46 protein-coding genes, 2 pseudogenes and 1 riboswitch (2 of these 49 cut by a window edge) are annotated in these 57,671 nt (G+C 53.2%); of the genes and pseudogenes, 15 read left to right on the top strand and 33 right to left on the bottom strand.

Features of this window, described 5'->3' with window-relative positions:
- Together F3J37_RS20450 and F3J37_RS20445 are read right to left on the bottom strand one after the other, a co-directional pair.
- A protein-coding gene (locus tag F3J37_RS20450) for an acyl-CoA reductase (protein WP_166935380.1) crosses the window boundary here: on the bottom strand, nucleotides 1–996 show its 5' portion. 456 nt of this gene lie to the left of the window's left edge; only the first 996 of its 1,452 coding nucleotides appear in the window; it begins with the start codon at nucleotides 994–996; its stop codon lies beyond the left edge, outside the window.
- Nucleotides 993–2,075: a LuxE/PaaK family acyltransferase gene (locus F3J37_RS20445; RefSeq protein ID WP_166935378.1), complete on the bottom strand. Its 1,083-nt coding sequence runs from the start codon at nucleotides 2,073–2,075 to the stop codon at nucleotides 993–995. Before F3J37_RS20445 ends, F3J37_RS20450 begins: the two co-directional genes overlap by 4 nt.
- A gap of 98 nt (nucleotides 2,076–2,173) precedes the next feature.
- Nucleotides 2,174–2,302: riboswitch (TPP riboswitch) on the bottom strand.
- 947 nt (nucleotides 2,303–3,249) lie between these two features.
- Here F3J37_RS20445 and F3J37_RS20440 point away from each other — a divergent pair.
- Entirely contained in the window at nucleotides 3,250–3,564 is a 315-nt protein-coding gene (locus F3J37_RS20440) for a hypothetical protein (protein ID WP_166935376.1), read from the top strand.
- 117 nt (nucleotides 3,565–3,681) lie between these two features.
- Here F3J37_RS20440 and F3J37_RS20435 read toward each other — a convergent pair whose 3' ends face one another.
- Nucleotides 3,682–6,369 (bottom strand): cation-transporting P-type ATPase, encoded by a 2,688-nt coding sequence (locus F3J37_RS20435; protein WP_166935374.1) that lies wholly within the window; start codon nucleotides 6,367–6,369, stop codon nucleotides 3,682–3,684.
- Between the two features lie 758 nt (nucleotides 6,370–7,127).
- On the opposite strand from F3J37_RS20435, the gene F3J37_RS20430 reads away from it, so the two are divergent.
- From F3J37_RS20430 to F3J37_RS20420, 3 genes are read left to right on the top strand one after another with little or no spacing between them, the layout of a single operon-like run.
- The gene (locus F3J37_RS20430) at nucleotides 7,128–8,213 is read left to right on the top strand and encodes an efflux RND transporter periplasmic adaptor subunit (RefSeq protein WP_166935372.1); all 1,086 of its coding nucleotides are present in this window, start codon (nucleotides 7,128–7,130) and stop codon (nucleotides 8,211–8,213) included.
- Nucleotides 8,213–11,275 (top strand): efflux RND transporter permease subunit, encoded by a 3,063-nt coding sequence (locus F3J37_RS20425; protein WP_166935370.1) that lies wholly within the window; start codon nucleotides 8,213–8,215, stop codon nucleotides 11,273–11,275. Before F3J37_RS20430 ends, F3J37_RS20425 begins: the two co-directional genes overlap by 1 nt.
- Complete coding sequence (locus tag F3J37_RS20420) at nucleotides 11,272–12,237, top strand: acyltransferase (protein WP_166935368.1); 966 nt, start codon at nucleotides 11,272–11,274, stop codon at nucleotides 12,235–12,237. The genes F3J37_RS20425 and F3J37_RS20420 overlap by 4 nt, the downstream gene beginning before the upstream one ends.
- Here the strand turns inward: F3J37_RS20420 and F3J37_RS20415 are convergent.
- Together F3J37_RS20415 and pagP are read right to left on the bottom strand one after the other, a co-directional pair.
- On the bottom strand, nucleotides 12,227–13,732 hold the full coding sequence (locus tag F3J37_RS20415) for an alpha/beta hydrolase (protein WP_166935366.1): 1,506 nt from the start codon (nucleotides 13,730–13,732) through the stop codon (nucleotides 12,227–12,229). The two genes, F3J37_RS20420 and F3J37_RS20415, sit on opposite strands and share 11 nt — an antisense overlap.
- A complete protein-coding gene (gene pagP, locus F3J37_RS20410) occupies nucleotides 13,722–14,279 on the bottom strand; it encodes a lipid IV(A) palmitoyltransferase PagP (protein WP_166935364.1) in 558 nt (185 codons plus the stop codon). Before pagP ends, F3J37_RS20415 begins: the two co-directional genes overlap by 11 nt.
- Nucleotides 14,280–14,518: 239 nt before the next feature.
- On the opposite strand from pagP, the gene F3J37_RS20405 reads away from it, so the two are divergent.
- The 3 genes from F3J37_RS20405 to F3J37_RS20395 all read left to right on the top strand — a co-directional run bounded on the left by F3J37_RS20405 (nucleotide 14,519) and on the right by F3J37_RS20395 (nucleotide 15,533).
- Nucleotides 14,519–14,761 carry a type II toxin-antitoxin system ParD family antitoxin gene (locus tag F3J37_RS20405; protein WP_097117703.1) on the top strand — a complete coding sequence of 81 codons (243 nt, stop codon included), beginning with the start codon at nucleotides 14,519–14,521 and terminating at the stop codon, nucleotides 14,759–14,761.
- Entirely contained in the window at nucleotides 14,754–15,044 is a 291-nt protein-coding gene (locus F3J37_RS20400) for a type II toxin-antitoxin system RelE/ParE family toxin (RefSeq protein WP_097117702.1), read from the top strand. The genes F3J37_RS20405 and F3J37_RS20400 overlap by 8 nt, the downstream gene beginning before the upstream one ends.
- 279 nt (nucleotides 15,045–15,323) lie before the next feature.
- The gene (locus F3J37_RS20395) at nucleotides 15,324–15,533 is read left to right on the top strand and encodes an iron chelate uptake ABC transporter family permease subunit (RefSeq protein ID WP_255464799.1); all 210 of its coding nucleotides are present in this window, start codon (nucleotides 15,324–15,326) and stop codon (nucleotides 15,531–15,533) included.
- Nucleotides 15,534–15,540: 7 nt separating this feature from the next.
- On the opposite strand, the gene F3J37_RS20390 is transcribed toward F3J37_RS20395, so the two are convergent.
- Entirely contained in the window at nucleotides 15,541–16,545 is a 1,005-nt protein-coding gene (locus tag F3J37_RS20390; protein ID WP_370662134.1) for a helix-turn-helix domain-containing protein, read from the bottom strand.
- Between the two features lie 117 nt (nucleotides 16,546–16,662).
- Here F3J37_RS20390 and F3J37_RS20385 point away from each other — a divergent pair, with 117 nt between their 5' ends.
- Nucleotides 16,663–18,147 carry an MFS transporter gene (locus tag F3J37_RS20385; protein ID WP_166935360.1) on the top strand — a complete coding sequence of 495 codons (1,485 nt, stop codon included), beginning with the start codon at nucleotides 16,663–16,665 and terminating at the stop codon, nucleotides 18,145–18,147.
- 3 nt (nucleotides 18,148–18,150) lie between these two features.
- On the opposite strand, the gene ddpX is transcribed toward F3J37_RS20385, so the two are convergent.
- From ddpX to F3J37_RS20345, 8 genes are read right to left on the bottom strand one after another with little or no spacing between them, the layout of a single operon-like run.
- Nucleotides 18,151–18,711, bottom strand: a complete 561-nt coding sequence (gene ddpX / locus F3J37_RS20380; RefSeq protein WP_166935358.1) for a D-alanyl-D-alanine dipeptidase — start codon at nucleotides 18,709–18,711, stop codon at nucleotides 18,151–18,153.
- Nucleotides 18,712–18,726: 15 nt separating this feature from the next.
- Nucleotides 18,727–19,839 carry a M24 family metallopeptidase gene (locus tag F3J37_RS20375; protein ID WP_166935356.1) on the bottom strand — a complete coding sequence of 371 codons (1,113 nt, stop codon included), beginning with the start codon at nucleotides 19,837–19,839 and terminating at the stop codon, nucleotides 18,727–18,729.
- Nucleotides 19,839–21,065 carry a M20 family metallopeptidase gene (locus F3J37_RS20370; RefSeq protein ID WP_166935354.1) on the bottom strand — a complete coding sequence of 409 codons (1,227 nt, stop codon included), beginning with the start codon at nucleotides 21,063–21,065 and terminating at the stop codon, nucleotides 19,839–19,841. The genes F3J37_RS20375 and F3J37_RS20370 overlap by 1 nt, the downstream gene beginning before the upstream one ends.
- 10 nt (nucleotides 21,066–21,075) lie before the next feature.
- Nucleotides 21,076–22,713, bottom strand: a complete 1,638-nt coding sequence (gene nikE / locus F3J37_RS20365) for a nickel ABC transporter ATP-binding protein NikE (protein WP_166935352.1) — start codon at nucleotides 22,711–22,713, stop codon at nucleotides 21,076–21,078.
- Nucleotides 22,713–23,540: an ABC transporter permease gene (locus F3J37_RS20360; RefSeq protein ID WP_045815319.1), complete on the bottom strand. Its 828-nt coding sequence runs from the start codon at nucleotides 23,538–23,540 to the stop codon at nucleotides 22,713–22,715. The genes nikE and F3J37_RS20360 overlap by 1 nt, the downstream gene beginning before the upstream one ends.
- Entirely contained in the window at nucleotides 23,533–24,480 is a 948-nt protein-coding gene (locus tag F3J37_RS20355; protein ID WP_084932348.1) for an ABC transporter permease, read from the bottom strand. Before F3J37_RS20355 ends, F3J37_RS20360 begins: the two co-directional genes overlap by 8 nt.
- Nucleotides 24,481–24,489: 9 nt before the next feature.
- Nucleotides 24,490–26,088 (bottom strand): ABC transporter substrate-binding protein, encoded by a 1,599-nt coding sequence (locus F3J37_RS20350; RefSeq protein WP_166935350.1) that lies wholly within the window; start codon nucleotides 26,086–26,088, stop codon nucleotides 24,490–24,492.
- 21 nt (nucleotides 26,089–26,109) lie between these two features.
- Nucleotides 26,110–27,390: a M20 family metallopeptidase gene (locus tag F3J37_RS20345; RefSeq protein ID WP_166935348.1), complete on the bottom strand. Its 1,281-nt coding sequence runs from the start codon at nucleotides 27,388–27,390 to the stop codon at nucleotides 26,110–26,112.
- A gap of 79 nt (nucleotides 27,391–27,469) precedes the next feature.
- Here F3J37_RS20345 and F3J37_RS20340 point away from each other — a divergent pair, with 79 nt between their 5' ends.
- Nucleotides 27,470–28,240, top strand: coding sequence for a GntR family transcriptional regulator (locus F3J37_RS20340; RefSeq protein WP_166935346.1), 771 nt, complete (start codon nucleotides 27,470–27,472; stop codon nucleotides 28,238–28,240).
- A gap of 62 nt (nucleotides 28,241–28,302) precedes the next feature.
- Here the strand turns inward: F3J37_RS20340 and proX are convergent.
- The 3 genes and pseudogenes from proX to F3J37_RS20325 all read right to left on the bottom strand — a co-directional run bounded on the left by proX (nucleotide 28,303) and on the right by F3J37_RS20325 (nucleotide 32,190).
- A pseudogene (proX, locus tag F3J37_RS20335) lies at nucleotides 28,303–29,300 on the bottom strand (glycine betaine/L-proline ABC transporter substrate-binding protein ProX).
- A 363-nt stretch (nucleotides 29,301–29,663) separates the two neighbouring features.
- Nucleotides 29,664–31,064: a YfcC family protein gene (locus F3J37_RS20330; protein ID WP_166935344.1), complete on the bottom strand. Its 1,401-nt coding sequence runs from the start codon at nucleotides 31,062–31,064 to the stop codon at nucleotides 29,664–29,666.
- The gene (locus F3J37_RS20325) at nucleotides 31,051–32,190 is read right to left on the bottom strand and encodes a M20 family metallopeptidase (protein WP_166935342.1); all 1,140 of its coding nucleotides are present in this window, start codon (nucleotides 32,188–32,190) and stop codon (nucleotides 31,051–31,053) included. The genes F3J37_RS20330 and F3J37_RS20325 overlap by 14 nt, the downstream gene beginning before the upstream one ends.
- Nucleotides 32,191–32,300: 110 nt before the next feature.
- Here F3J37_RS20325 and F3J37_RS20320 point away from each other — a divergent pair, with 110 nt between their 5' ends.
- Nucleotides 32,301–33,221, top strand: coding sequence for a LysR family transcriptional regulator (locus tag F3J37_RS20320; RefSeq protein WP_166935340.1), 921 nt, complete (start codon nucleotides 32,301–32,303; stop codon nucleotides 33,219–33,221).
- A gap of 75 nt (nucleotides 33,222–33,296) precedes the next feature.
- On the opposite strand, the gene F3J37_RS20315 is transcribed toward F3J37_RS20320, so the two are convergent.
- The gene (locus F3J37_RS20315) at nucleotides 33,297–34,502 is read right to left on the bottom strand and encodes an MFS transporter (RefSeq protein WP_166935338.1); all 1,206 of its coding nucleotides are present in this window, start codon (nucleotides 34,500–34,502) and stop codon (nucleotides 33,297–33,299) included.
- A 190-nt stretch (nucleotides 34,503–34,692) separates the two neighbouring features.
- Here F3J37_RS20315 and F3J37_RS20310 point away from each other — a divergent pair, with 190 nt between their 5' ends.
- Nucleotides 34,693–35,301, top strand: a complete 609-nt coding sequence (locus tag F3J37_RS20310) for a TetR/AcrR family transcriptional regulator (protein ID WP_166935337.1) — start codon at nucleotides 34,693–34,695, stop codon at nucleotides 35,299–35,301.
- A 7-nt stretch (nucleotides 35,302–35,308) separates the two neighbouring features.
- On the opposite strand, the gene F3J37_RS20305 is transcribed toward F3J37_RS20310, so the two are convergent.
- From F3J37_RS20305 to F3J37_RS20260, 10 genes are all read right to left on the bottom strand, one after another.
- Nucleotides 35,309–35,758 (bottom strand): GNAT family N-acetyltransferase, encoded by a 450-nt coding sequence (locus F3J37_RS20305; RefSeq protein WP_166935335.1) that lies wholly within the window; start codon nucleotides 35,756–35,758, stop codon nucleotides 35,309–35,311.
- Nucleotides 35,759–35,853: 95 nt separating this feature from the next.
- Nucleotides 35,854–36,075: a hypothetical protein gene (locus F3J37_RS20300; protein ID WP_058960781.1), complete on the bottom strand. Its 222-nt coding sequence runs from the start codon at nucleotides 36,073–36,075 to the stop codon at nucleotides 35,854–35,856.
- Nucleotides 36,076–36,301: 226 nt separating this feature from the next.
- Nucleotides 36,302–36,925 (bottom strand): response regulator transcription factor, encoded by a 624-nt coding sequence (locus F3J37_RS20295; RefSeq protein ID WP_166935333.1) that lies wholly within the window; start codon nucleotides 36,923–36,925, stop codon nucleotides 36,302–36,304.
- A gap of 142 nt (nucleotides 36,926–37,067) precedes the next feature.
- The gene (locus F3J37_RS20290) at nucleotides 37,068–39,464 is read right to left on the bottom strand and encodes an autotransporter outer membrane beta-barrel domain-containing protein (RefSeq protein ID WP_166935331.1); all 2,397 of its coding nucleotides are present in this window, start codon (nucleotides 39,462–39,464) and stop codon (nucleotides 37,068–37,070) included.
- A 128-nt stretch (nucleotides 39,465–39,592) separates the two neighbouring features.
- The gene (locus F3J37_RS20285) at nucleotides 39,593–40,159 is read right to left on the bottom strand and encodes a DUF1120 domain-containing protein (RefSeq protein WP_166935329.1); all 567 of its coding nucleotides are present in this window, start codon (nucleotides 40,157–40,159) and stop codon (nucleotides 39,593–39,595) included.
- Between the two features lie 13 nt (nucleotides 40,160–40,172).
- Nucleotides 40,173–42,587, bottom strand: coding sequence for a fimbria/pilus outer membrane usher protein (locus tag F3J37_RS20280; RefSeq protein ID WP_166935327.1), 2,415 nt, complete (start codon nucleotides 42,585–42,587; stop codon nucleotides 40,173–40,175).
- Nucleotides 42,588–42,592: 5 nt separating this feature from the next.
- Complete coding sequence (locus F3J37_RS20275) at nucleotides 42,593–43,294, bottom strand: fimbria/pilus chaperone family protein (RefSeq protein WP_166935325.1); 702 nt, start codon at nucleotides 43,292–43,294, stop codon at nucleotides 42,593–42,595.
- A 418-nt stretch (nucleotides 43,295–43,712) separates the two neighbouring features.
- Nucleotides 43,713–44,417, bottom strand: coding sequence for a DUF1120 domain-containing protein (locus tag F3J37_RS20270; protein ID WP_166935323.1), 705 nt, complete (start codon nucleotides 44,415–44,417; stop codon nucleotides 43,713–43,715).
- Nucleotides 44,418–44,668: 251 nt separating this feature from the next.
- The gene (locus tag F3J37_RS20265; RefSeq protein WP_166935322.1) at nucleotides 44,669–45,127 is read right to left on the bottom strand and encodes a DUF1090 family protein; all 459 of its coding nucleotides are present in this window, start codon (nucleotides 45,125–45,127) and stop codon (nucleotides 44,669–44,671) included.
- 67 nt (nucleotides 45,128–45,194) lie between these two features.
- Nucleotides 45,195–45,893 (bottom strand): response regulator, encoded by a 699-nt coding sequence (locus F3J37_RS20260; protein WP_166935400.1) that lies wholly within the window; start codon nucleotides 45,891–45,893, stop codon nucleotides 45,195–45,197.
- Between the two features lie 307 nt (nucleotides 45,894–46,200).
- On the opposite strand from F3J37_RS20260, the gene F3J37_RS20255 reads away from it, so the two are divergent.
- From F3J37_RS20255 to F3J37_RS20245, 3 genes are all read left to right on the top strand, one after another.
- A complete protein-coding gene (locus F3J37_RS20255) occupies nucleotides 46,201–46,713 on the top strand; it encodes a type 2 periplasmic-binding domain-containing protein (RefSeq protein ID WP_166935320.1) in 513 nt (170 codons plus the stop codon).
- 42 nt (nucleotides 46,714–46,755) lie between these two features.
- Nucleotides 46,756–49,089, top strand: coding sequence for a response regulator (locus F3J37_RS20250; protein ID WP_166935318.1), 2,334 nt, complete (start codon nucleotides 46,756–46,758; stop codon nucleotides 49,087–49,089).
- 108 nt (nucleotides 49,090–49,197) lie between these two features.
- A complete protein-coding gene (locus F3J37_RS20245) occupies nucleotides 49,198–49,812 on the top strand; it encodes a response regulator transcription factor (RefSeq protein WP_166935316.1) in 615 nt (204 codons plus the stop codon).
- A 20-nt stretch (nucleotides 49,813–49,832) separates the two neighbouring features.
- Here the strand turns inward: F3J37_RS20245 and F3J37_RS20240 are convergent, their stop codons facing one another.
- Both F3J37_RS20240 and F3J37_RS20235 read right to left on the bottom strand, forming a co-directional pair.
- The gene (locus tag F3J37_RS20240; protein WP_240154142.1) at nucleotides 49,833–53,258 is read right to left on the bottom strand and encodes a transporter substrate-binding domain-containing protein; all 3,426 of its coding nucleotides are present in this window, start codon (nucleotides 53,256–53,258) and stop codon (nucleotides 49,833–49,835) included.
- Nucleotides 53,259–53,443: 185 nt separating this feature from the next.
- A complete protein-coding gene (locus tag F3J37_RS20235; RefSeq protein ID WP_166935314.1) occupies nucleotides 53,444–54,061 on the bottom strand; it encodes a response regulator transcription factor in 618 nt (205 codons plus the stop codon).
- Between the two features lie 284 nt (nucleotides 54,062–54,345).
- Between F3J37_RS20235 and F3J37_RS20230 the strand changes: the two are divergent.
- Nucleotides 54,346–54,468: pseudogene (locus tag F3J37_RS20230) on the top strand (Fic family protein); the annotation flags it as partial.
- A 116-nt stretch (nucleotides 54,469–54,584) separates the two neighbouring features.
- On the opposite strand, the gene F3J37_RS20225 reads toward F3J37_RS20230, so the two are convergent.
- The 3 genes from F3J37_RS20225 to F3J37_RS20215 form a co-directional block, all read right to left on the bottom strand.
- Nucleotides 54,585–55,454 carry an ATP-grasp fold amidoligase family protein gene (locus F3J37_RS20225; protein WP_166935312.1) on the bottom strand — a complete coding sequence of 290 codons (870 nt, stop codon included), beginning with the start codon at nucleotides 55,452–55,454 and terminating at the stop codon, nucleotides 54,585–54,587.
- Nucleotides 55,455–55,459: 5 nt separating this feature from the next.
- Nucleotides 55,460–56,695 (bottom strand): oligosaccharide flippase family protein, encoded by a 1,236-nt coding sequence (locus tag F3J37_RS20220; protein ID WP_166935310.1) that lies wholly within the window; start codon nucleotides 56,693–56,695, stop codon nucleotides 55,460–55,462.
- A 446-nt stretch (nucleotides 56,696–57,141) separates the two neighbouring features.
- Nucleotides 57,142–57,671, bottom strand: partial view of a DMT family transporter gene (locus F3J37_RS20215; protein ID WP_166935396.1) — the 3' portion only. It continues 337 nt past the right edge of the window; 530 of the gene's 867 nt are visible here — the last part of the coding sequence; its start codon lies beyond the right edge, outside the window — the gene reads right to left on this strand; its stop codon occupies nucleotides 57,142–57,144.

The following is a 57,671-nucleotide window of genomic DNA, read 5'->3' as shown; positions in this document are numbered from 1 at the left end:
TCGACGCGGATATTTGCGCGCCAGCGCTCGCAGTTCATGGGCGATATACTCCGCGAATTCCTGCGGTGTGATGCGTCCACCGCGTTCAACAAATAGCATTTGCGGTGAGTAACAGCCCGCCTGGTCATAGCGTATGACGTCATAGGCCACGCGCTGCGCCAGATCGACGCCCTGCCTTGTATCCAGCGCCGAACGCGCCACCAGCCCCACGCTGATTTTATGGCCGTGCGGCAGAAAACGCGTGGTGACCGGCAGTTGGTGTTTGATTGCAGCCAGCGCGGCATTACCACCGTAAGCCATCACCACGTCAGGCTGGGTTAACCAGTGTTTTTCTGCTTCGGCTTCGCCGCCTTTCCACCACACTACCGCCAGGCATTCGCCAAGTTGGGGATCGATCTCAGCCAGCAGTTGCGCGAACCAGCCCGCCATCAGCGGTTCGGCACCGGGCAATTTGCCCACGCTGCCCGCTTTTACCAGCAATCCACAAATCAGACTCCACAGCGGTAGACCCGGCACATTTCCTGCCCAGATATGCATGAGCAGATCTGGGCCAAATGCCCGTGCGAAGCCGCCATTAGGTCGCGGCTGAAAATCATCCAGCAGCTGCGGATCGTTAAAGTCCTCGGCTAAAAAGCGCTTGAGCTGCGGCTGTCGAAAAGTTTTGAGGTATCCGGTAAGCCCAAGGCGAATCATCTCGGCGTCATAACCGGTGACAATCGGCAGCAGCATTTCGGCCTTGCGGCGCAGTGGATGGTTTCGATCCAGCAAACGCGCAATGGCCTCATCAATAATTGCTACGATCTTCGCCACGCTCATCGTTTTGAGATAAGCGCGAGCGTGATCGCGCAGATGTGCGCTGAGAAGTGTAATTTCTGCCGGATTCAGGTCAGGCACGTCGACATCCAGGTGCTGGCCGTGATGGCTAAAACTCAGCGTGCGCCACTGCACCCCTTCAGGTGATAAACATCCCGGTAGATAACCCGCGACCTCTTTCACACTGCACCCTGCGCAGCAGCCAGGAACTCTTCCATCGCCAGCGAACAGCCCTTCGCATCCGCCCCGGTGACCCGGCCCAGCAGATGGAAGCCGCCCGCCACTGCCCGGCCAGCATCTTCCGTCAGCAATGCTGACACTGAATTGAAGTGGGCCAGATCATGGTGCACCAGCACACCCACCTCACCTTCCGGCACCTCTTCGCCCGTCAGTGGATTGACCACGCGGGTGCGGATCCAGTGCGGGCCGGATTTCATCGAGGGACAGGCCACGTTGCCGTCATCATAAAACTGGCTGCTCAGTTCGGTCATGCCGTACATGTTGATGCAGTGAGTGCGCGGCACGCCCAACGCCGCACTGAGTTCGGCGTAAAACTGCTCGGCCTCAATCTCGCGGGATTGCCCCTTAAATCCACCGGTATCTAAAATTCGGCTGCCAGCGGGTAATGCAAAATGTCGCCCCTGGTGCTGCAGTTCGTCGAGCAGATGGACAAAGCTGTAGCTCGCGCCCAGCAGCGCATAAGGTTCGCCCTGTGCTTCAGCCTGCTCCAACGCAGCAAACAGGCGATCCATCGCGATACCGCTGTCATCCAGCAGCACTTCGCTCTCGGCGGTGCCAAATTTTTCCACCGCTAATGTCAGGTAATGGGCCAGCGAAGAGTTGGGCAGCGCCCGATTATCAGGGAACAAAATGCCCATGCGAATCCGCTCTTCGCCCGCCATAAAGCGCTGGCGGAAATTCTGCATCATCGAGCATTTCCAGACATCAAGCGTCGGATGATAGCTGCGACCCTTCACTGTGCCGGTGGTTCCGCTGGTCATAAACACCGCTTCGACGTCATCTGTGGCATGGCAGCTCAGCGTCAGATCCTTAAACGCGGTAATGGGAATTGCCGGGATGGCACGCCAGTTTTTCACCGTAAACGGTGTGCGGCCGCGCTGCATGGCGAAGCGGCGATAGGGGAGGTTGTGTTCAAATTGGTACGCGAAGACGGCAAGCGCCATGCGGTTAAAGTCTTCGTCGGTTGTATCCTGACGCTGAAGAAAGGTGAGCAAAGCGTCGATCAAAGCAGCTTCAGTCATGGGCGAGTCCACCAGTTGCGATTTCGCGAAATTTCTCAGGCCGGGCCTGATGAGTAGAGTCTGTCCGCTACAAGCACAAAGATGGGATCAGGACGCAGTGTCGCCCTGTGTTCCGCTCCCTACGCCGGTATTAGCCGGATCAGGTTCGTAGGGTCACTACGTTGCCAACGCGAAAACGCTGGCGGGTAGAATCTCAGCCCGCTAACCGGGCACCCCCTGGAACAGGTCGCAGTCAATCAAAAGGCCGCTCAATAAAACCTCAATCAACTCACTGATTTTATTAAGCTTACTTTAAATCTACTGCAGACGGTCGTTAAAGGTTAAACCATTTGCTGTTTTAACACACTGATCTTTTTATCTGACCAGATGCACGACGAGCGTTTCAGCTTCGCGGTGATTCATTGATTAATGTGAATAGTCCTGCTGAATGAGTGAGCTGTGAGTTTTTATCATCAGATACTTCTGACCTCAGCATTAATGTAGGAAAAAATGTCATGAGAATGCCATAACTCTACCATTAACAAGTTATTAACCAGGATATTTGATGTACTTTGGCTTTAATGCCCGTTTTATTTGTTCGAGTCCCTCTTCAATAAATCTCACAGGATTTTTTTGTGATACGTAATATTCAGAATTTATCCCAACCATTATCAGATAATGACCAGGCGACATCGGCAATACACATCAATTCATTTCATCAAATAAACCAAAAATACTATTGATTTTCCGCTAGTTAGACCGGAGACTGTTTGTGAAGCACTTAAGGGAATTTAAAATGAAGACTTCCGCTAAGGTTGGAGCACTCAGTGCCCTGGGGATTATTTTGTCTGCGTCGGGTTATGAGGTATATTTGCGGAGCGTAGAAAACCAAAAAAGATGAAATAGCCTGTGTGACCGTTCACAGTCGTGATGCGGTTATTGCCGTAGAAAAAGATCTCCTCAATAAATCCGATACCGAGATGTTTGGGAAAAATAGAATCACCCTGGGCTCTCTTCTGGTCCACAATGAAGGCGTAGCAAAAAAATGGTACACGTATTATCGTTCCGTTTACTTTGGCGAGCCATCGTGGGCAAACTGAGTTTCAGGCCGTAGTGAGATGTTCAAATTTACAAGATATTGAATACGATAAACTTTAATGAGTCCATTAACTCACGCAGCAAACGGATAAAAACCATGTATAAGGCAACGAAATATTACGTCTGCGATCACGCCCGCAGGGGCTTGCTGTTGCATACCGCAGGATGTGAACAATTACCCGGTATCGATTCACGGGCGTTTATTGGCAGTATGTATAACCACAGCCAGGCATTAACCGTCGCCGCAGCGCAATATACGAATGTTCATTACTGCCCGTGCTGTATCACTGTGAATGAGACTACCGAGCCAGAAAAATCCAAGGCAGCTATGCCAGCACTGTGCAGGGCGACAAAACCAAAGAGAAAGAAACCGGTGAAGATTGTCGAACCCGTGCGACACTTTCCTCTCTGACTTGATGACAGCAAATGTCCTGCAACGTTTAAATCCCATCTTTTGGCTCGAAATCTACATGTATCGTCTTAAACACCGCCCGCCTCGCTGACACCAGCGTGACGGGCGGCAGCAGACTCAAGCCGTTCTGAATCGCCGGGTAAGTGGTTTCTCGACTTCAACAATTAGGAACATCACGAAACCGATGATGAAGGTGATCACCCAATAACGGAATGGCAGTCCAGTGGTACCGAATAGCAGCTGCATAAATGGCGCATAGATGATCAGCAGTTGCAGCACCAGCAGCACCGCGCTAACGATCCAAATACCTTTGTTCATCAGCAGCCCTTTACTCAGAGAGAAGCCGTCCGACACACGGCAATTGAGCATATAGAACCACTGCGCGGTAACCAGCGTCTGTAACAGCACGGTGCGGATAAACTCAGGGGAATAGCCACGCGGCTGCAGCCAGGCTTCCAGCACAAACGCACTTATCGCAATCATTGAACCAACAAACACCACGCGCCAGATGGCGAATCCATCCATCACATGCAATTTGGGATCGCGCGGCGGTCGGCGCATGATGTTTTTTTCACCCTCTTCAAATGCCAGACCAAACGACAGCGTGGCCGACGTCGCCATGTTCATCCACAGAATCAGTACCGGCGTGAGCGGAATGAGATTCCCTGCCAGCAGCGCGATGATGATCAACAATCCCTGCGCGAGGTTGGTGGGCATAATAAACAAGATGGTTTTTTTCAGATTGTCATAAACCCGGCGCCCTTCCCTTACTGCGCTGGCAATGGTGGCGAAGTTGTCATCCGTGAGCACCATATCGGCGGCTTCCTTGGTCACTTCGGTGCCTTTAATACCCATTGCGATACCGACATCGGCGCGCTTCAGGGCGGGCGCATCGTTCACGCCGTCCCCGGTCATACCGACCACCTCTTGCTTACTCTGCAACGCCTGAACCAGACGGAATTTATCCTCCGGACTGGTGCGGGCAAAGATGTCGTAGGCCTGCGCGGCATCACTCAACTGGTGATCGTCCATCACTTCCAGTTCACGTCCGGTGATAGCAGAGCCCGCATTGCCAATCCCCAGCATCTGCCCAATGCTCATCGCGGTTTGCGGGTGGTCTCCGGTGATCATTTTGACGCGTATGCCGGCTTGCAGGCAGTCACGAATCGCGGCGATGGCTTCAGGGCGCGGCGGGTCCATCATTCCGGCAATGCCGAGCAGAATCACGCCCTGTTGCAGATCCTGATGGGTGAGTTCAGTTTGTCCCGGTAACGCCGGTTTCCAGGCTGCCGCCACCATGCGCAGCCCTTCGCGCGCATACTCTTCAATCTTGCCTTCCCACCAGCTGATATCGAGCGGTTGCAGACCGTGCTCGGTTTGCTGCTGCTGACAAAGCCGGAACAGCACATCCGGCGCGCCGGTGATAAGCACGCGCTCTTCGTCACCAATGCGGTACAACGTCGACATATATTTGTATTGCGAATCAAACGGAATTTTACTGCGTAACTCGGTGGTGACCACCGGCAACTGCCCTTTGGCGGCCAGTACCTTGAGTGCGCCTTCTGTCGGCCCTCCGGTGATCTTCCAGAAGCCGCTCTCATCCTTAATCAGCTGGCTGTCATTACACAGATCGATGGTGCGCAGATATTGTTCAAGCAAGGACCCGCCCGTGACGGTAATCGGCACGGCGTCATCTGCTTTATGAATGGCGCCAACCGGTTCATAGCTGTCACCCTCTACCCGATAAATATGATCGGCGGTGATCACCGCTTTGACCGTCATCTCATTCATGGTCAGCGTGCCGGTTTTATCCGAGCAGATCACCGTCATCGCACCCAGCGTTTCCACCGTCGGCAACTTGCGAATGATCGCCTGCTGTTTCGCCATGGTCTGCACGCCAAGTGAGAGGATGATGGAGATGATGGCAGGTAAACCTTCGGGCACCGACGCCACCGCCAGACTGATCAATGACAGCATCAGTTCAGAGACCGGCATATCGCGGAACAGCAGGCTGAAGACAAACAGTGCCGCCATCATCGCGAGAATAATCAGGAAGATGGCTTTACCCAGCTTGTCCATTTGCACCAGCAACGGCGTGCGATGCTTTTCGATATCGGACATCATCTGATTGATGTGCCCCAGTTCGGTCTCTCCGCCCGTAGCGACGACCAGCCCTTTACCGCCACCAGAACTGACCGTTGTTCCCGAAAACAGTAAATTGGTGCGGTCGCCTAACGGAAGTTCGCCCGCAAGCGCATCGGTGGTTTTCTCTACCACCGTGGATTCCCCGGTGAGTATCGCCTCTTCGACGCGCAGATTGTGGGCTTCGATCACGCGCAGGTCAGCGGGAATACGATCCCCGGCGCGGATCACCACCACATCACCTGGCACCAGCGCGGTGGTCGGCAGGGTTTCATGGTTACCCGCGCGGATCACCACCGTTTCACTGGAGAGCATATTGCGTATGCTTTGCAGGGATTTTTCCGCGTTACTCTCCTGGATATGACCAATCAACGCGTTGACCACTGCCACACCGAGAATGACCAGTGTATCGACCCAATGGCCCATCACTGCCGTCAGCAGCGCGGCAGCGAGTAACACGTAAATCAGCACATCGTTAAAATGGGCGAGGAAGCGCAGCCATGCTGGCTTGCCCGGTTTTTGTGGCAGGGCATTTTCACCGTACTGTTGTAAGCGTGCTGTTGCTTCACTACCCGAGATACCTTCGAGTGAACTCTCTGTCTGGCTCAAGGTTTCATCGACAGAAAGCTGATAGTACGACCTTTCCGATTTAGCAGTATTCATCGCTTTCTCCTCAAATCCTGTTTCGGAAATCAAGGCGGTGACATCGCGTTATTAACAGATCCACTTCAAATACAAAGACAAACATCCACGTACTGCCTGAGGTGAGTCCCGTTTATAACTGAAAGACATGTCATTAATGGCTGCTCAACGAAATTGAGCAGGGAAATAATCTATACGCCAAACTTTTGACAAGAGAAATGAACGTTATAAACGTAGCACAGGCTATTCAACTCACTCTGCTTTTATGAGGAAAGTCATCCGTAATCAAAAAACAATTTTTAGCGTAATTTTAAACCAAAGATAAATAAGCCGTTTTTAACGAAAATAAATTAACCTATCCCTATGTTAATGAAATGGCGGGAAAAGCCACACTTTGTGTTTATGTTGTTAACGTGGTTTAAAGTTCTATTTAAATCAAATAAATCAGACTTAAATTCCATGAGTTGCGATAAAGTTATTGCGTTTATCAAACTTTACATTTTTGGATATCCACAGCTATGCTCATCCTTAACAAATAAACCTTAACCGTCACTCCTATCCGTCCGCAGTGAGATGACTCTATTTCGCCCACTGTTAATGGAGGTAACGATGCCGGACTATAGTCTGCTGCGCCTGAGTCTTTATGTGGTTATCGCTATTGTAACCTGTTCTGCCGTGGGGTTATTTACCTACGCCGTCGTTTCAATGCTCGGTGAATAAGAACCTCGCTAATAATAACGCCAATAATTAATTCAATATTGCTGATTGAGGACAAACTCGTGACGCGTTATTTTCCGCTGATCGCCATTGTTATATTGATAACAACAGGTTGCGATCAAAAAAAAACGGAAGTTACTCCTTTGCCGCGCATGGTGAAAGTGGTTGAGGTAGTGGCTTCCGGTGAGGCTCAGCAACGCATCTTCCCCGCACGCATTGAATCGGGTGATTCCACCGACCTCTCCTTTAAACGAGGTGGACAGATCGACGCCCTGGAGATTCGCCAGGGCAACAATGTGACGCAGGGACAAGTGATCGCCAGACTGGTGGCACGTGAGGCTCAGCAGCGCGTTAACGAACGCCAGACCGCCGCCACCCTCGCTCAGCGACAGTTTGCACGATTCCAGACGCTATCTGGTCGCCAGGCGATCTCGCAGGCCGAAATGGACGTGCAGCGCGCAAACCGCGATGCCGCCAACGCGGCCTTGCAAATTGCCCGTGAAGAGTTAAGCCAGATGACCTTAACCGCGCCTTTTAGCGGCACCGCGGCGACGGTCAATGTGCGTAATCATCAGGTGATTGCGGCGGGCCAGACCATCGCCACGTTAACGCGCACCGACCTGCTTGATGTGGTGTTTAACGTGCCGGAAAACCTGTTCACCGCGCTGGATATCCGCAACATGACGTATCGCCCGGTAGTGAGGATTAACACGCTGCCGGATCGCGAATTTCAGGCTGAATACAAAGAGCACACCGGTAGCAGTAGCAGCAACACACTGACCTGGCAGGTGATCTTAACCATGCCGCGCCCTGCCGATTTTCCGGCCGTGGGCGGTGTCAGTGGTACTGTCACCATCAATCTGGCCAATCTTCCCGCCAATGTGAATCACGCTGCGCTGGTCGTTCCGGTCGAGGCGGTGTTTAACCCCGACAGCCACCAGCGCAATGAACCTCATGTCTGGGTGGTGCAAGGCAGCGGCGATCAGCTCAAGCTGGAAGACCGAAAAGTCACTGTTGGTGAGGTCACAAACCAGGGCGTAGTGATCACCGATGGACTGAAAGCCGGTGAACGCGTGGTCGCAGCAGGCGTCAATGAGTTACATGCGCAACAGCCGGTACGCATCTGGACGCGTGAGCGAGGGCTGTAATGGACATCTCCAAACAGTTTATTGATAACCCGATTCGCGTCTGGCTGGCGATATTGCTGTTGGGGCTAGGCGGTATTTTTGCCATGCTGAATATTGGTCGCCTGGAAGACCCGGCTTTTACCATTAAAACCGCCGTAGTGGTCACGCAATATCCTGGCGCGTCCGCACAGCAGGTGGAAGAAGAGGTGACGCTGCCGCTGGAAAATGCCCTGCAGCAGTTGCCCTATCTGGACAGCGTCAGTTCCATCTCCTCCAACGGCCTGTCACAAATTACGGTGAATATTGCGTCGCGCTACCACTCCAATGAACTGCCGCAAATATGGGATGAGCTGCGGCGGCGCGTCGGTGATGCGTCACGCTTCTTCCCGCCCGGCGTGGCGTCGCCTTTCGTTAACGACGATTTTGGCGACGTGTTCGGCTTCTTCTTCGCCATTTCCGGTGACAACTTCAGCAATCCTGAATTAGTGCAATACGCTGAACAGCTGCGGCGAGAGCTGGTGCTGGTGCCCGGCGTGGGCAAGGTGGCGATCGGCGGCGCTATCCCGCAGCAAATTGATGTCGATGTCTCGCTGACGAAAATGGCCGCGCGCGGTATCACTCCGGCACAACTCTCCGCCGCACTCAGCCGCCTGAACGTGGTGTCCAGCGCAGGAGAGATCAAATCCGGCTCCGAATCGATTCGTCTGCATCCTACCGGGGAATTTGAAAATATCGATGAGCTGAGCGATCTGCTTATCAGCCCCGTTGGCGACACTGCCACCACCCGCTTGCGCGACATCGCCACGCTGTCTCGCGGGTTGAGCGAATCCCCTTCCAGCATCTATCACGCCAACGGCCGCCCGGCGGTCACCATGGGCGTCTCCTTTATCCCTGGCGTCAACGTGATTGATGTGGGGCGTGCACTGGAAGCCAAACTGCAGCAGATGTCGGCCGAAAAACCGGCCGGTATTCAGATCAACACCTTTTACGATCAGGCTGCGGAAGTGGCGCACTCCGTCAACGGCTTTATCACCAACTTCCTGATGGCGCTGGCGATTGTGGTTGGCGTGCTGCTGATCTTTATGGGCGTGCGCAGCGGCATCATTATTGCGCTCTCGCTGGCGCTGAACGTGTTGGGCACCCTGTTGATCATGTATTTGTGGGGCATTGAGCTGCAGCGTATTTCGCTGGGTGCGCTGATTATTGCCCTCAGCATGCTGGTGGATAACGCCATCGTGATCGTCGAAGGAGTGCTGATTGCGCGTCAGCAAGGCTCATCGCGCACCTCGGCGATCAACTTTGTTATCCGGCGCTCGGCCTTCCCGCTGTTAGGGGCCACGATTATCGCGATACTGGCGTTTGCACCGATTGGGTTGTCACAGGATTCCACCGGTGAATACTGCAAATCCCTCTTCCAGGTGCTGCTGATTTCGCTGATGCTGAGCTGGTTCTCAGCGCTCACCATCACACCGGTGTTGGTCAAATGGTGGCTGTTTAAAACGAGTAACACGGCAACGCCCGCCGCTGAAGCCTCGCCCTATGATGGCGGTTTTTATCGACTCTACCAGCGCACGCTCAACGCTCTGCTACAGCAGAAAACGGTCACGCTTGCGGTGATGGCTGCCCTGCTGGCGCTGGCGATCTGGGGCTTTGGTGGCGTGCGGCAAAACTTTTTCCCCTCGTCCAATACGCCGATCTTTTTTGTCGATTTGTGGCTGCCTTACGGCACGGACATCAAGGCCACCGAGCAAATGGCCAGCGATATTGAAAAGTCGATCACCGGGCAGCAAGGCGTAGTGTCTACGGTCACCACCGTCGGCCAGGGCAGCATGCGCTTTATCCTCACTTACAATGGACAGCGTCAATACAGCAATTACGCGCAAATCATGGTGCGCATGGACGATCAGCGCAATATCGCTGCGCTGTCGCGCCGCGTGGATGACTATATCGCCCGCCAGTATCCGCAGGTCAATGCCAGTACCAAACGGGTGATGTTTGGTCCTTCCGGCGGCAGCGCCATTGAGGTACGCATCAAAGGTCCCGATCCTGACCGTATGCGCCTGATTGCCAGCGAAGTGGGTGATATCCTCGCGCAAGATCCCGCCACCGACAGCGTACGCAATGACTGGCAAAACCGCAGCAAGGTCATCCGTCCACAGTTTAATCCGGCGCTGGGCCGCGAGCTGGGGGTGGATAAACAGGAGATCGATAACGCGTTGCAAATGAATTTCACCGGCAGCCGCGTGGGTTTATACCGTGAAGGCGCAGATTTACTGCCAGTGGTGGTGCGTCCGCCCGCCAGCGAACGCCAGGATGCCAATCATCTGAACAATGTGCTGGTGTGGAGCCAAAGCCAGCAGCATTACATTCCGCTGAGTAATGTAGTGAGTGGCTTTAATCTTGAATGGGAAGATCCATTAATTCTGCGGCGCGATCGCAGCCGCGTGCTGACGGTGATGACCGATCCCAGTCCGCTCACCAGCGACACTTCCGGCGATATTCTGTCACGCGTGCGACCGAAAATTGATCAGCTCCCACTGCCACACGGTTACAGCATTGAATGGGGCGGCGATGCCGAAAACTCCAGCGAAGCGCAGCAGGGCGTGTTCACCACGCTACCGTTGGGCTATCTGGTGATGTTTGTGATTACCGTGCTGATGTTTAGCTCCGTAAAAAATGCCGTGGCGATCTGGCTAACGGTGCCATTGGCGCTAATCGGCGTGACGCCGGGCTTTTTGCTCACCGGTATTCCGTTTGGCTTTATGGCACTGATCGGCTTGCTGAGCCTGAGCGGCATGCTGATCCGCAATGGCATTGTGCTGGTGGAAGAGATTGAACAGCAAAAACAGGACAAAACGCAGCATGACGCGATTCTGTATGCCGCCACGTCGCGCTTGCGCCCCATCCTGCTCACCGCGTTCACCACGGTGTTAGGCCTGGCACCGCTGCTGCGCGATGTGTTTTTCCAGAGCATGGCGGTGGTGATTATGTTTGGACTGGGCTTCGCAACGATACTGACGCTGCTGGTTCTGCCGGTGATTTATGCCTGCTTCCACCGCGCTGAGAAAGCGACGTCAACATGAACGCCACCGGGCTGAATGTCATTAAGACACTCGGCTGCATGGCGGCAGTGACCTTTTTTACGCTGTATAACACCTGGGATCGCTACGATTATGATTACCACTGGATTCTGGCGTTCCTGACGTTTATCTCCACCATCGCTACCCCACTGTTTTTTGTGGTGGCGGGCATTATGGATAGCCACGCCGAGCAGGATTTACGCTGGCAGCTCAACAAGATACGCAATGTGGTGATCGTGTTTCTGTTCTGGATGACGGTTTACTATCTCTGGGAACCTTACCAGCGCGGCTATCTGATTCAGCCGTGGTTTGTGTTCTCGTTTATCGTGATCTACAGCTTCAATCCGCTGCTCAGCTGGCTCAGCCTGCATCGGCTGGCGTTTTGCGCGCTGGTCGGTGCCCTGTTGTTGTTTTCCTATGGATACGATTTGCTGTCGGTGCTCTATCCCGAGGTGCGGGTGCTCAGCCTAGCGCCGCAATACCGTATCTGGACCTGGCTGCTGTTTTACCTCACCGGCCAGCTATTGTGTGAACCAGTGATTGCCGACTGGCTAAGTCGGAGAAAAGTCGCCCTCGTCGCTACCTGTGCCCTGCCCTTTATTTATCTGTTCACCTGGTTGTACGAGCAACACTTCTTCTTCGCGCTATTTAAAGCCGATCGCAATGCTTTCCTCCTCACCGGCTCACAAATCTACCTGCTGGTGGTCGCACTGGTGTTAGCCGCCAGCGGCGTGCGCTTTCGCCGCCATGTCGCCCTCAAAGAAACCCTGCTGGCCGCCGTGAGTAAAACCATGACCGGGGTGTACATCATGCACTACTCGGTATTTCATATCGTCACCGCGTTGATCCCGATTAACTCGCTGGCCACTAAACTCACGCTGATTGTGCTGACCTTTGTGCTCTCAGTTTTGCTGGCCCGACTGATTCTCGCCAACGGGCTGCTGAAAAAAGTCATTACTCTTTAAGGCACTGTTGCAGATCCGGCTGCTGACCGCAGGCAATTCGTCCATTTATTTGCGCCATCATATAAGTGAAAAACGGATTGGAGGTATTACGCATCAGCGTGTCGAGCCCAACGGTAAGACTGGAAGTTTCTCCGCGCAGTGAGATGGTGCCGAGGCTGATGCCATAACGATTTTTCTCGGTGGGTTCGCGGCCATACAGCGAATCGGTGAGAGGGAATGGGACAGCGATATGCGACAAGGAATACATATCCTGCGGCCACGCCAGATGCAGCGGACGCGTCACTTCGTTGGTTTGATCGGCAGGCGTGATGCGGGCGACCACGCCATAAGTGGTGGGTGAGGCGTTAGTGATCACCGTTGTGGCGTAATGACGCGGCGCGGCAGGCAGTAAGTCGTTGACCGCTGAATACAGTGCAGGCCGGAACAGCGCGCGTAAGTTGGCCGCCTGGTTGATATCGAAAATCACTAACTGACTGCCATTGTCCGGCAGGTAACGGTACAGCGCACTCACCACCGCGCGGGTACTGACAGTGGAATCGAGGATCGACTGGAACGACAGCACCGGGGGTAAGCCACGTATTTCGCCATCGCGGGCGAGTTGCACAATCTGTTCCTGCAACGCCTGGGTTAACAGCCAGGACTGACGCGCCGCCCGCACCGGGAATGAATTGTATTTAAACGGGTTGTATTCCGGCACGATATTCAGCCACGCCGCTTTAGCAAACACCGGGAACACCGCTGGCCATCCCGCTAACCCCGCAAAACGGGCGTATGCCGTCACGCCAATCATCGGTGACAACAACACCACCTGTTGTGGTTTACGCAGCGCCTGATTCTGTTGGCTATCAAGCACATATTTCATCGCCAGCGCGCCACCATTGGAGTAACCCACCAGATGCAACGGGACCTGGGATCCCGCTATCCGGATGGCTTCACGCACGGCCAGACGCGTCGCGGCCAGCCACATTTTCCAGTCAACTTTGGTTAACGATCCCGGCGCGGTGCCGTGGCCGGGTAATCTCGGTACTACCGCAACATAGCCTTGTTGCTGATAGGCCTGTGCCAGATAACGCATGCTGTAAGGCGAATCCGTTAAGCCGTGCAGCAGCACCGCCGCGCCTTTAATTTCACCAGAGGGTTTGAGTACAAACGAACGATTCCAGTCAGTGGAAAATCCTGCCGGATACACCGGGCTTTGCGCGTTATAGCGGTTGAGCGAGGTTTTCTCTTCGTCACTGAGTTGATCCGTGACGTTGTGTTTCATCTGCTTGAAGATCACATTTTCCTGCGCCAGATAATCGGCGAAGCTGGCGTGATCTATTTGCTCTACCGTCATTTCATCAGCCGTCCAGGTGTGCCAGCGATGCAGCGGTGGCCCCTGTTCAGACTGATATCCACGGATCAGCAAAAACATGATCAGCAAAGAAACCAGAATCAGGGCAATTCTCTTTAGCCACTTAAGCGCAGAAGAACGTTGCAGCATTTCAGAAGCCATAGCGGAACCAGGCAAACAGCACATTACCGTTGTTATAAGTGCCCGGAATATAGGTGAACTGCACGTTGAGGCGTTTATAGCCTGCGGAGAACAGCGGCAAAACAATCGGCAGCGGCACATAGTTGGCGAAATCATCACGCGCCGTGATGCCAGCGGTTAACCCCAGCCCTAATCGTACATCGCGTGCCTCATCCAGATACCAGCCCTTCTCCCAGCCGTAACCGATAATCGGCTGCCACATATTATGTGAATCCTTAAATGCCATCGCATACAGCGCGCTCCAGTCACCGTCTTCGTTGTAGCGGGACACACCAAAACCTCCGCCCCACGGCGATTCGTTATAGTTGTCGGTTTTCTCTTTGTCGTAAGCAAAACGCGCATGCCAGCTGATGAACGGCAAATAGAGGTCGTAATATTGTGGCTGCTCCCACGTTTGCGAGACATCCTGTTTCAGCCATTCCCAGCCATCACTCAATGTGCCCGCCGCCAGGGCCGGGAAAGTCAAAACACTCAACGAAGCGCACAACGCCACCAGAAAAGTACGCATGAGTTATCCTTCTGCAAAAGCACCAATGATAGTGAGCAAGGGGAACAGCCAGCATGATCTGTGTGCCCATACCGGGCAGACCGTCAGGGAATATTATAGTTGTTGAGTGAAGGTTAAGGGTCTGCGCAAAGCATACTATTGCGTGGCACATTCCATAAGAACGAGGTCGATTTGACTGGCGATGAAGACTTGAGCAAACTATGTTCTTTTGTATTAACAGTTAATACATGGTGAGTTCAATGAGAAAAATAACGTCGGTTAGCGTCGGTGAACAACTCGATAACTTCATCTCGCGCATGGTTGATTCAGGGCGATATGGATCAGCCAGTGAAGTGATGCGTTCGGCTTTACGCCTGCTGGAACAACAGGAATTACATGATCAAGTTGTCCGAAATGCCGTAGTTGATGGGTTGGAAAGTGGCGAAAGCCCGCGTTCACTGCGTGAAATCGCTGCTGAAAGGAAGAAGCTTAATCGTGTATAAACTGTCCGAACTTGCCGATAGTGACTTTGCCAATATCTATGATTATACCTTGCTCAAATTTGGTGAAGCCCAAGCCGATCGCTACACCGATGCATTGGATGAGTTCCTTGAAACATTGTCAAAGATGCCTGAGATGGGACAGGATTACCCGCGCGTGCAGGATGTGAAACGTATTGTTTTCCAGTCACATACCATTTTTTATACTGCCAATCCTTCCGGAATATTTATTGCCCGAATTTTACATCAACAGATGGATACGGCTCGTCACCTACCCGACTTTTAATTCCACACTCAGCACCCTATCGCGCCCAAAATCTTCCTCAACAACGCTTTTTTTACCTTTTCCAATCATCCCATCTTGATAATGATAACGATTTTCATTCAAATACAGCCTGCCACTCTTTTTTGTGCAGCACTGTGCGGTTGTTGGGAAGCTATCTTGCCAGCGTTACTATACGGAACTGTTCCGATATTTAAGCGGTAAACTGCGAGCTAAGCATCTCGCGAAAGAACTGACTCAGAAAACATTTAGCCGCGAGCATGGGAATTTCAACCAATATGTTTGCTGGCACCGCAGTGCGCCAGAGCAATGGGCGCCAATCTACTGCGTCATCAGCTGTGCGCCGCCGCGTTGATGGGAGGATTGTTGATGGTGTTAGCCGACTGGTTGGGGCGCAACATCGCCTGGCCATGGCCGATTTCCGCCGGGCTATTGACCGCATTTATCGGTGCCCCCTGGTTTCTATGGCAGCTGCGCAGAACCTCAGGCTGAAAAACACTCAGCCCATCACAAGCCGCTCATTGAAGGCCTTGCGCCATTTTGTCGGCGTGGTGTTGAACCGTTGTCTGAAGTGATGGCGCAACGCTTCGGGAGAACCAAACCCCGCCTGCTCGGCAACCTGATCAATACTGAGCGCGTTGTTTTCCAGCATCGCGCAGGCTTTTTCCAGCCGAATACCGAGCAACCATTCACCCGGCGAGGTACCAGTGGCATCATGAAAGCGGCGAATAAAGGTCCGACGGCTCATGCCTGCTTGCCGCGCCAACTGCTCGATCACCATCGGCGCGTTCAGATTATTGCGCAAATCGTCCAGCAGGGGCGCGAGGCTGTAGTTGCGACGTTGTGGAACAGGTTGTTGGATCAACTGCGCCTGGCTGCCTTCACGAAGGGGAGGCGTCACCATTCTGCGTGCGGTGCGATTGGCGACATCAATGCCGTAATCGCGTCGAATCAGATGCAAACATAAATCGACACCTGCTGCACCGCCCGCCGAGGTGATGATGCTGCCTTCATCCACGTAAATCATGCCGTGTTCCACCTGCGCCTGTGGAAATCTTTCGGCAAGGATCTCGGTGCTGTTCCAGTGGGCTGTGGCACGTTTCCCGTTTAACAGCCCCGCTTCACCCAGTACAAAGCTTCCGGCACAAATGGAGACAATCCGTGTGCCATTTTGATGGGCTTTTTGTAACGCTGTGATTAACGCCTCAGAGGCCGGTGCGGTCACGCTGCGCCAGCCGGGGATGACGATGGTTCCGGCGTCTTCCAGTAACTCAAGCCCGCCATCCACCACCAGGCGCACACCGCCCTGCGCACCAAACACGCCCTCTTCCACCGACGCCACGCTCAGGTCATACAGCGGATGGCCGAAGACGTCATCTGCTCGGCCAAACGCTTCAACGGCAGTACCAAATTCAAAGGTACAGAGGCATTCATACGCCAAAAGCACCAGCCGCCGATTTTTCGGCGCTGCAGGAGGGGAACGCAGAGAAGAAGTGATTTGCATGTCAGCCTTATCCATGATGTTGGCACGATCTTGACGATATCTGGCATCGGCATGGATTTCCACCGTTGCGTCAATCTTCCATGCTGGCACGCTCTTAACGTTACGCAGGAATTCAGGATGAAGAACATGTTGGCGCTGATGGCGGTGTGCTTAGCCGCGTTGATGTCGGGGCTGGAAATCTCCAGCGTGCCGGTGATTTTGCCGATACTGGAACAGGAGATGCAGGCGAATTTTCGCGATCTGCAGTGGATCATGAATGCCTATACGCTGGCCTGCACCGCCGTTTTAATGGCGACCGGCACGCTGGCGGATAACTATGGCCGCAAGCGCATCTTTCTCATCACCATTGTCGGTTTTGGTTTGACCTCGGTGATGTGCGGCCTGGTCGGGAGTGCATTCTGGCTCATCATCGGGCGCTTCCTGCAAGGGCTAAGCGGCGGTGCGATGTTAACCTGCCTGATCGCCATACTCTCGCACCAGTTCCCGCAGGGAAAACCCCGCAGCCAGGCCTTTGCCGCATGGGGGATAACCTTTGGCTTTGGCCTTGGTTTCGGTCCTATCATCGGCGGGATGCTGGTGGCGGTTTTAAGCTGGCAATGGGTGTTTCTGGTGAACGGCTTTATCGCGCTGCTGACATTCGTGCTCGCACTGAAAAATGTGGATGAGTCCCACCCTGGCCAGGGCAACAAACTCGATCGGGTTGGGTTGATCACACTCACCCTATGCGTGGTTGGCGTGACCTATCTCATTACCCAGGGTGCCAGCATCGGTTGGCGCAGTCTTGAAGCCCGACTGATCATGCTGGTGATCCTGATCAGCGCGGTGGTATTTATCCGCACGGAGAAGCGCCATCCGTATCCAATGTTTGATTTCTCGGTGTTTCGCATTCGTTCCTTCTCGGGGGCTTTGATGGGTTCGATTGGCATGAACTTCAGCTTTTGGCCGCTGATGATCTACCTGCCGGTTTATTACCAGAGCGGGCTTGGATTCAGCAGTATGGATACCGGTTTTGCCCTGCTTGCCTATACCTTGCCCACCTTAATGATGCCGCCGATAGGGGAAAAACTGGTGCTGCGATTTGGCGCTGCCCGCGTCATTCCCCTCGGGTTATTTTCGATCGGTGCTGGGTTCGTGCTGATGAAACTGGCCATCACCTACCAACTGAGTTTGCTGCCGGGTGCCCTGCTGGCGGGAACCGCGCTTGGACTCACCAATACGCCGGTGACCAACACCACGACCGGTTCCGTTGCCGCTAATCGGGTTGGCATGGCTTCCGGGATTGATATCAGTGCACGTTTAATCACGCTGGCGATCAACATCGCCTTGATGGGCAGCCTGCTGGTGGCAGTGATCGCCGCCAGTCTGCGGCAACGGCTTCTTGCCTCCAGCGATGTGGTTGCGCTCGCAGAACGCATAGCGGCTGGCGCTGAAGTTTCGCTTAGCCGCGCTATCACCTCGCAAGTGCTGGCTGACGGTTTTTCCGCCGTGCTGACCTATGGCGCGCTGGGTGTAAGCGGTCTGGCACTGGCGAGTTATCTGCTGTTCAGGCCCAAAAGTCTCAGAGTGGCTGAGCGGACGACCCATCCCTGCCGACGAGAGTGAGGGTTATCGCGCCACGCAGCCAAAGCGATCTTCCAGCAACGGATAGCGCTGCGCATCCGGTAACTCAAAATGCCACCACTCGGTTGGCATACCGACAAAACCGCCTGCCAGCATAATGGCATTAAGCATCAAACGATGGCGCTGTGCCTGTGGCGGTACATCGGGATGGAACGGATGCGACAGATCTTCCATCGCATCAAAGGCGGTGCCCATCTCCAGCACCTTGCCCGCGTCATCCACTAACGTCAGATCAATTGCCACGCCACGGCTGTGATTCGAGCCGATTGCGGGCGGCACCACGTAGTCGGCATCCGGGCAGGCATCCCACAGATGCCACTGCGCCTGCTGCGGGCGATATGCATCAAAGACTAATAAGGTGAAGCCAGCCAGTCGGGCGACCTCAACACTTTTTTGCAACGCGCGCGCGGCTGCTGGATGCAGCAGAGCTCGCGCTTCCCGATAAATGGCGTAACCGGTGATGTTATCGGTCGTGGCGTATTTCAGGTCAAAAGCCAACGTCGGAAAGGTAGCGGCTAAATCAGTGAGTAAAATGTCCTGCGTCATCCTTCATCCTGTAGATCAATGTTCCGGCAATGATAATAGCTGACGCGGCAGCGTTGTCAGCCGCTCTGCACCCTGCGGCGTCACGCGAACGGTTTCGCTGAACGCCAGACTTTGCGCGGAAGTATACATATGGAACACCATATCCTCCTCCAGTAACCAATCTGCTTTAGCATGGAAGCTACAGGAAAAATCACTCGGGCGTGGCGTGCGCGTATACAACCCCAGCGCATAGCCGGTGATGTTGGGATAATCCGCACGAAGTCCATTGCGCAATAACCCATCGCGTACAATCGCATCCACTTCCCGTGCGCTGACGCCGGGTTTCATGGCCTTGAACTGTTCATCCTGTATTGCGATAAGTTGCAGCGCCAGCTCAGCGCGCTGGGTGGAGATCTCCCCCACAATAAACGGACGCATCAGACGCGCGCTGTAGTGTTTCACTTTAGGAATCAGCTCTACGTGCAGCACATCGCCACGCTGTAAACGCTGATCATGGCCGCTGGCATGAAGAAAACCGTTGTCGCCGCTGGCGATGACGATAGGCCCGGTTTCCCCGGTATCCGCACCCAGACGCAAAAATTCGCCTGCCGCCAGCGCAGCGACATCGCGTACGCGCCAGCAGCCCTGCACGGCCTTGCCCATCGCGTCCAGCGTGGTATCGGCAATGGCGGAGGCCTGACGCAACGCCTCCAGCTCTGCCGGGAATTTCACGCTGCGCAGCCGATCGCTCACACCGGTTAAATCGCACCACTGCACGTCCGGCAAATGGCGCGACAGCTGCTGCCAGCTGTGCACCGTCATGCCATAAGAGGTGTAATCCGCGCCCAACCGCGCCCGTTGAAAACCGCGTCGGAGCAGACTGTGCGCCACCGCAAACCACGGGTCCTGATCGTCACGATAGCTTTCTACTGTCAGCGCAGGAGATTGCGCCCGGCACGGCGCTTCATCTAACTGGCGCAGCACCATCCAGGGATCGCCGTTAAGCGGCACCAGGCAAGCGCGATACAAGGTTTCTGACACGGTATAACCGGTGAGCCAGGCCAGCAGTTCACCATGATCGATGATCATTACGTCCACATTGGCCTGCTGCATCGTGGCACGCAGGCGACTCAGCGCCGCAGCGTTCATTATGCGCCCTCGACCGGCTGGCAGATCTCCAGAATCGCGAGCAGATAAATGCGCACCATATCAAGGAATTCGGTTATCTCGACGCGCTCATCCGGCATGGTGTTGTATTTACCGCCCGGACCACACACGATGCCTTCCATGCCCGCATGCTGATACAGGTGTGCAGCATCAGTACCAAAGAAGGCTGGCGGCGTGATGACGCCAGTAGGTTGTTCAGTGCCACGCACGGTTTTCCAGCCGCGATTCACCGCTTTGACAATCGGTGACTCTGGCGACACTTCGAAAGGCAACATGGTGGGCTTATCGCGGATACCGTCATCAAACAGCTCGGCTTTCAGGCCGGGGAAGCGCTGGCACAGTGTATCCAGCAGCGCTTGCAGATCCGCTAACACGCCCTCGACAGTTTGGCCCGGCGCGAAGCGAGCCGATCCTTTCAGACGCACAAAGTCGGCCACCTGTGGCGGACGCCACTCTTCCAGATCGCGTCCCAGCGCACCGTGCACGGTGCCAATGTGCCCACGGTTAATTTTCAGATGTTCATCGCTTTTTGCGCCGCTGAACACCATGCCGTTAATCTGCGGAATCAGCTCCACGGCGGCGTTAATCGCATCGACGGCTTCTTCGCGTTTCGACAGATGGCGGGTATCTCCGGTGAGTTCAATGGTGAACATCAGCGAACCGGCGTGCATGGTCAGCGCCTGGAGATCAGTGGGTTCCGCATTGATAAAGTAATCGGCGCGCACGCCCTGTTCAATTGCCGCCAGCGTGCCGATACCGCCCTGCAATTCGCCCACCACGTAGGTCAGAATCACATCACCTTTCAGTTTCACACCAGCATCAATCAGCGTTTTCAGCGCACAGAAGTAGGCTGCATCGCCCGCTTTCATATTGGAGACGCCAATACCGTAAATGAACTGATCGTCAATTTTTCCTGCCCAGGGATCCACCGTCCAGCCTTCGGTTACCGGATTGGTGTCCAGATGGCCGTTGAACAGCAGGCTGTTGCCGCCGCCGCTGCCCGCCAGGCGGCCGATGGCATTGAGACGGTCGCCCGGGACTTTTTGCAGTTCGGTTTCCAGGCCCAACCGTGCCATCTGTTCTGCCATATAGCGGGCTAACTCACGCTCGCCGTCGGTGGCGCTGTAGCTTTTGTGCTGCACCATTTTTGCCAGGAAAGAGAGACAAAACTCGCGATCGATATGATGAATTAACTGTTCAGGATTCATGCGTTTCTCGTTAAGCAACGGATTGGTTTAAGTTGGGAACGTGCACCGCGTCAAGCAGTGCGCGGGTATAAGAATGCTGCGCCAGCGCGCTCATATTCTCGCCGGGCAGCACTTCCACCACATCGCCGCGATACATTACCGCCACGCGATGGGCGATTTGACGTATCAGGTTGAGATCGTGGGTAATAAACAGATAGGCCGTGCCGTAGCGGCGACGCAGTTCCAGCAAAAGCTCGATGATGGTGGCCTGCACGGACACATCCAGCGCAGCGGTGATTTCATCGCAAATCACTAAATCTGGTGGATTGGCAAAAGCACGTGCGATAGCAACACGCTGTTTCTGACCACCGGACAGCGCGTGCGGATAGCGCGTGGCAAACTCTGCGGGCAACCGCACTTCCTCTAACAGGCGAGCCACGGCTTGCGCTTCCGTTTCTCCCGGCGGCAAACCGTATAAGCGCAGCGGACGCGCAATGATTTCACCGATGGTCATGCGTGGATTCAGCGAGGCGTCCGGATGCTGAAAGATCATCTGCACCCGGCGGCGATACTCTTTATCCATCTGCGCGCGGCCTTGCAGCGCATAGCCGCAGAAGTCGAGCTCACCGCTAAACGGCACCAGTCCGGTGATCGCTTTGCCCAGCGAGGATTTCCCCGAACCTGACTCGCCCACCACGCCAAGGATCTCGCCCTGATGCACGGTGAGCGAAACCGCGTTGGCGGCACGCGTGGTATTGGCTTCACGTTTAAGCAAGCGGTCGACAAAACCTTGCTGGCCGTAATCGATGGTGAGCGCGTCCAGCGTCAGCAGCGGCTGCGATCCGGCGGCATCTTGCACCAGACGCTGCTGCGGATTTGGCACTGCTGAGATCAATTTGCGGGTATAGCTGTTCTGCGGTGCGCTAAACAAATTCTGCGTGTCGGCCTGCTCCACAATTCGCCCTTTTTCCAGCACGCAAACGCGATCGGCGACTTTCGCCACCAGCGCCAGATCGTGGGAAATATACAGTGAGGCCACCCCCGTCTCTTCGCGCAGACGTTCATAGAGATCGAGGATCTGCGCCGAGCTGATCACATCCAGCGCGGTGGTCGGTTCATCGAAGATCATGCAGTCCGGCTGACAGGCGAACGCCGTGGCGATTAAGATGCGCTGCTTCTCACCTCCGGAAACCTGATGCGGATAACGGCGCATCATGCGTGCCGGATGCTTGAGCTCGACGTCATGTAACAGCGACTCGCCCAATTCCTGCGCTTCACGTGCCGTTAAGCCGCGATGGCGCCGCAGCACTTCTGTCACCTGCTCGCCCAGCGTGAGGGTGGGATTGAGCGAAGCGCTCGGATCCTGAAAAATCATCCCCAGCTTCGCGCCGCGCAAGGCCATCAGTTTTGGGGCGGGTAAACTCAGCAGGCTCTCTCCGTTGAGGCGGATGTCGCCCCACTTCTCGCGCGCATTGCCCGCCAGCCAGCGCATGATCGCCCAGCCGAGCGTGGTTTTGCCGGACCCGGATTCCCCCACTAACCCCAGCACTTCGCCGGGCATCACGTTTAACGTAATATCGCGCAACACCGGCAGTGACTCACCGCTTTGTAACGCGTAATCAAGGCTGTAATTTTCCACCGACAGCACCGGTTCAGGCTTCACACTCATCAGTGGCTCCTTGGGTTGAGCACGTCTCGCAGCCCGTCACCCAGTAAGTTAAAACCAATCGCCACCAGCGCGATCGCCAGGCCCGGAATCATCATCATCCACGGCGCGGTGAAGAAATAGGTGCGGGCTTCGGAGACCATCAGCCCCCACTCTGGCTCGGGAGGCTGTGCGCCTAAACCGAGGAAACTCAGGGTGGCAAACAGCATGATGGCGAAGGCCACGCGGATGGTGGCTTCCACGATGATCGGTGCCAGGATGTTAGGCAGCATTTCACGCAGGATGATGTAATGCCCGGCTTCACCACGGGCAATCGCCGCGTTGATGTAATCCTGCTGCCGCGCCGCCAGCGCCACGCTGCGTGAAATACGCACCATGCCCGGCACAAACGCAATGGTGATCGCCAGCACCGCATTCATGCTGCTCTGACCCAAAGTGCTGACAATCAGCAAAGCAAACAGCAGGCTGGGAATCGCCATCACGGCATCCATAGTGCGCATCATAAATTCATCAAACTTGCCGCCCAGATAGGCGCTGGCGGTGCCCAGTACTGAACCAATCACCATGGCCAATGCGGTTGCCAGCAGTGACAGCACGATGGTCGAGCGTGCGCCCACCATTACCCGGCTGAAGATGTCTCGCCCCATTTGATCGGTGCCAAACCAGTGCTCGGCACTCGGCGGTTTGTAACGCGTCAGAATCGAGATCGACTCGGGATCAAAAGGTGCGACATGCGCGCCACCGACCACCATCAGCAGCGACAGCAGGATAATCAGTACCCCGACCGCGCCCTGCGGTGAACGCAGTAAACGTTTTAAAATATCAGGCATAGGAAATTCGCTTATCCAGAACCACATAGGCCAAATCGGCGAGGAAATTCACCACCGAATAGGTCGCGGCGAGAATCATCACACCGGCCTGAATGGTGGGCAGATCACGTGCCTGCACGGCAACAATCAGCTCACGACCAATACCGGGAATGGCGAAGATCTCCTCGACCACCACAATGCCGCCCAGCAGATAACCGACATCCAATGCCACAATGGTGATGGTCGGCAACAAGCCATTGCGCAGCGCGTGACGCCAGAGAATGCGGCGGCGCGACAGGCCTTTCAGCCAGGCGGCGCGGATGTAGTCGGTATGCAGCACATCGACCATCTCCGAACGCACCATGCGCGAAACGTGCGCCACCAGAATCAGCGCTACGGTGATTGACGGCAGGATCAGATGCTGGACGCCGCTGATGAAGTTTTCACTCAGCGGCACATAGCCGGTGGCGGGCAGAATCTGCCAGACATCAGCAAACAGCAGCAGCACCAGCGTGGCAGTGACAAACTCCGGGAAAGAGATACCGATGTAGGAGATGACGCTGACCAGCACATCGGCGGTTTTACCGCGACGTACTGCCGCCCAGATACCGAGCGGAATTGCGATCACCAGCATCAGCAACAGTGCACACACCGCCAGCAACAGCGATCGCGACAGCGCGGTCAACAACGTCGGCCCCACTTCGAGCCCATTGCGCATCGACACACCAAAATTGCCCTGCAACGCCTGGCTCAGCCAATGCCAATACTGCAACCATGCTGGCGCATCCAATCCCAGTCGTTCGCGCACCGCGGCGAGTGCCTCTGGCGTGGCGTTTTGCCCCAGCAAGGTGACAGCGGCGTCCGCTGGCAACAGCTGCGTGATGCCAAAGACCAGCAGTGACACCACCAGCAAGGTGTAGATCATTAGCAGCAGGCGTTTAAGCAGATAACTGGCTGTCACGGTCGCTCCTTACACTGCACGCTTAGGCGCTTTGTCAGTTAACCAGGTATGGTCGAGACGGAACACGGCACCACGCGGATGCAGATGATATCCGCCAACGTAATCACGGCTGGCAGCCAGCAAATCGAAGAAGGTCGGAATCAGCGAAGGCACTTCGTCATGCATCAACTGTTGTGCTTTACCGTACAGCTTGGTGCGCTGCGCATCATCGTTGGTTTCACGGGCGGCATTGACCGCACTATCGAAATCGGCGTTGTTCCAGCGTGTTTCATTCCATGACGCGGTCGAGGTGTAGAGCAGTGAGAACACCGCATCCGGCGTCGGTTGCATGTTGTAGAAACCGACGTAGAAATTGCCTTTTTTCCATACCTGATCGAGGTAAGTGCTGTGTGCCATGGTCTGCACGTCAATGCGGAAACCGCCCTGCTTAGCCATCTCGCGCAACGCGATACCCAACTGGGTGCGAGTCGCCGGTTTATCCGAGGCAATCAACGTTAAATCGAGGCCGTTGGGATAACCCGCGTCCGCCAATAAGGCTTTGGCTTTGCTGTAATCCACCGCTTTTTTCGCCAGGTTAGCGAAGTAAGGGTAAGAGGCGTTGATTGGCGTATCGTTGCCTGGCGAACCGAGGCCATCGGCAACAAAGTCCACCGATGCCGGGCGATCAACGCACAGTGCCAGCGCCTGACGCACGCGCACATCGTTAAACGGCTTTTGATCGCAGCCCATGTTCACATTGAGGAACTGACCGGATGCCACCCGCAGTGGCAGCACACCTGACGATTTGGAGAGACGCGCAAATTCGCTCGACTGCGCACTTAGCATCAAATCGGTATCACCGGAGATCAGCGCCGAGCTTTCTGCGATACCATCGGGATAGACCACCACTTCCACGCCATCCAGATACGGACGCGCCGGATCGTAGTAGTGCGGGTTGCGCTTCACCACGATTTTGCGTTCGGGATCGTAGGAAACCAGCTGGAACGGCCCTGCGCCCAGCGAGGCTTTGGTAAGCTTGTCGTACTGACCCTGCGCAATGCTGGCGGGAATGATTTTGGCATCGGGATAGGCCAGCATCACCGGCAGGTCAGCGTAAGGGGCATCGGTTTCGATCAGCACGGTGTTGGCATCTTTGGCGCTCACCGCTTTGATCGGACCGATGTTGTGCAGTGCCGGAGAAGCATTCTTTGGATCCAGCAGCGCCTGCAAACTGGCCACCACATCTGCTGAGGTTAGGGCCGTGCCGTCACTGAACTTGAGGTTCGGACGCAGGGTGAAAGTCCACTGCTTGAGATCGGCACTCGCTTGCCAGGATTGGGCCAGGTCTGCTTCGGCTTTCATCTCCTGCGTCAGGCGCGTCAGGCCGCTGTAGAGCAACTCCGCGACCAGATATTCCGGGTTGACGCGCACCTGATGCGGATTCAGCACGCTGACCGCCTGATCGACACTAATACGCAGTACGCCGCCTTTACGTGGCGTGCCGCCCGGCGTCGCGCTGGTTACCGCTGCGGCATGGGCCGAGAACGACCAGGGTAACATGGCTGCACCGGTCAGAGCGGTAGAGCTGGTGATAAACTGTCTGCGGTTTAACCCTTTCATCGCGCACATCTTCTCTTCCTCGTTAGTTTGTTAAATACCCTGGGTTGGCTGAAACTCATCGGCGAGATACGCCAGAATGGACTGCGAAAGTGCGATAACATCTGCCATCGTTGTGAACTCATCGGCGGCATGAATGCGGTTGTCGGGGCGGGCTAAACCGCCCAGTAAAATTTCCTGCATACCGGCCTGCTGAACCCAACCCATATCCGAACTGGTTGAGGATCCCCAGGGTTTAAACTCCTCCGCTTTAAAACCAAATCCCTGACTCAGTGCGGCCTGCCAGCGTGGCCAGTGCGGGCCATCAGGATTGGCCACCGGGGCCAGATGACCAATCATTTGCACGCTGACATCAAGCGCTGGGCTGCCTTGCATCGCTTGTTGGATGCAGTGGGTCAACTCCTGCCAGACGTTGTCAAACGCCTCTTCCGGGGCATAACGTCGATTGATCAGCAGTTCGAAACGTTCGGGGATGGTTGAGCCTTTGCTGCCACCCTGTGCGGCAGCCAGCGTCAACAGTGAGGTCAGCGGTTTGCCCTGATAATGCGGCGGCGCAGGCATTGCCGAGGTGCGCTGTTCCACTTCGCCTTTCAGTTGATAAAGCGCGTTCATCAGCGGCAGCGCGGCTTCAATCGCATTGATGCCGTGCAGCGGATCGCCAGAATGCGCGGAACGCCCGGTAACAATGATTTTGAGATCGATACTGCCAAAGCAGCCCGCCCAGATGCGTGGCACTGCGCCACCGTTGAAGCTCAACAGATGCCCAGCGAAGCGCTGCTGTTCCGCGAGGTAACGAATACCGGGATACAACCCGCCCTCTTCATCGGTACAAAGCAGAAAGACCGGATTGAAACGCAGCGGCAGATTGCAGGCCTGCGCTGCACGGATCGCCGCCATCGCCGCCACGATCGTCCCTTTCATGTCCGCCGCGCCGCGCCCAAACAACTTACCTTCGGCCACCGTCAGTGCCAGCGGAGGAAATCGCCAGCCATCACCCGCAGGCACCGTATCGGTGTGAAAGTAGAGATTGCAGTTTTCGGCTGCGCCACAGTTAAGCGTTGCCAGCAAATTCACTCGCTCGCCGGATGCGCTGCCATCGGGCGCTTGCCAGAGATCTTCCGGCACTGAAACACGCTCAAAGCTAAAGTGCATTGGCGCTAACAGCTGTGTCATCAGATCGGCAAATTGCCCATAGCCATTGCCCGGTGGAAAACAGGTATCCACGGCCAGCATGCGCTGCATATCGTCAGTTATCTGTGCGGTGTCATCCGCAATGGTCTCTAACGCACTGTTAAGGCGAGAATTCTGCAACATAGGATTATCGTCTGTTGTATTTCTATATAGTTTATAGATAATGCAATTCAAGGACGCAGGTCAATCGGTAATCGGAAACATGCAAAAAAACTATGACGCAGACGACAGGCCGCAATTCTCTCGTTTAAGCGAAGGGGAAGGCGCGCCATTGTATGAAGTGGTGAAACGCCATATCAGCGAATCGATCCTGCAGGGTGAGCTACCTGCGGGCACAATCCTGCCGAGTGAAAACAGCCTGGCGTCAAAATTTGGCGTGTCAGTGGGAACGGTGCGCAAAGCGCTGGCCGCGTTGACCACCGAAGGGATGTTGATGCGCCGTCGCAAAACCGGCACGGTGGTGACCGGCTGGGCACCGCTGCACAACCTGAGCCACTTTTTCCAGTATTTTCGCCTGCACGATAAAAGCGGCGGATTGCTACATTCAGAAACGACACTGCTGGATTATCAGTTGATTCAAGCTAACGAGCGGGAAGCAGAAAAACTGCAGATCGCTGCCGGAGATGACGTGATACGCCTGAAGCGCACGCGTCGGGTGAAAGGCATTGCCGCCATGCATGAAACGCTGATATTGCCTGCTGCGCGTCTGCCTGATTTCCCTCCGGCAGAACACTTGCCGCCGCTGCTCTATCGCTTTCTGTTTGAACATTACGATGTGCGAGTGGCAGCGGTACGTGAGCAGATTACGGCACAGTTGGCAAACGAAGAAGATGCGACATTGCTGGAGCTGGCATTGCCGCACGCGGTGATGGTGATAGATGAAGTGTCTTTTGACCAGAGTGCGATCCCCGTGATCCTGGCGCATCATCGTTTCAGCACCGAGCACTTCATGTATGTGAATGAAGTACGGTAAAACGGTTTCCCGCCCTGCGATTTTGCAGGGCGGGATGCGGATCCCTGGGGGCGCTAACGGCGTTATTGCGCTGCGGCGGCGGCCTCTTTCACCCAGCCATCAAACGTGGCCTGGTGCGCAGGATCCAGCCATCCACGTGGCGCTGAATGTCTTCGCTGGACGACTCTCCCTGATGCATACGCTGGTTCTGCGCATTAACATCATTAAGCGGCAGTTTGACGATCTCGAACAGTTTCGCCGCGGCAGGATTCTTTTCTGCCCAGGCTTTATTTGCCACCACATGTTCATTGTTCGGTTTGAAGCCATAATTCTTGCCATTTGGCTGCGCGGTATCTTCATTCTTCTGCGAGCCTGGCGTGACAGAATACGGCACCGTCAACCAGACCACATCTTTGCCCGGTTTTAATTCATCGCTCACCCAATAAGGTGTCCAGGTAAAATAGAGCACCGGCTTGCCGGCTTTATATCGGGTTAACGTATCGGCAATAATGGCAGAATAGTTGCCCTGATTTTGCTGTACCGTTTGACTCAGGCCATAAGCATCAATTTGTGCATTAATCACCTGACCACAGACCCAGCCCGGATTACATCCCGCCAGATCGGCTTTGCCATCTCCATTAGCATCAAAGAGTTTAGCCAGTTTCGGATCTTTCAGCTGAGAGAGATCGGTAATGTGATATTTGTCAGCGGTCTTTTTATCGATAAGATAACCCTGCGCGGCACCACTGATATAGGTGCCTTTGCGATAGAATTTTGTATCCCCGCCTGCGGCGTTGTACATATCCTTTTGCAGCGGTTCCCAGTTAACCGCCATGTAAGTGGCATCGCCCGCAGCAATCGCGGTGTAAGCCACGTTGTAATCCACTTCTTCAGTGGGTTTGACCTCGTAGCCCAGTTTTTCCAGTGCTCTGTTAATCAGCTCCGTCTGGAATGACTCTTCCGGCAAAGTACTTTGCACCGGGGAGACCGTCACACCTTTGCCCGGCAAGTCGGCAGCATACAGTGTCGGTGAACTGATTAACGCAGTGAGGGAAATCGCGAGTAGATTCTTCCTGGTCATAATTTAAAACCTTATTATTTTGGTCGATGCCAGCAAATGGCGTGAGAATATCCCTCTGCAGTGAAGAGAGATGATATGCAGCTGTCAGTAAAAGTTTAAAAGCAGAATATTACTGTTGCAGATAGTGACGTGCGTAACGAAGGCGGGTGTTGTAGGTGGAGAAAAAAGATAAGTCAGAATTCATCATTATGATATCTGGTGACAGACCCTGGTTCCTGTTATCAGGTCCGCGACATTCACTCCGGTAAATTAATCGTGCAGTTACCATAACACATTATTTTCGAGCTGCAACCGCTTATGGAATATTAGCAACGATGAAAAAGGGATGCCAAACCGGTCATCCCTTTTGTCAGAGGAGAATATTTAGAACGGACCCCAGTTGATCGCCACACCAATCAGCAACGTCACCACGCAAATCGCAAACCAGATGGCAACGACCGGTGCCACGAATTTAAGCCATTTGCCAAACGAGATATTGGCCGTGGCCAGCGCGGCCATCAGCACACCCGAGGTCGGACTGATGGAGTTCACTATCCCTTCGCCCAGCAGCACGGTTTGCACCGTCACCTGACGTGTCAGGCCGAGGTTATCGCCCAGCGGGGAGAAAATCGGGATCAACAACGCTGACTCGCCCGAACCGGATGAAATGCCGAAGTGCATCAGTGCGGCGCTGATAAACATGCCCACAGCGGCAATCGCGGGCGGAACCGGTGCCAGCAAGTCTGACAGGAAGCCAACGATCGGATCGAGAATATTGCCCTGTTGCAGCACCACCGAAATCGCGCCTGCCATCCCGACAATAAAACCGCCTTTGACCAGCTGAGAGCAGCCGGACAGGAAGGTGTTAGCAATGGCAGAACCGGAAAGGCCACCAATCAAACCGACCATGATCGACAGGATGATAAACATCGCCGACATCTCATTGGTGGCCCAATGCAGCTGCACCGTGCCGACCATAAACAGAATCAGCGTCACCGCGCAGGTCAGCAGAATGAGTTTATGACGGCCGGTAATCGCCAGCGGTTCAGCGCTTTCCACCGCAGTGTCCACACGCACCTGACCATTTTTGCGCATGCGCTTCACGGTAATAATCAGGTAAATCGCCACCGTCAACACAAACAGCAGGTTGGTAATGCCGCGCAGTAACATGCCCGAGAACAGCGGCAACTGCGCCAGATGCTGTGTCAGACCGGTGGTGGCCGGGCCGAGAAACGCCACGTTGAACCCTGCCGCGCAGGTCAGGTAGATCAGCGCCATGCCGATCACCGGCGGCAAGCCTAACGAACGTGCCACCAGCAGACCAATCGGCACAAAGGCCACCACCGAGTTTTGCACCACGCCGGTACTGCCGAGGATGGCGAAGATCACCGCGAAAATCAGGATCAGACGGGTATCGCTGATTTTGGTGCTGCGTGACAGCGAATTCAGCGCCGTGGCAATCGCGCCGGTGGCTTCAATCACCGCCAGCAGCCCGCCGGTGAACAGAATCAGGAAAATGATCGGTGCTGCTTTGATCACCCCCTGTACGATGGCCATGAAAATCTCGCCGGGATAAACACCCGTGCGCGCCACTTCATGCAGACTGCCTTTGATGGCAAAGGTCACACCATTGCGGGTTTCATGATCAAACTTGCCCGCCGGGATGATCCACGTAGCGACCGCTGCCAGCACCAGGATGATGAACAGCAGCAGATAAGGGCTCTGCTCACTCTTTTTGCCTGCGGGCTGCATCGCACTATTTTTTTCAACATTAACCTGCGACATGGTTTTCCCCCAGCATTAGACCCGCTACCAGCGCGGTGCGTGAGGCAATATCGGCAATGATGATGTGCTCATGACGCGCATGAATACCTGCACCGGTCGCGCCCAATCCATCTAAGGTTGGGATACCCAACGCTGCAGTGAAGTTACCATCGCTGCCGCCGCCCACCGATTGACCTTCCACGCTGAAACCGATCTGTTGTGCCACGGCTTGCGCACGCTGCATGATCGCCAAAGACTCTGCGCTCTGGCGCATCGGTGGACGTGATTGTGCGCCGGTAATCTTCAGCTTAATGCCCGGTAAGTGCGGCTGAATCTGGGTGATTTCGGCGTGAATGCGCTGGGCTTCCTCTTCGCTGGTGACGCGCGTATCGATGCCCAGCACCGCTTTATCCGCCACCACGTTGATGCGATTACCGCCCTGCGCAATACCGACGTTGACGGTGGTGCCACGATCCGGTGCGTTCAAACCATGCAGGAACAGCACCTGATGTGCCATCTCCTGCACCGCGCTAATACCTTCTTCAGGGTTGTTACCTGCATGCGCGGCCTGGCCGGTGACCACGATTTGATATTGGCCCGTGCCTTTGCGCGCAACCTTCAGCGCACCGGTGCCAGCCACGGCGGGTTCCACCACCAGCACTTGCGATGACCCTAACGCATGACGGGAAAGCCACTCGCTGGAGCTTGGGCTGCCCACTTCTTCGTCGCTGCCACAGAGGAAAACGATGCGTTTCCCTGCCAGCAAGTCGTGTTCTTTTAACGCGCGCGCCGCCCAAATCGACTGCACCAGGCCGGCTTTCATGTCCAGAATGCCGGGGCCATAAAACTTGCCGTCTTCCTCGCCCATCGGCAATTCGCCTTCATCCCAGACGGTGTCAAAATGGCCGAGCACCACGGTTTGATCGTCGCCGGAGCCCAGCGTGAACTTTAGGTGGTTCCCGTAGTGTTCCTGTACATCGATTTCCGCATCAATACCCAGACGCTTAGCAAACAAGGCACGTAGCACATCGCCACATCGATCCACCGCTGCCTTGTTCATGGAGGGTGACTCTGCTGCCACCAGGGTTTTGATATCTGAGAGAATGTCGTCTGAATGCTGTTGCAAATAACTTATTATATTTTTCATTACTTCTGTCCTCACCAAGTGAATCCCGAGTATGAGGATAAAATTGCGCTTAAAAAATGGGTATAAAACGTTATTATTGTTGACCTGAGAACAACAGATAATGAAAACCTATGGCAATGCTGCTCTATCCTGACAAGTCCATAAGATACTTGTATGAAGTCGGTGTCCATGGCGGCATTCGCCGTGCGGCGGAAGCTCTGGATGTCGATCCCGCGGCCATCAGTCGTCAGCTTTCGCAGCTGGCGCGTGATATGCAACTGCCGTTGCTGGAGCGGCGTGGACGCAATGTGGTGCTCACCGAAGCGGGGAAATTGCTGGCTGAGGATTATGCGCAAACGCATCAACGCAGAAGCCACCTGGAAAGGCGTCTGCGTGATTTGCGCCATAAACGCGGCGGCTCGATCCGTATGCGTGTCGGCCAGGGGATGGTCGATGAGGTGGTGAAGTATGTCTTGCGGCCTTTTTCACAAAGCTATCCTGAAGTGTTCATCGATATTTTATCGGGCGATATGCAAACCACGGTGAGCCTGATCACCCGTGGCGAAGTGGATATGGCCGTGGGTTTTGGCCCCCTGGGCCCGCCAGGCGTGAAGTGCCACAGTTACCTGCGCGGCCCCATCTGCGCCATTGTGCATCGTGATCACCCCATCGGATTGTATCAACAGGTGGATGTCAGCGATCTTGCCGAATATCCACTGATTGGCATGGACAAAGACTTTGGTATTCAGAGCTATATGAACGTCATGTTTAATCAGGAAGGATTGGTGTTCACGCCCGCCTACAGCTGCAACCTGTTTTCCAGTGCCATTGCGCTGAGCCAGGCGGGAATGGGCATTGCCTTTATGACCACTAAAGTGGTGGAAGACGCCCTGGCATCACGCAATCTGATCGCGGTGCCGATCAATCATCGCATCGCCCGCGAGAGCCAATGCCATCTGTTACGCAGCGCCGACCACCGCTTTACCCCAGCGGCACAGCACCTTTGGCAGCTGCTGTGCCAGTTTTTTGAGGGCAGTTCACATGACGCTTAATGTGGGAGATGCCACTGCACGTTAGCGACGATTAACGTATCCAACGTGGAGGCAGACCTTATATTGAGCGAACGATTAATGACCCGTGCGAGCGCCCGCTCTAAATCCGTGTTCACTTGCTCGCCAGGCGATAACGAATGCAACGATCAAGAGTGCGACCAGTACTGGCGGGAACGACAGCGCGCCCCAGTGATTCAACAAAATGCCGCCGGTGATGCCGCCCGCCGCAATCGCGCCGTTCCACGCCACCACGTTCATGGAAAGTGCGATATCTGCGCCTTCTCCGGCGGTATCCGCGAGTGCCGTTTGCAACAGGGTAGCTGCCCCGCCGAAGGTCAATCCCCACACGGCAACACCGAGATACAGCGCCGCTGGAATGTGCGAAAAGCCCATAAATCCCAATGAAACCAGGGCAAATACCGCCAGACTCACCAGTACGCTGCTGCGTAAGTGGTGATCGATCAGCCGCCCGATCACAGCAATCGCCAGCAGCGCGGAAAGCCCGAACACCAGCAGCACGACATCCACTTGAGAACCCAATCCGGCCAACTGCAGAAACGGGGCGATATAGGTATAGAGAATATTGTGAGCCAGCATCCAGGCGATCACCACACTGAGCACGGGTCTCACACCTGGCGTGGTGAGCACCTTCAATAGCGGCATACGTTCATGGCGCGATTGCCCCGGATAATCAGGCACTTTGGCCAGCACCCACACCACCAACACAAGGGTTAAGGCAGAGATAACCGCAAAGGCACTGCGCCAGCCCAGCACGCCACCCAGCCAGGTGCCGAGCGGCAAGCCCAGTGACAAGGCAATGGGCGTGCCCACCATGGCGATCGCCATCGCTTTGCCCTGCTGGTGAATCGCCACCATCCTGCGGGCATAGCCCGCCAGCAGACTCCATGATAATCCCGCTGCTACGCCAGCAAAAAAGCGTGCCGTTAGCGTGAGCCAGTAGTTTGCGGACAGCGCCGTAATTGAATTGAAAATCAGGAATCCGGCGATAGCCAGTAGCAATACATTTCTGCGCCGCCAACTCTGTGTCGCGATGGTCAATGGAATTGCGGCGATCAGCGAGCCCAGCGCATAAGCCGTGACCGTCTGCCCCGCCAGCGCGTTAGAGATGTTCAGTCCCGCCGCCATTTGCGGCAACAGCCCGGCAGGCAAGGTCTCGGTGATGATGCAAATAAAGCCCGTCATCGCCAGCGCCAGCAGAGCCGATATCGGCAGCGGTTCTGTTGCTGCATCTTGCTCAGTGAGTGCGAGTTCTTTTTCCATAATTCCTTCTGAAATCATTTATGTATCGAGTGGTATATATTTAGGGGTGCAATGTAGCCTTGTTTAGGTTAAAGGGAGCGATCTGGATTTATGTAACGATCGATACACTAGTCAGGCAGGTTCGCTTTGTCAACGAGTTATGTATCGTTTAGTATAGTAATCCACTGCACGCATTAAACAGGAGGACGCGATGGCGACGATGGGACGCCCGAGAACATTTGATCGAGACCAGGCGATCGAACAGGCGATGTATCTGTTTTGGCAGCAGGGCTACGAATCGACTTCGCTTACCCAGCTCAAAGCCAGCATCAACAACGGCATTTCCGCACCCAGCTTTTATGCCGCGTTCGGTTCTAAAGAGGCACTGTTTCGTGAGTGCGTGCAGCGCTATCTCGCGACCTTTGGTCAGGTAACGGAATTTCTGTGGGATACCCGCCTGACGGGACGTGAAGCCGTGGAAACCTCGTTGCGACGCTCAGCGCAGATGCAGTGCGAGCCAGGCCATCCCACCGGATGTATGGTTGGGCTTGGTGCCATGAGCGCCACCTCTGCCGAACATGCCGCCGTGACCGAACCGCTGACACGCTCGCGCAATCGTACCCGAGCCGGAATCACCGCCGCGATAGAGCGTGCCGTTGCCGCAGGCGAGTTGCGGCCGAACGTTGATGTCAGCGCGCTGGCGGCATCTTTCAGCACTTTTATGTTTGGTTTATCGATTCAGGCACGCGACGGCGCCAGCATTGAGGAACTTAACCAGGCGATTTCGCAGATGATGTGGATGTGGGATGCGAATAGATAAGGTGAGATCAGAGTGTTCTGCTTAAACAAACGGATTCTGTTCGCCCAACATAAGGGCCGTAGTTTTCAATCTGCTTAAAGCCGTGTTTAAGATAAAAATCCACGGCGCGAGTGTTGATGGCGCGTGTTGAAAGCTGAATTTCTTCGAAGCCTACACTCACTGCCCACCGCTGCAAATGTTCTAACAGCGCCGCCCCCACGCCGTATACGCTGCGATCCGAATACATGCGTTTTAGTTCTGCGATGTCATGCGATAACGGCCGCAGTGAAGCACATCCTACCGCTCTCCCCTGCTGATCTTTTGCTAACACCCAGATGGAGCGTCTTTCATTCAAGGCTTCAGCATTAAAGTGGCTCTTTCCGTTGTTCCCGGTGATGGCCGCCAACTCTGTAGAGAGTTGTTCAATCAGACGTTGGGATTCAGGGGCGAGGGCGTCAGCGGACTCAATGGTGATCATAATGGGCGATCTATTCCTGATGTGCGGCGATGATGCTCATCGCCTCCGGATTAACTTGCAGTCAGCACGTTAAACCGGAAGCGCTTATCTGCCAATTACTTTTGTTGCTGCTGTTTGGCTTCAGCTTCTTTTTGCTTCTTACTCGCCATGTGATGGCCCACGACACACCCCCCTACCGCGCCCATCACGGCATGGTGCGCAACATGCCCCGCTGCGGCACCAATCATCGCGCCTTTCAGGCATCCTTGTGCTTCCGCCTGAGCGCTAACAGCTAAAAACAGGCCTAAAGTGATAACCAGCTTTGACAGATTTTTCATACAACTGTGGTTCCGAAATGGGATGAAGCTGAGTACGTTACCGATAAATTTGTTTGAATTCGTGCACTATTCGCTGAGGCACACCAATGATTGCGGGCTGTTGATGAATGGTTGTTGATTGGGTGCTGCAATGGGGTTTCGTCAATCACCCATTCATCAATCACACACGGCACATCGTCATGCTGTTCGATGCCTGGAAGGGCTCTGATTAAGACTGTGAGTGATGCTACAGCAGATGATAGCGCCGCGCGAAGTCAATAAGTTCCACTACGGAGGTGATGTTCAACTTTAATTTGAGGCGATGTTTATAGGTGCTGACGGTTTTTTCACTGAGCGACAGTTGCGCACCAATCTGTTTATTGCCCATGCCTTTTGCCAGCAAAATCAACACCGTCATTTCGCGCGCGGAGAGCATGCGTAAGCGTTGCTCATCACTGGCGCCATAGCGACGATGGGCTGCCGTCGGAAAATCCTGCGCTGGGGCGAAACTGTAGCCGCGCATTACCATGCGCACCGCCTCTTTGAATTCGCTGAGTTGATCCGAGGCGATGACATAGCCATCGGCGCCCGCGTCCAGACAACGCTGCGCGAAATGCCCACTGTGCGGTGTCGCTATCACCAAAATTTTCATGGCACCACTGAGTGCGCGAAATGCGGACAGCAGCGTTAATCCTTCGATGTTGTTGATGAGATTGACCACCAGCAAGTCCGGACACCGTCGTTGAACCTGATCCAGCGCTTCAACCTCAGGCAAGCAGTCAGCCAAGACGGCGATGCCGCTGTTTTTCAGCGCCATCACGCGTTCGCGGCAGTGGTCTGGGTGGTCATTGATAATAATGGCGGTTTTCATGGCGTTCTGATGTTCCTTTCAGAGGGTGAATAAACGTCCTTGCATGCTTATCACCATATCCCGCGAACGCTGTATCGGCTGTAGGAGAGTACTTATCTGTTGAGCAAAAATCCGGCGACAAGATGCCACCGGATATCCGTGATTACCAGCTCCAGCGCACACCGAAAGCCGCATTCCACGGGCTGTTCATATGCCGTCCTTTGCTGGTCGCTGCTTCGGTATAAAGCTGTAGATCTGGTTGAAGCTGAGCAGACATCCCCAATGTCATCTCAGCGCGCGTACCGGCCAGATCATTGCTGAAACGCTGATCGTTAAGGGTCATACGGTTGTTGCTTTCCAGCTCCTGAATCGCTGATAACCGTACCCACGGCGTTAACTGCGCCCCCTGGGATAAGGTCAGTGACTTGCCCACGACGCCGTGCAGCGCAACTTGTTGCGAGCGTGCCGAACCGCTACGGGCAGCCAGGCCATTATCAAAGCGGAAACTATCACTCTTCGCCCACAACGTGCTCAACTGTGCCGACGGCTCAACGAACCAGCCATCATCAAGTTGCAGTTTGCGTCCCGCCTCAAAGGAAAGACCCAGTGCGGGCACACTAAATCCACCTTTGCTGCGTTCACCGTCCGACATAACGGCATTGGCGCGTGCGTTGTAGTGGTTCAACTTCAGCACGCTGTCGGTAAACCAACCGTCCTGGTGCAACCAACTGCTGTAAGCACCCAGATAGAAGCTGTTGATGCTACCGGTGCTGCCCCCTTTGAAATCCAGATCGCTATTGCTGATACCGCTGAACAAACCGTTTATCACCTGACCGGATTCCACCGCACGCGCGCTGTCCACGCCAAGGGTCACACTCTGCTGATTTTGCTGATACGCCACACCGGCCTGATTATCGACCCGCATTTTGCTGCCACGGGTTTGAATCCATGCTCCGCCCTCACGGTTCCCTTCACGCACTTCACCCAGACGGCTGCGTAAGGTACTCAGTTCGCTGTACCATGCGGTGGGAATGGCGTTCACCAGACCCAGAGCGCTGGCGGCGGTGGGCGATGGCAACGGCGTTCCCCCACTGTTGGTCTTCGCCGCTAACACCCAGTTATTGCCGCTTTTTTGCAAGGCGTAACGGTATGCCCCGGCGTCCACTGCACCGCCGGCCAGTCTGAAGACTCCCGCGCCACCGCCACTGGTCACCAGCGTCACAACACCCTTTGAGGTACTGGGTTCTGCACCGCTGTTCTTCACCGACAGTAAATGTGAGCCACTGATATCACCGCTGACATCAATACGATCGGCACTCAGCGCAGCAATATCGCTATTCATCACGAAACCGCCGTTACCGCTGAGCGTACTTAACGCAAGTGTTTTAAACCCGGAGGTCGCGTCACTAAAGGTTACGGTGCCGTTATTATTCAGTTGGTTGAGTGATGAGTCGCCATTGAGCAACCAGCGACTGCTGCCATCAATACTGAAGCTGTCTAAACCAGTCACCGTACCTGCCAGCGAGGAACCACTGTTCAATGCCAGTGCGATGCGGCTGGTGGTGTCAGTGCGGACGTTACCGGTGAGTACCGAGCCATGGCTGGCGGTGACTGCGGCTAAGGCATTGCTGTTGCCCTGTAATACATTGCCACTGCTGTTCACCTGGGTATTGTCCAGCGTGATATCGCTGACAATACCGTTGATACCCGACGTCACCAGTAAACCGATACCGCTACTGCTGTTAGCACTGAGTTTACCGTTGCTCAGCGTCAGATTACCCTCACGTACCCAGCCCGCCGCCGCATCACTCCCGAGGGTAGTCACGGTTAACCCATCACCCTTTATGGTTGAGCCGGGATAGGCCAGCAGTCCGGCCGCGCCATCTCCTGCAGTGGTAATCGTGGTGTTCATTAATGAGATCACCCCGCCGCGCGCGGCAAATACGCCAATGCCACTGGTGCCTTGCGTGGTGATGGTATTGCCACTGCCACTGACTTCATTCTCACTGTAAAGCCCGTAACTGCCACTGCCTGATGTACTCAGCACACTGTCATTGACAGTGGCTTTGCCGTACTGCGCGTTGAGGGCATGCGCGACCGCCCCCTCCGTGGTGATGGTGCTATCGCTGAGGGAGAGGGTGGTATCTGCTTGCGCTAACCAGATGCCATCTCCGTAGGTGCCATGGGTCGTGATTTGACTATTGCTGACCTTCGCATTGGAGTAATTGTTCACATCCATGCCTTTGCCCGCTTCACTCAGCAATTCGACTTTATCCAATATCGCATCACCATCCAGCAAATAGATGGCATCACCTTGCTCGGCGCTGACTGTGCTGTTGCTTAGCGTGATACTGCCATGCGCACTGTGAGCGGGATTGTAAATTTCAATACCGCGCACAGTGCCCGTCGCGGTGATGGCTATGTCAGAAAAGGTGAGATCTTCCGCCCCCATCATGATGGGCGGTTTATCGGTGAGTGTGGCAAGGGTAACAACAGACCATGAGCCCGCAGTCAGGGCTAACAAGCAGTGGGTGGAGAGTAACGTACGTTGAAATGCCATAATCGCTTCCTTTTTTAATGGCGTGGTGGGTGAACAGCGCGCAGCAGTACGCCGCTCGCGGGAGTCATTCCCGCGAGCGGCGTACTGGTTAATGGGGTGAGTTGATCATGCTGAGGCTAAAAGTGGCTTCACTGAATCACATCTAACGAAAAGCTGCTGCTGAACTGGGTTGATCGGCTCACCGTTGCCGCATCCATACTCAATTCAGGTTCGAGCTCCAGCCTGGCAGTAAAACTTTTACCGCTGAGGGGTAAGCCACTGCGGCTTGCTTCAAAGCGGGTATTGGCTTTGAGTTGCAACGAAGAGGCCACGGCTTTATCGCCCGCCGTAATATCCCGTAGTTGAATCGACTGGCCGTCTAACTGCGCATCAGAGAGCCGTACTTTAAGACGACCGTTATCGCCATAACGCAAGCTGCCATCGGCTGCACGGTCACCTTGCACCGCCAGCTTAATCGGCTGTGCAAACGGGCAGACCACGCTCAGCGTCATGTTACGTTTACCCGGCGAATAGGTGGCACCGTTCCACTCCATCTGGCCGCGCGACTGCCGACCATAATCAACCGAGCTATTCCCGACGGAGACTGAACAACGGGGGTCGACTGGCACCAGAGGAGGTGGAACTTCCGACGTGCTGGCACGCAGCGGATTGATCATCAGCAGACTCAGCGCTAGCAGCGACAGTAAATTTTTCATTTCATCTCTCCGATTAGCGACAGATCGCGTTGGCAGTTTCAAACAGTTCATTCGCGGCGGCCTGCTCTGGCAGATCCAGACGGAAGCTGCAAAGGGTTTTGCCGGAACTTTGCACATCCATCTTGCCGGCGTTATCGGCATCGGTAATAAAGGCACGTCCCTTCTCGTCCACCACCGTGACAAATTGTCCTTCCTGGTTGAACACCGCGGTGCTGTAAGTCATCGGTTTGCCGTTCGCATCGGTGAGCGTGGCGAGCACACGGCGGTTACGAATCACTTCAAAGTTGAGGTGACTGACCGCACCACGCGCGGCCTCGGTTTCCGCCCAACCATTGGCAATATCGACGTTCTTCGGCAAAGTGCGGGTATCGACCTGTATGGTCGACTTCTGGAAACCGCTGACGGATGGGATCACGGCATAACCCCGGCTATCTGTCCACGCAGGGCCGCCAGGCGTCTCCAGCCGCACCCCTTTCTCTTTCCCTACTTTGGCGATGGCAAAGGTATCAGTCACTTTATAAGCAGAAGGCGTAATGCCACCGCCATGTGCCACCAGCGAACCGCTGGCGCGGGTGTAATAGCTGGTGTAATGGTCACTGTCGGTACTGACGCTGCCAGAAAGCTGGCTGATCGGCGTCACCATATCGATACTGGCGGTACCTGAATTACGCTGGCTGCGGAAATCGCGATCCGTTGCCAACGACCACCCGCGATCCTGGCTAGCACGATTGTCGTAGCGCACGCCGCCGCGCGTACTGTGCTTGCTGGTACTGAGATAACTACTGGTACTTTGATCGTTGCCCAGCGGAATACTTACCGACAGGTACGCACGCATATCCCCTTCGCGCTGACGACCGCCGCTATCCTTCTCCAGACTCAACCCGACATAGCTGCGCCCAAATGATTTACTCCAGCTGCCACGTAAATAGGTGATGGCATCACCGTTAAAGGTACTGCTTCGCGCCCATGAGAAACTCAAACTGCCCAACATGTCATGTGACCAACCCAGACCCAGGCCAATCTGATCGCGGTTTCGATCACCGGCTGATTGCTTCTCACGCACCAGCGCATCACTCAGTTCACGGTAGCCGATGGTTTGGCGCGTGTAGTTGATGTTGGCTGTGACTCTCTCGCTGACAGGCTGGCTGAAGCTGATGCTGGCCAGTACACCCTTATTGGCATGACGATTATCTTGCGCACCGGTAAGCTGCACACCGAGCATGCTCTGCTTCCACAGTTGGGCATCCAGCGTGGCGCCAAGTGCACGCCAGGGATCAGAACCAAACACGCCGCCGTTCAACATCGTGCCAGGTGAAAGCATCCAGCCGTTCGACAGTGTCGCCATCATGGGCGCTTCGCCACTTCCCTGCTGGTCCAACTTACCGACACCAAACGACAGCCCCGGCGCGACTGCACCGCCGTTTAACAACAGTGCCGAAGCCGGAACAATGAACTGGCGTTTGTCTCCGTTACTCCCCGTTAAGGTCACGACCAAATCGGTGCGGGTGTTGAGCAGCGGAAAGCCCTGTAACCGGAACGGCCCTGCTGGCACGGTGGTGCTATACAACAGCGCCCCCGATTGACGGACTTCCACCACGGACTGACTGTCAGCAATGCCTTCCACTAAACCTGGCCCGCCACGATCGCCCATTAACGCCTGTTCCGGGAACATCTGCACACCCCATACCTGGCCAGCACCAAACATCGAGTTGCCGAGGCTGATCTGCCCGGCTTGCATCACTTTTTTCAAGCCCGCAAAGGTGCGTTGCGCGTAAGCATTCTGATGCTGGAAATTATCGACGCCATTAAAGCGGCTAAAGGTCTGGCGGCTACGAAAGATCCAGTCCCCTGCGTTAAACCCGGCTTCCGTTCCCAGCTGCATAAACTCCAGCCCTGCCATGGCGCCGGTTGAACCACTGTATTGCGCTTCGTAGTTCAACAAACCGGCCGTACCGCCGTGCTGCCAGTGGGTTGTCTCTGCCTCCGGATTGATCGCCTCCGAAGACACCACCAGCTCAATACGCGATTCGCTGGAGTCCAGGTTCCATTCGGTTTGCGGCCAAACGCTGTTGAGGTCGAAACAGCTCTCTTCCGGTTTCATGCCGGGAGGCGTTTTCAGACCCGCCGCGTGAATGAAATCGGCATTGACGCAGGGCTGACCCTTTTCATCAAACTGCACTGCGTGACGTCCACGTTTCTCACCATTGACCTTCAGCTCTACCGTGCTGTTGCCGGGCATAAAACGCGGTGCTGCCGCGAACTCGGTCGCCAGCGAAGCCGGTAGCCCTTTGGCTTTGAGTGATTCCACATCAAATTCGGTAAACGCTTCCGCCCCTTCGAGCGTGCTGCACGTACTGCACAACACACCGAATACGGCAATCGCCAGGCGCGATATTTTAAATGGTTTTAATTTAGGGGACGGCTTCATCGCGGTTATTTCACCAACTGCGCGTCATACGGCTTTTCGCTAAAACCCCAGACATTGGTGGGAATGATGCGGATGCTGGTGGCGGTGCCGCCCTTTTGGCCTTTGTCCAGCGTGAAGCTGGCGGACTTGCCCGGCAAAATATAGGTTCGTGGCATGGTCCAGGTGCTGTTATCCGGCAGCGTCGTCACCTGCGGGCTGAAGCGCACCACGTAGGGTGAGTCATTCACTGCGGTTAGCTGGTTACCGGCCTGCTTCCAGGTCAGTCGCTTCCAGGGCGCTTCATCTTTCGCCAAACCCGCCGGGCGAATCAGCACCGGCAGGTTCTGGCGAATTGACATACGCACCTGATTCTCACCTTTGTTTTGCGGCGGTACACCTTCAAAGGTGACGCGCCCAAGGTGTTCAGTTTTCAGCGGCGTTTTTTCCGTCATAATAAAACGCACTAGCTGTTTTTTGCCCGCCTCGACGCGAGCAGCTGGCGGCGTCACGGTGACCAGGTTGGTGATATTATCGTCTTCAATATTCAGTAAGCCCGTGACCAACAGCAGCGGCGTGTTGTCGGTATTTAACACATTCATTGAAGATTCGCCCTCTGCCTGGTCGATAATGGCCACCGGCAGTTGCGGCACCATACCGGTAGCCAGTGCAGCGGACGAACTTAAACACAGGGCAACGGCCCCGAAATTAAACAGGGATGGCAATTTCATCGTCGACTCCGATTATTCGGGCGCATATAAAGGCGCGTTTAATATTATTTAGCGCGAAAACTTTCTGAGAATGAGCTTTCGTCTGCGTGGGATTCATTATGCGAAATAGAATAATGCGGCTATAGCAGATAAGGCTTACCATCTTGTCAGTAAATACTTACAACGTTCTTAAGAAAGCGACAAATAAAAAGCCCCGGAGAATCCGGGCGATAATAAATAAACAATACGATGTTACGGCAGATACACTAGCTCAAGCGAACTTAACCCATTCAGCTGTTGGTCGTTTTCATATCAAGGGCCAATTTTTCATTCAGATAAACCTGAACGTCCAGCTTGCCGCTTAATTATTCGAGAGGTTTAGTTCGGTACAATGACCTGCCGCACACTTCTTACTTATTCAACAAACTGCCAACACTGCTTAAGGAAGGTAAACCAATTCCAACGTTGCCAGTCCGTCTAAATGCACTGTATTCGTCAAATCAAAAGCTGATTTCTGATTAAGATATGCTCTGACATTCATCTTGCCATTATAATCTTTAAAGGCTGCTGGTGTAGTGGTACCTGCTGTACCCCAAGTGTTATAACTTTTAACAGTCCCTACGTGCCACATGGTTCCATTTGCAACTGTCCACGTCCCTGTAGTCGGGTCATTTGTGCGTTTATTCAACGTCGCAACTGAATTCCCATCAGCAGTAAACGAGGTTGTATCTAATGTAAGAGTATATCCTCCTATTTTTGTTGTCCCTTGCAGACCAAGACCGACAACACCACCGCCGGTCGTTCCAGCTGGTGCATTGCCTGCATTTTGCCCCGACCCCTCAGTCACTCCCGCAGCTGTATTAGGGCGTCCATTAATTGCAACCACTGCTACTTTGGTTGGAGCTGTACAATTAATTGCTAAGTCCAGCTGATGGTTCGCAAGAAGTGTATATCCAGTAGCGTTCAGATCAGCTGGACTCATCGTACCATAGTCAACGACACCGCCACCGCTCAGGGTTGGCGTACAGGTGCCCGGGTCAATGCGGCCAATCACTTTCACATCCACATTCGACGCCGCCTGAACATTCAGCGCGGTAGTGGCCATCACGGCCAGAGCCAGCAGGGATTTTTGCATCATTTTCATTATTTAATTCCTCATCAATGAGTTTATGAAGGTTTACCGTGCTGTCCGTTTCAGAGAATTTCTGTCACGCTAATGCAGCGGCTTGATGGCTATTATGCGTGGGAGTCATGTGGCGAAATATCAGCGAAGGATTAGCAGGCTGTCAGTAAATACTGACGAATAACAGTTTGGGCAGAATGAAAATAAAAATGCCCCGGGGAATCCGAGGCAACGTCTGACAATCAGCGGGTTTCCCGCGATACAGAAAATAATCAGCGCTCTAGCGCCGCCAGCTCTGCGTTCACTTCGCCACGCTTTTGCTGTGCTTCGAGCAATTCGTCATTTTTATGGCTGAGCTTGCGTTGTAATTTAGTGATCTTTTTTGCGTCATCTTTAGCACGAGCAAGGTCAATTTCCTGCTGAATCTTTTTGATTGACTGCTGCTTTTCACTGATTTTATCGTCAAGTTGCGTCAGCTCATGACGGGTATTCGCCAGCGTTCCGGCATGCGTGCAGTGCGCGTTAAGTTCGTCCAGCGCCTTGCGCAATCCTGCCTCTTTTTGTACGTGCTGATGCTGCTCGGCCAATTGTAATGCCTGAGTCATCTCCGCACGACGAACTTCACAGCTTTTTTCCGCATAAGCGGGAGCCGCAGCCATCATCACCAGTGTTATCATACTCGCTGCTCGAATCTGAGTATTGAAGCGCGTTGAAAGGGGTAATGTGTTCATAAGGTGTATTCTTCCTGATTGACATAAAACCATCCCGCCTCTGCTGAATGGAATAAAAAATGGAATGTTAGAAAAGATGATCGCGGTATTTAAACAATTCTAAATCGGTGGTCAGCCCCAGTTTTTTCATCCCCGATTGCTTGTGGCCGCTGATGGTTTTACGGCTGCGTTTCAACTTCTCCGCGATCTCAATCACCTGCATGCCATCAAGGAAACAACGGATCACTTCCGCTTCACGCGGTGATAACAGCGTATCCAGTCGCGAAAGCTTCTCGCCGTTGGCGTAATACAGCGGCCCATCTAATACCGCGCCATCGCGCTTTCGCACCGGTATTTTGCTTAATTCACTTTCAATGTTATCAGGAATAAAGCGCAGCCCGCTGTCAATCACGCGAATGGCTTCAAAATAAGCCTGCGCCTCTTCACGCTTAGAAATATAGCCTTTTATTCCACTCATAAAGGCGGCACGTATTACCGCCAGGCTTTCCATGGAGGACGAAAGTAAAATCTTTAATTTTGGATGGCGTGATAAAATCTGTTTGATTAACGACAAGCCATCTAGCTCATCGCCACCCAAAATATAATCCAGCACCAGCACATCAGCAGTGTTCTTTTGCAACCATGATAAGAGTTCATGGCTATGGGAAAAGCTACCGGTGATCTGCATATCGGGATAGTGGCTGGCTGCCATTTCCAGTGATAATCGAATCATCGGGTGGTCATCCAGTAATACCACCGTTATTTTTTCACCCGCGTAACGAATCATCAATCTCAACCTCATCAGTCAGCCAGAATAAACAACAAAATACGTTTTATTGTGCGCTGATCGTAACGCAAGGCGAGACCATTCTGAGTCAACAGTTACTGATTAAATGGTAGGAATTTACTTACACAGCCATGGCAAATCCTAGTGCCATCAAACTTCTCTGACAGACGTCGCTAAAACAAGACCGCGCCTGGCCTACTTCACGCCACAATTTCGCACAATACCCCCAGATTATTCTGACACGTCAATAACGCCCTGCCTGTTTTGTTTATTGGACTTTTCCTGATTAGGAACTCAGCGGATTATTATGAAATTCTCTCACCTGCTATCGCATCTCGTACTGATTTATACCCTGCTTTTCGCGAGCGGCAGCATTGCGGGTGGCGTACCGTTAGTGTTAACGCCCCGTATTGAGGTTAACCCGCCTGCGGTCACCTTGAATGCCGATGTCAGCCACTGGTTGCAACGCCACCCACGTATTAACGTCGGGGTTTGGGGTGTATCGCAGCCCCCTGTCAGCCTGGGGGTCGAGCGTGGTGTGCTAGCCGGTATTGATGCCGATTATTTATCCGTCATCGAATCAACCCTGAATGTGCATTTCCAATTGCTCTATTTCCCGACACGCAGCGAAGCGCTGAGCGCGTTACATCACGGTGACATCGACATGCTGGCCATCTGGCGTCCCGCTCTGGAGAACAACCGTACCGTTGCCGCCTCCTTGCCGTGGCTGCACGATCAGGCCGTGGTGTTACATTCCGATCAGAATCTACTTCAGCAAACGGAAATTGAGAACGGGTTATTGGCGTTAATGCAGGACTAACAGCATCAATGGGACCCCTATGGTGCCTCACCAAATAGTTTTTTGGATTATTACCATGCAGTACAGCGACTGGCTACCGGTGAGTCCGGTGCGATTGCCATTAATCGCACCACCGCCCACTACCTGGCACGCGACTTAAAGCTTGATAATGTCTGGCTGACGCCGGATGCAACCTTAGGTGCGCTGAACTTCAGCTTTGGGGTGAACAGCCGTGCGCCACAATTACTTACCGCTATTGACCAGGTGCTGGATGCCCTGCCGCTGGTGAGTCGGTTGCGCATTTCTCACGATTGGGGGTTGAATCACGACACCGCTGAAGCGTCACGTGTGCTGGCGTTAAGCCCTGAAGAGATCACGTGGTTAACCGAAAACCAACCCGTCAAAGTGGTGCTGGATAGCCGCCTTGAGCCTTACAGCTTCATGAATGCCCAGGACAAGCCCGATGGCCTCTCCATCAATCTGCTGAGATTCATTAGCGATCGCTTTGGTATTGCTTTTGACTATCATGTCATCAACAGCGATCAGGAAAAGGCTGCTTTTCTCGCGCGCTATCCTCAGGCGCTAGTCAGCCAGGCTTTTAGTGTGCCGGGTGAAGATGAAGCCACTGCGCCCCGGCTGCAAACCGGTACGCCATGGTTGGTCACACCGCCTGTACTGTTGATGAATCGTCAACACGAACGTCCCTTGTCTCTGCAAGATTTGTCAGACGAGAAGATTGCCATCGTAAGACAAAACCCATTAATCCCCTGGCTACAAACCTGGTACCCCACGCTGCAATTGGTTGAAGTGGAGAACCTGCAAACGGCACTTCACCTGCTAAAACAGCAGCAGGTGCGTGCGGTGGTGGCCTCACAGTTTGCCGCGCAATATCATTTGAAACGCACGGGTATCGGCTCGCTCTATCAGGCATTGGCGTTGCCCGTAAAGCCGCTGAATATCAGCTTTGCGGCGAAACGGGAAAATCCGCTGGCCTTGAGCGTGACCAATAAGGCATTGCAGCAGATCACCCCGAATACGCTGACCCATCTGGCAGCATCATGGCGTGATACCCTCCCGGCCCCCGAGCAGAGTCATTACGATGCTGAGACCTCATGGACACTTTTTATCATCATCATCACCGCCCTATTGATAGCAGGCTGTCTCTTTTTGTGGGTGACTCGCCTGCGCAACAGCCTGAAAACCGTGGCCCGGCATCTGCAATCCAAAGAGGCGTTAATCGAACAACTGGAGCTCGCCACTGCCGAGAATCAACAGGTATTGCACTCACGCAACCAATTTATGAAGAGTATGGGCCATGAAGTGCGCACGCCGCTCAATGCCATGATGGGGTTGCTGGAGTTGGAACTCGGCCGATTGCAGCAGCAAAAATTACACAATGAGAATGTGCAAACCGCTTATGAGTCCGCCTGTATTCTTTTGTCACGGGTGGGGGATGTATTTGATATCTTCCGTGCCGAAGCGCGTGATAGCAATAATCACAGTCGGGTGGTGAATATCCCATCACTGCTGCACAGCACGGTGGCACTTTTTCGCCAGCAGGCGGAAGATAAAGGGCTGCAAATCAACGTGACCGATGCGCTGCCAGCCCCGATGTTTGAGTTCGATCCGCTGTTTATTATCCGTATTGTCTCTAGCCTGCTGCGTAATGCCATTCAACATACCGGGCAAGGGGAAATTGCAGTGGCAATCTACCCGCTGGAAACCCTGCCCGATGGGTGCCATCACCTGGTCATTGAAGTGAGCGACCAGGGCAACGGGTTTGATGCCGCCACCGCACTCATGAACAGCGCAGAGGTGACAGAGGAAGCCGACGAACGCGACTGGGCGCTGACCGGCTTCAGCCTCGCAGCCTGTCAGCGGATGGCACATGCGGCTGGCGCGGAGATTACCGCTGAAGTGGTGGCAGGCAAAGGCAGCGCGGTGAGTCTCCATCTCAGTGCGCATCCAGCCAAACTGGCACCGATAACACTTCCCGGCGAGCAGAAGCGCTCGAAGGTGCTGATAGTTGAAGATTACCCACCCGCGCGCCTGATGCTCAGCCAGCAGCTACAAAATAACCACCATGAGGTTCTGGTTGCCAGTAATGGCAAAGAAGGATTGGCGTTGTGGCAGAAGCATCAGGCTCAAATCGATGTGATCATCACCGATTGCACCATGCCTGAAATGGATGGTTTTACGATGACGCGTCATATTCGCCAGCAGGAAGCCAATGAGCGTCTTGGCCCCGTGCCGATTCTGGGGCTGACCGCGATGAGCGGCTTTGATGCCACCAAAACCTGTCTTAGCTCAGGTATGAACACCTGCCTGACAAAACCGCTTTCCCCCGAAGAATTAGCGCAATGGGTTGAGCGACACCTGCATCTCCCCCCTGCTTAATTGCGTTGTTGTCTGTCATTCAATGAATTAAAGACGCGGCTTGGTTATCAAGAAGCAAGGCTGTGTGAGAATAGTTTAGTATTTTTCTCGCACAGCAAGGACGCCCAGATGCACGTTATTATTTATGATCGGCAACCGTTAATTCGTGATGTTTTAGTGCCTTTTTTTCAGCAACGACACGATAAAGTGATTAACGCCACCGGCGATGAGGATGATTTCATCTATAGTACGGTGGTGTTTCGCCCACATCTTGTGGTGTTTGATCCGGCCCAACTTAGCCACGCCTCGCTGGTGAAACTTATCAGGTTAAAACGTCGTTATGCTGATATGCGAATCTTTGCGTATGCAGGAGACGACAGCGTTTATTATCTGTTGCGCAGTTTACGCCTGGATTATCAGGCGTATATGAGCAAAGCCTGTCCCATTGAAAAACTCAGCAGCGTGTTAACCGCGCTCGCCAATAACGAGTCCGTGATATTTCGCCATGCTAAATACGCTTATCATCAGAGATATCCTGACAGATTGATTATACAGTCACTCACCAATCGGGAAATGCAGATGCTACGTCATCTGGCCGCCGGTAAAAAAAACAAGACCATTGCCCAGGAACTGGATATCAGTTGTAAAACCGTCAGTACCTATAAACGCAGCATTATGAAGAAGATGCAAACCAGTAAGATCAGCGATGTGGTGGATTTAGCCGCGAGAAATGGCTTTGCATAGCAGAGAAATAAACCGGTGCCTCACAGCACCGGCGAATTCTGCAAGTCAGAGAGATAAGCGTAAAGTTCTGTCGTCAGTGACGTCAGGGCGGGTGTGAAGACCTCGATCGGTAAAGACGTATCCCGGCACTGCTTTTCCAGACTCAGACAGGCATCTGCCAAATCATTACGCCGCGCAATACGCAGACTTCCCGCGATACGATGAACAAGATCGGCGATCGCGTGGCGATCCTCCGCTGGCGTTAAAACAGCAAGTTTGGAGAGATCTTCTTGTAATGTGGTGACCATTAAATCATGCAGGCTTTCCGCCATGCGTTGTTCTTCATCCGCCTGTTCAATTGGCGGGTTATGTTCTTCAACCCACTCAGCAACCTGGTCGGAATGGGCCTGACTGAGTGCCGCTGACAAACTGTTTAACGAGCAAGGTTTAAATAAACAACTGTTCATGCCCGCTTCCATGCAACGCTCATAGACTTCGTGCATCGCATTGGCGGTGAAGCCGATAATCCACGCTGCCCTTCGCGACTGCTCTGCTTCTGATTCTCGTATCACCTGGGTCAATTGATAGCCGCTGAGACCCGGCATATTGCAGTCAGTGATGATCACATCGAAGTGTTCTTGCTGCCAGAATTGCAATGCTTCATAGCCATCACACGCCAGCGTCGCCTGCTGCCCCAGCCAACTGAGCTGTTTCGCCAGTAACATGCGGTTGGCGGCATTATCATCGACCACCAGCACCTTACCGCTGGGCAAAGCCGCAGCAATATCATGGATTGATTCGTCTCTTTCCCCTGCACTGCTCATCAGAGGCAAACGCATCACCGCTTGCACACAGGTCCCAATACCCCGCTCGCTTCTCAGAGTTAACGTACCGTTCATTTTTTCACAAACGGTCCGGCTGATATAAAGACCTAATCCGGTACCGGATCGACGATTGTCCGCCTGGCTAAAGGGCTGGAACAACGTCGCCTGCTGTGCCTGATCAATACCGATACCACTGTCCTGCACATCGATGGTATAGGTCACCACATTGCTCACCGCATCCACCTGCTGCTGGACGATCAGTGAAACACCGCCCTGATCGGTAAATTTAATGGCATTGCCCAGTAAGTTGGAGAGCACTTGCTTGATACGCAGAGGATCGGCAAGAACCGGTTGAAGAGGTTCTTCAGGATAGCGCTTGGTCAGACTGATGTTTTTATCCAGTGCTAATCCCTGAAAAACTTTGAGCAGATTATCAATCAGCTTTGCCAGATCAACGGGTTCAGGATGGTAATCCAGCTGTCCACCCTCGATGCGTGAAATATCCAAAATATCGCCAATCAGTCCCACCAGACTGTCAGCCGATTCATAGGCGACTTCAAGCGCTTGTATATCCTGCTCGCCATTGCGTCCTTTCTTTAATGCCATATCCAGCATGCCGATGATCGCGTTCATTGGCGTACGGATTTCGTGGCTCATGGTAGAGAGGAACACCGATTTCGCACGGTTAGAATCTTCCGCACGCTCTTTGGCTTCACGTAGCTCGGCAAACAGTGCTTCACGTTCCGAGATATCCATCCATCCCCCAATCACACCCACCACCGTGCCATCACTGTCATGCCAGGGTTCAATCCACTGATATACCGTAATGCCGATGGAAGAATTGGGGTTGTCCCACAAGTCGTAACGGCGATCTTCCAGAATGCGCGAGTCGGAGTTCATCACTTCCATTAGCTGGCCATGGTAGAAAGCCGCTTGTTCAGGGGTGCGCAGGCCGGGATGTTCCACCATGGTTTTGCCCAGCGCCTCGTCATAGGTGACACCGGTTTCGACCAAATAGCGTTCGTTGCAGAATGTCAGTCTTCCCTGACGATCGCGCAGTGAAACGGGGAACGGCATACTGCTTACCACGGTACGCAGCTGCGCCAGTTGATTGTTTAATTCCCGGCGGAGTGCCGCCTTACGTTTTATCTGCTGACGCAGATAAAGAGCCCATCCCACCGTCAGCAGGATAATGATGCCGGTGAAAATAGCGGACGCGATCATCAAATCACGATAACGCGCCCAAAAATCGTCAACATTGACAAAATCCCCTGGGCGCCAACGGTTTGCCAGACTCTCCATTTCGACGGGTGGAATACTTAACAGTACTTTATCAAGAATGGATTGCAGTTCAGGATCGCCTGGCCCGACACCAAAGGATATCCAGGCGGGCCGATCCCCCACGGTCGCCACAATTTTAAGTTGCGTGGGATAGTAAGACTTAATTTGGTAATCCGACATCATCAAAATGCCCACAGCAGCATCTGCGCGCCCTTCAGCCACGCTCTCCATCAACGCAGATTCGTTATCCACGGAAACCAATGTGATATCAGGAAAATGAGTGTGAATGAGATCTTCTGATCCACTGCCTGACACCATCGCCAACCGCTTACCACGTAGATCTGGCAGAGAATGAATATCGCTGCGATTTGCGCGCGTGGTAAGAGCATAAGCACTGCGCAGATAAGGGCGAGTAAAGAGGATCTGTTGCGAACTCTGCATACTGGGGGTGAGTGAGGCGAACATGTCAACTTCCGCCGTTTTAACCCGTTGCATCAACTGGATGGCATTATCGACAGTACTATATTCAAAGATGAGCCCGGTTTTCAGACTCACTATCGAAAGCAAATCGTATGCCATTCCGCGTAATTTCCCATCGGCCCCCACAATGGTCATTGGCGCCGCTTTATCGCCGCTAAACAACACCACATTGACGTGAGAATGCGCCGCCATCCATCGTTGTTCTTCCGGTGTGAACGTCAACGGATTAACAGACTGGGTGATATCGACTAAATCAGGCTGCCAGATTCGGTTGATTTGCAACTTATCAGCCAAAGGAATATTCGCTAACGCCTTGTTAAATAATGACAACAGCTCAGGCTGATTGTGGCTAAACGCGAAAGCGATATTCCTGACGGGCAAAGCACTGTAACGCGACAAATGCACATTATTCAGGTAGTTGCGACTTAGCGAATAACTGTTACCCAGGTAGACATCCGCTTTGCCAAAAGCCACAGCGCTGAGTGCATCCTGATAATTATCATAGAGACGAAACCTGGCTTGCGGGTAATATTGGCGTAACAGTGAAAGCGGCAGGTAATCTCTGACTAAAGCCACCTGAACCCCTTGCAGATTATCAGATAGCTTTTTGGTGTGTTTCATCTCCATCCCCAGAACCGCCCGGTCTCTGGCATAGGATGCAGACATGGCAAAATCGTTGTTGGCTACGCATTTGGGCACAGAAGGAATAAAATCGATTTTTCCTGCCGCCAATGCTTGCCAGCGCTTTTCAGGATCGTTAAAGGTTTCAATACGTACCGGAACGCCTAACTGTTGTGCGATAAGGCCGACGTAATCCGCGCTGATACCTTCAAATTCGCCACGAATATTACGCATTCCATAAGGGGGCGAGTCGTTACGCATTACGCCCATGACCAACTGATGCTTCTGATGAAGGAAGGCCCTTTCATCGGGGGACAATACTAAAGCAGGTTGTTCTGAGCCTATCAGGTGCGTCATTAACTGAAGTTCGGAAGCCTGAACGGGCGCGCAGATAAGCCACATCCCAATAAACAGTAAAATGACGCGTAAGCGCTGCATAGCAAGAATTATCCAATCAAATTGTTACGACGGGCAAAATCGATCAACTCAATCAACGTGTGTGCGTTGAGTTTCTGTTTTAGGCGATGTTTATAGGTACTGATGGTCTTTTCACTTAACACCAGTTGCTCCCCGATCTGCTTATTGGTCAGCCCCTTAGCAATGCTGATCAGCACACTGAGTTCACGATCGGAAATATCAGAAAGCAATTTGCCGTCATCCTGATTATTCGACTGCCCATACTCCATTTGCGGGAAGAAGCTGTAATTGCGCATCACCATTTTAATCGCATCGGTGAGTTCGCCTAAATCATCGCTTTTAGTCACAAAACCGTCAGCACCAGCCTGTTTGCAACGTTGAGCAAAGTTCGCTCCCCCCTGCGAGGTCAGCACCAAAATTTTCAGCGGTAACTGCAGAGCGCGTAGGCGTTGTAACACCTGAAAACCATCCACTTTAGGTAAACCGATATCCAGTAGGACCAGATCCGGACGCGTATCTTTGGTCTTCTGGATAGCATCCACACCATTATCGGTTTCCGCCACAACCTCCATACCGCTTCGCTCCAGCAGCATTTTCACGGCAAAACGAATCACCGGATGGTCGTCGACAATAAGCACTTTCTTCATGGGATAGGCGGTCCGTAAGATCGGTTGACAGGATTGATTTGGAAGATAGCCTAGCAAGATAACTAAGAATAGTCTGTAGGAAAGTACTTATCGAAACCCCATCTTGTAAGATGTCTAATGCATTGATTTATATATTATTACTCCCTTGAACATTGACCTCTTGCTGTTATGTGTTCATTTAACATTTTAGGCTGAATGATATATCTTACATATCATAATTTCGACCTGTTTACGCCATCGACATGTTATGGCCATATGTCGATAAAACCGTATTTTTTAAATATATGGTCTGGAATCCTGAAATCCCTTACAACGCCTTGCCCTTGCTGCCGCCTGACCTGGAAACGATTGAAACTCGTAAGGTGTTAAAGGCTTGTATCACTGGCAGGGCCGCAGTCGCGGAGCTGAATCAATAAATGAAAAGGGATTGAGTGCTTCATTATGCTGCCCTCAATCCCCGAACCGCTATTTATCAACTGCGAGAGTTAACTCTACTCTGTCTGGGGCGATCCATGCACACCAATCACAACCTCAGTTGCCCACCCAAAATGGCATCCGCTTCCTGAAGGGACACATCCAGTCCTGCTGAAGGCGTAAATGTCAGTTCGCCAAAAATGACCTCACCATTGAGAAGATAGAAATCAGCGCGCACAAATTTAAAATCCGTCGCCAGTTTCATTGCATACTGCTTCATTTTCACAAAGCCATCGGGCATCTCTGGCAGGTCATACTTATTAATCAACTTCACCGTGTCCTCAAAGGGAAGCGGATTCCAGTTCATGTCAAAGTAATAGAATTTCGGCGTGCCTTTTTCTCGGCCGACACAAACCATGACCGCGTAAGGTTTGCCGTTAAAGCAGTAAAACTTATAGTCGTCTGGAAAACCACCACGTTCATTCTCGATGAATTTTTCACAGAGAATCTTTCTTTCAATCTTTCGGTACTGTGGTTCAATAAAATGTGATGAGAAATCCTCACTTAACCACTTGCTCAACTGCCGGTTGGTTTTATCAACATTTAATGAGGATTTATCACTACAAATGATGTTGTAGCCTGCGCCGTGATTGCACTTGAGGGCAAATCTTTCCGGTAGTGCAGCATAGTCAATGTCCTGCGGATTATCATAGACGCCATAAAGTTCATTGAGAATTTCACCGCAGCCTTTGGATATAATATATTCTCTGACCTTGAATTTATCTGCACACTGCGTGTAAATCTCATTATTGAACTCATTAAACTTAAGCCACTGAATTTTTTCATTGAAATTCGTGGGGTTTGATAAGTTAAGTTTTTTCTTGAATTTTATATAGTAGTGAGCTTTAGCACAGAATTCTGGTGAAATATTAGCGCTAATTTTCAGAGCTGACTTAACTGTGTGTTTAATCATTCTCATTGAAATTATCTCATTTTAAAAATGTTGAGGTGCATTTTGATGATTGTTTTATTCTTGAAAAAGTAATTCAGTAACGTACAAGACAAAATTTCGACAATCAAAAAACAGTATGCAGCGCCATTAATCCCGAAGGTGCGAATCATGAGCCAGGAAAATGGCACGGTTAATACACAACATAAAAACATCTTCTTAGCCAGATAGTTGTATCCGGACTCTTTGATCATATACCGGTAGCAGATGGTTCCCAGTGACGAGAACATCGTGCCAATAATGATGATGGGTATAATTTCGGCAGATCCCATATACTTATTGCCATAAAGCAGATGGATAAAGTCATCACCAAACAGATAGAACCCACCTAGCACAACAAGAGACAGCAGGATAACAATCCTGTTGATTTTAATTAGCAATTCATCAACAGCAGGTTGATTCTTTTCATTGTAAATCTTTGAGAAGAAACTCGTTATTAATGCCAATACGATAAATGACCAGGCGCCTCCTATGGTTAACGCAACGCTATAGATTCCCAGATTTGAGTAAGAGATCATTTTAGCCAGAAAAATACTCGAAATCTGCGTGTAGATATCCGCTGATATGCTCGACAGAATTAAGGCCCCGCCGGTATACAACATATGACGGTTATACATCACAGCACCTTTACTACTTTCATTGACTGCTGTGGTCTGCCTAAAGTACACAAGGCGCATGACGTAAGGGACCAGAGGGATAATGATGATAGGTATCGTCAAATAGTAAATCGGCAGTTCAAAGTGTGATATGTAGAATCTGGCCATCAGTGCCAAAGACAATCCGATGACATTGGTAATCGTATTGATCTTTGATTTTAATTGAGTGTTGTTATAGATCGAAAAGAAGTCCATCACGATGTAATACGTCGCGATGCAGTTGGCCACGCCAAAGATAAAAACCGTGAGATCCGTAAAGAAGTAGAGATACGTGAGTACTGCACTTGAGGAGATGAGAAAGAAAAAACGTCTCTGATTCTGCGTATGCATCGCTAAAGAGATACCTGAACGGGCTCTCTCACTCATGCGTTTAAAAATAATATTCTGACCACCAAACCATGACAACGTCTGTACAAAGATAAACAGCGAGGTGGCGATGTTTATCTTGCCAAAGTTATCCGGGCCAATGTATTTAGCCATTAACGAATTGATATATATCAGTCCGATGATATTGACTGACTTCTCCAGCATGATCCATATCGCGTTAGAATACATGTCACGTCTCACATACACTTATGTTGAGTTGCAGTTGCCATGCTTGATAGATGTTCTACGCTCAAAAGCAACGGGATTTATATGCATTACTGGTATATTTTTTTGTCAAAAGGTTATATAGTCAAATAACCTTCATATTCTCTCTTTACTTTACGCTTTCATTTTAATTGGTCGATACTGTGACTGTTTACACAAAAATAGTGAAGGGTTTTCTGTTCGAATCAGATTAATAGCAGTCATTTATAAATATTAGTGCCAGACATTAATAAAGCGTTGTATTGAGGGAGTTAATTAAATAGGAGAGTAATAATCAGGAAGATAGGGGAATTAACTCGCGGTTTTGAGCCGACGTGCGTGCCTTACATGCCGCATAGCAGGTTTGAGTGATATGCCGATATAACCCTCTTACATAAAGAATTCTGGGCATTCCGGCTGAAAAATCCCAATTACACGACCACCCTCTTCTTCATGACTGTGCCTCGTACCACTGCCAGCAATATCCCTCCTACAGTCAGCAGCGTGCCGATCACTTTGCTGTGATCCAGCGATTCATGCAGAATTGCCACGCCCATCAGTAATGCCAGCGCCGGGCTGAGCAGTGACCAGGGCAGAATCTGGCTGGCGGGATAGCGTTTCAGCAGGCCGTACCACAATGAATAAGCGAGGATGGACGAACCCAGCGCGCTGTAGATGACCCCGAGCCAACCGCGCCAACCCGCCGCGAGCAGCAAAGTGAACTGGTGCTGCTCGGTGAGTAGCGAACTCACCCCCACCAGTGGAATGGCAAACAGTGACAGCCAGCCCGTCATCGCCAGCGGTGCAATCGGCGGCAAACGCTTGATCAGCACCGTGCTGCATGCCCAACCACAGGCGCTCATCAATAACCACATAATGCTTTGCCAGTGCGACAGCGCCGGACTGCCCGCAAGAATCATCACGCCCAAAAACGCCACCACTACGCCGCCGATTTGCTGAT

The sequence above is a fragment of the Candidatus Pantoea communis genome (assembly GCF_011752685.1).
In the GTDB taxonomy this organism is placed as follows: Bacteria; Pseudomonadota; Gammaproteobacteria; order Enterobacterales; family Enterobacteriaceae; genus Pantoea; species Pantoea communis.
Note: the sequence above shows the minus strand (reverse complement) of the source record. Positions and strands in the feature narration are given on the sequence as shown.

Bases quoted from the DNA above. Each gene is read 5' to 3' on its own strand.
- F3J37_RS20435 (WP_166935374.1), bottom strand. From the start codon at position 6,369: ATGAATACTGCTAAATCGGAAAGGTCGTACTATCAGCTTTCTGTCGAT.
- F3J37_RS20280 (WP_166935327.1), bottom strand. From the start codon at position 42,587: ATGAAGCCGTCCCCTAAATTAAAACCATTTAAAATATCGCGCCTGGCG.
- F3J37_RS20240 (WP_240154142.1), bottom strand. From the start codon at position 53,258: ATGCGTAACGACTCGCCCCCTTATGGAATGCGTAATATTCGTGGCGAA.
- F3J37_RS20350 (WP_166935350.1), bottom strand. From the start codon at position 26,088: ATGTGCGCGATGAAAGGGTTAAACCGCAGACAGTTTATCACCAGCTCT.
- F3J37_RS20315 (WP_166935338.1), bottom strand. From the start codon at position 34,502: ATGGAAAAAGAACTCGCACTCACTGAGCAAGATGCAGCAACAGAACCG.
- F3J37_RS20220 (WP_166935310.1), bottom strand. From the start codon at position 56,695: ATGTATTCTAACGCGATATGGATCATGCTGGAGAAGTCAGTCAATATC.
- F3J37_RS20425 (WP_166935370.1), top strand. From the start codon at position 8,213: ATGGACATCTCCAAACAGTTTATTGATAACCCGATTCGCGTCTGGCTG.
- F3J37_RS20330 (WP_166935344.1), bottom strand. From the start codon at position 31,064: ATGTCGCAGGTTAATGTTGAAAAAAATAGTGCGATGCAGCCCGCAGGC.
- F3J37_RS20270 (WP_166935323.1), bottom strand. From the start codon at position 44,417: ATGAAAATGATGCAAAAATCCCTGCTGGCTCTGGCCGTGATGGCCACT.
- F3J37_RS20255 (WP_166935320.1), top strand. From the start codon at position 46,201: ATGAAATTCTCTCACCTGCTATCGCATCTCGTACTGATTTATACCCTG.
- F3J37_RS20305 (WP_166935335.1), bottom strand. From the start codon at position 35,758: ATGATCACCATTGAGTCCGCTGACGCCCTCGCCCCTGAATCCCAACGT.
- F3J37_RS20275 (WP_166935325.1), bottom strand. From the start codon at position 43,294: ATGAAATTGCCATCCCTGTTTAATTTCGGGGCCGTTGCCCTGTGTTTA.
- F3J37_RS20265 (WP_166935322.1), bottom strand. From the start codon at position 45,127: ATGAACACATTACCCCTTTCAACGCGCTTCAATACTCAGATTCGAGCA.
- F3J37_RS20440 (WP_166935376.1), top strand. From the start codon at position 3,250: ATGTATAAGGCAACGAAATATTACGTCTGCGATCACGCCCGCAGGGGC.
- F3J37_RS20260 (WP_166935400.1), bottom strand. From the start codon at position 45,893: ATGATTCGTTACGCGGGTGAAAAAATAACGGTGGTATTACTGGATGAC.
- F3J37_RS20345 (WP_166935348.1), bottom strand. From the start codon at position 27,390: ATGTTGCAGAATTCTCGCCTTAACAGTGCGTTAGAGACCATTGCGGAT.
- F3J37_RS20340 (WP_166935346.1), top strand. From the start codon at position 27,470: ATGCAAAAAAACTATGACGCAGACGACAGGCCGCAATTCTCTCGTTTA.
- pagP (WP_166935364.1), bottom strand. From the start codon at position 14,279: ATGCGTACTTTTCTGGTGGCGTTGTGCGCTTCGTTGAGTGTTTTGACT.
- F3J37_RS20390 (WP_370662134.1), bottom strand. From the start codon at position 16,545: ATGCAAATCACTTCTTCTCTGCGTTCCCCTCCTGCAGCGCCGAAAAAT.
- F3J37_RS20300 (WP_058960781.1), bottom strand. From the start codon at position 36,075: ATGAAAAATCTGTCAAAGCTGGTTATCACTTTAGGCCTGTTTTTAGCT.
- F3J37_RS20360 (WP_045815319.1), bottom strand. From the start codon at position 23,540: ATGCCTGATATTTTAAAACGTTTACTGCGTTCACCGCAGGGCGCGGTC.
- F3J37_RS20320 (WP_166935340.1), top strand. From the start codon at position 32,301: ATGGCAATGCTGCTCTATCCTGACAAGTCCATAAGATACTTGTATGAA.
- nikE (WP_166935352.1), bottom strand. From the start codon at position 22,713: ATGAGTGTGAAGCCTGAACCGGTGCTGTCGGTGGAAAATTACAGCCTT.
- F3J37_RS20385 (WP_166935360.1), top strand. From the start codon at position 16,663: ATGAAGAACATGTTGGCGCTGATGGCGGTGTGCTTAGCCGCGTTGATG.
- F3J37_RS20420 (WP_166935368.1), top strand. From the start codon at position 11,272: ATGAACGCCACCGGGCTGAATGTCATTAAGACACTCGGCTGCATGGCG.
- ddpX (WP_166935358.1), bottom strand. From the start codon at position 18,711: ATGACGCAGGACATTTTACTCACTGATTTAGCCGCTACCTTTCCGACG.
- F3J37_RS20290 (WP_166935331.1), bottom strand. From the start codon at position 39,464: ATGGCATTTCAACGTACGTTACTCTCCACCCACTGCTTGTTAGCCCTG.
- F3J37_RS20225 (WP_166935312.1), bottom strand. From the start codon at position 55,454: ATGAGAATGATTAAACACACAGTTAAGTCAGCTCTGAAAATTAGCGCT.
- F3J37_RS20415 (WP_166935366.1), bottom strand. From the start codon at position 13,732: ATGGCTTCTGAAATGCTGCAACGTTCTTCTGCGCTTAAGTGGCTAAAG.
- F3J37_RS20445 (WP_166935378.1), bottom strand. From the start codon at position 2,075: ATGACTGAAGCTGCTTTGATCGACGCTTTGCTCACCTTTCTTCAGCGT.
- F3J37_RS20310 (WP_166935337.1), top strand. From the start codon at position 34,693: ATGGCGACGATGGGACGCCCGAGAACATTTGATCGAGACCAGGCGATC.
- F3J37_RS20405 (WP_097117703.1), top strand. From the start codon at position 14,519: ATGAGAAAAATAACGTCGGTTAGCGTCGGTGAACAACTCGATAACTTC.
- F3J37_RS20325 (WP_166935342.1), bottom strand. From the start codon at position 32,190: ATGAAAAATATAATAAGTTATTTGCAACAGCATTCAGACGACATTCTC.
- F3J37_RS20245 (WP_166935316.1), top strand. From the start codon at position 49,198: ATGCACGTTATTATTTATGATCGGCAACCGTTAATTCGTGATGTTTTA.
- F3J37_RS20370 (WP_166935354.1), bottom strand. From the start codon at position 21,065: ATGAATCCTGAACAGTTAATTCATCATATCGATCGCGAGTTTTGTCTC.
- F3J37_RS20235 (WP_166935314.1), bottom strand. From the start codon at position 54,061: ATGAAGAAAGTGCTTATTGTCGACGACCATCCGGTGATTCGTTTTGCC.
- F3J37_RS20285 (WP_166935329.1), bottom strand. From the start codon at position 40,159: ATGAAAAATTTACTGTCGCTGCTAGCGCTGAGTCTGCTGATGATCAAT.
- F3J37_RS20375 (WP_166935356.1), bottom strand. From the start codon at position 19,839: ATGAACGCTGCGGCGCTGAGTCGCCTGCGTGCCACGATGCAGCAGGCC.
- F3J37_RS20295 (WP_166935333.1), bottom strand. From the start codon at position 36,925: ATGAAAACCGCCATTATTATCAATGACCACCCAGACCACTGCCGCGAA.